The organism is Pseudomonas sp. NPDC098747, assembly GCF_044760045.1.
GTDB lineage: Bacteria > Pseudomonadota > Gammaproteobacteria > Pseudomonadales > Pseudomonadaceae > Aquipseudomonas.
Window position 1 is genome coordinate 1 of the sequence record NZ_JBIWAL010000012.1, and the last position, 53,791, is coordinate 53,791.

At 56.9% G+C, this 53,791-nt stretch carries 57 protein-coding genes, 1 tRNA gene and 3 pseudogenes (1 of these 61 cut by a window edge); 24 read left to right on the forward strand and 37 right to left on the reverse strand.

Annotation, left to right across the window (positions count from 1 at the left end; all coding sequences use genetic code 11):
• Positions 1 to 22 precede the first annotated feature (22 nt).
• The 3 genes from ACIQVE_RS10175 to dapA are packed head-to-tail and all read right to left on the reverse strand — an operon-like array spanning position 23 to position 2,800.
• Entirely contained in the window at positions 23 to 784 is a 762-nt protein-coding gene (locus tag ACIQVE_RS10175) for an MBL fold metallo-hydrolase (RefSeq protein WP_042558077.1), read from the reverse strand.
• A 4-nt stretch (positions 785 to 788) separates the two neighbouring features.
• Positions 789 to 1,904 (reverse strand): outer membrane protein assembly factor BamC, encoded by a 1,116-nt coding sequence (bamC, locus tag ACIQVE_RS10180; RefSeq protein ID WP_402807477.1) that lies wholly within the window; start codon positions 1,902 to 1,904, stop codon positions 789 to 791.
• A 17-nt stretch (positions 1,905 to 1,921) separates the two neighbouring features.
• Complete coding sequence (dapA, locus tag ACIQVE_RS10185) at positions 1,922 to 2,800, reverse strand: 4-hydroxy-tetrahydrodipicolinate synthase (protein WP_402807480.1); 879 nt, start codon at positions 2,798 to 2,800, stop codon at positions 1,922 to 1,924.
• Between the two features lie 338 nt (positions 2,801 to 3,138).
• On the opposite strand from dapA, the gene ACIQVE_RS10190 reads away from it, so the two are divergent.
• Positions 3,139 to 3,699 (forward strand): glycine cleavage system protein R, encoded by a 561-nt coding sequence (locus ACIQVE_RS10190; protein ID WP_095187707.1) that lies wholly within the window; start codon positions 3,139 to 3,141, stop codon positions 3,697 to 3,699.
• A 10-nt stretch (positions 3,700 to 3,709) separates the two neighbouring features.
• Complete coding sequence (locus ACIQVE_RS10195) at positions 3,710 to 4,183, forward strand: peroxiredoxin (RefSeq protein WP_402807482.1); 474 nt, start codon at positions 3,710 to 3,712, stop codon at positions 4,181 to 4,183.
• A gap of 128 nt (positions 4,184 to 4,311) precedes the next feature.
• Here ACIQVE_RS10195 and ACIQVE_RS10200 read toward each other — a convergent pair.
• Together ACIQVE_RS10200 and ACIQVE_RS10205 are read right to left on the reverse strand one after the other, a co-directional pair.
• Positions 4,312 to 4,449: pseudogene (locus ACIQVE_RS10200) on the reverse strand (hypothetical protein); the annotation flags it as partial.
• A 23-nt stretch (positions 4,450 to 4,472) separates the two neighbouring features.
• Positions 4,473 to 4,712 carry a sulfurtransferase TusA family protein gene (locus ACIQVE_RS10205; protein ID WP_402807484.1) on the reverse strand — a complete coding sequence of 80 codons (240 nt, stop codon included), beginning with the start codon at positions 4,710 to 4,712 and terminating at the stop codon, positions 4,473 to 4,475.
• A gap of 99 nt (positions 4,713 to 4,811) precedes the next feature.
• Here ACIQVE_RS10205 and ACIQVE_RS10210 point away from each other — a divergent pair, with 99 nt between their 5' ends.
• Entirely contained in the window at positions 4,812 to 6,245 is a 1,434-nt protein-coding gene (locus ACIQVE_RS10210) for a M48 family metalloprotease (RefSeq protein WP_402807486.1), read from the forward strand.
• Between the two features lie 81 nt (positions 6,246 to 6,326).
• On the opposite strand, the gene ACIQVE_RS10215 is transcribed toward ACIQVE_RS10210, so the two are convergent.
• The 4 genes from ACIQVE_RS10215 to rpoE form a co-directional block, all read right to left on the reverse strand.
• Positions 6,327 to 7,757, reverse strand: a complete 1,431-nt coding sequence (locus tag ACIQVE_RS10215; RefSeq protein ID WP_402807489.1) for a DegQ family serine endoprotease — start codon at positions 7,755 to 7,757, stop codon at positions 6,327 to 6,329.
• 207 nt (positions 7,758 to 7,964) lie between these two features.
• Positions 7,965 to 8,930 carry a MucB/RseB C-terminal domain-containing protein gene (locus ACIQVE_RS10220; protein WP_402807491.1) on the reverse strand — a complete coding sequence of 322 codons (966 nt, stop codon included), beginning with the start codon at positions 8,928 to 8,930 and terminating at the stop codon, positions 7,965 to 7,967.
• Positions 8,931 to 8,938: 8 nt separating this feature from the next.
• Entirely contained in the window at positions 8,939 to 9,526 is a 588-nt protein-coding gene (locus ACIQVE_RS10225) for a sigma-E factor negative regulatory protein (protein WP_064388462.1), read from the reverse strand.
• A gap of 30 nt (positions 9,527 to 9,556) precedes the next feature.
• A complete protein-coding gene (gene rpoE, locus ACIQVE_RS10230) occupies positions 9,557 to 10,138 on the reverse strand; it encodes an RNA polymerase sigma factor RpoE (RefSeq protein ID WP_003172477.1) in 582 nt (193 codons plus the stop codon).
• A 552-nt stretch (positions 10,139 to 10,690) separates the two neighbouring features.
• Between rpoE and nadB the strand changes: the two genes are divergently transcribed.
• Positions 10,691 to 12,307, forward strand: a complete 1,617-nt coding sequence (gene nadB / locus ACIQVE_RS10235) for an L-aspartate oxidase (RefSeq protein WP_402807496.1) — start codon at positions 10,691 to 10,693, stop codon at positions 12,305 to 12,307.
• On the opposite strand, the gene ACIQVE_RS10240 is transcribed toward nadB, so the two are convergent.
• Positions 12,276 to 12,728 (reverse strand): protein YgfX, encoded by a 453-nt coding sequence (locus ACIQVE_RS10240; protein WP_402807498.1) that lies wholly within the window; start codon positions 12,726 to 12,728, stop codon positions 12,276 to 12,278. The genes nadB and ACIQVE_RS10240 overlap by 32 nt on opposite strands.
• Positions 12,712 to 12,966: a succinate dehydrogenase assembly factor 2 gene (locus ACIQVE_RS10245; protein WP_402807500.1), complete on the reverse strand. Its 255-nt coding sequence runs from the start codon at positions 12,964 to 12,966 to the stop codon at positions 12,712 to 12,714. Before ACIQVE_RS10245 ends, ACIQVE_RS10240 begins: the two co-directional genes overlap by 17 nt.
• A gap of 150 nt (positions 12,967 to 13,116) precedes the next feature.
• Between ACIQVE_RS10245 and ACIQVE_RS10250 the strand changes: the two genes are divergently transcribed.
• Together ACIQVE_RS10250 and ACIQVE_RS10255 are read left to right on the forward strand one after the other, a co-directional pair.
• The gene (locus ACIQVE_RS10250) at positions 13,117 to 14,058 is read left to right on the forward strand and encodes a YgfZ/GcvT domain-containing protein (RefSeq protein ID WP_402807502.1); all 942 of its coding nucleotides are present in this window, start codon (positions 13,117 to 13,119) and stop codon (positions 14,056 to 14,058) included.
• Between the two features lie 35 nt (positions 14,059 to 14,093).
• Complete coding sequence (locus ACIQVE_RS10255; protein WP_402807505.1) at positions 14,094 to 14,915, forward strand: HDOD domain-containing protein; 822 nt, start codon at positions 14,094 to 14,096, stop codon at positions 14,913 to 14,915.
• A gap of 148 nt (positions 14,916 to 15,063) precedes the next feature.
• Here ACIQVE_RS10255 and ACIQVE_RS10260 read toward each other — a convergent pair whose 3' ends face one another.
• Both ACIQVE_RS10260 and ACIQVE_RS10265 read right to left on the reverse strand, forming a co-directional pair.
• Positions 15,064 to 16,449 (reverse strand): sensor histidine kinase N-terminal domain-containing protein, encoded by a 1,386-nt coding sequence (locus tag ACIQVE_RS10260; RefSeq protein WP_402807506.1) that lies wholly within the window; start codon positions 16,447 to 16,449, stop codon positions 15,064 to 15,066.
• Positions 16,442 to 17,113, reverse strand: coding sequence for a response regulator (locus ACIQVE_RS10265; RefSeq protein ID WP_402807509.1), 672 nt, complete (start codon positions 17,111 to 17,113; stop codon positions 16,442 to 16,444). Before ACIQVE_RS10265 ends, ACIQVE_RS10260 begins: the two co-directional genes overlap by 8 nt.
• A 236-nt stretch (positions 17,114 to 17,349) precedes the next feature.
• On the opposite strand from ACIQVE_RS10265, the gene ACIQVE_RS10270 reads away from it, so the two are divergent.
• From ACIQVE_RS10270 to ACIQVE_RS10290, 5 genes are all read left to right on the forward strand, one after another.
• Positions 17,350 to 18,642 carry an OprD family porin gene (locus ACIQVE_RS10270; protein ID WP_402807511.1) on the forward strand — a complete coding sequence of 431 codons (1,293 nt, stop codon included), beginning with the start codon at positions 17,350 to 17,352 and terminating at the stop codon, positions 18,640 to 18,642.
• A 100-nt stretch (positions 18,643 to 18,742) separates the two neighbouring features.
• Positions 18,743 to 19,720, forward strand: coding sequence for a Bug family tripartite tricarboxylate transporter substrate binding protein (locus ACIQVE_RS10275; RefSeq protein WP_402807513.1), 978 nt, complete (start codon positions 18,743 to 18,745; stop codon positions 19,718 to 19,720).
• A 58-nt stretch (positions 19,721 to 19,778) separates the two neighbouring features.
• The gene (locus ACIQVE_RS10280; RefSeq protein WP_402807514.1) at positions 19,779 to 20,237 is read left to right on the forward strand and encodes a tripartite tricarboxylate transporter TctB family protein; all 459 of its coding nucleotides are present in this window, start codon (positions 19,779 to 19,781) and stop codon (positions 20,235 to 20,237) included.
• A gap of 1 nt (position 20,238) precedes the next feature.
• Entirely contained in the window at positions 20,239 to 21,753 is a 1,515-nt protein-coding gene (locus ACIQVE_RS10285) for a tripartite tricarboxylate transporter permease (protein ID WP_402807516.1), read from the forward strand.
• The gene (locus ACIQVE_RS10290) at positions 21,746 to 22,780 is read left to right on the forward strand and encodes an AbrB family transcriptional regulator (RefSeq protein ID WP_402807519.1); all 1,035 of its coding nucleotides are present in this window, start codon (positions 21,746 to 21,748) and stop codon (positions 22,778 to 22,780) included. Before ACIQVE_RS10285 ends, ACIQVE_RS10290 begins: the two co-directional genes overlap by 8 nt.
• Positions 22,781 to 22,916: 136 nt before the next feature.
• Here the strand turns inward: ACIQVE_RS10290 and ung are convergent, their stop codons facing one another.
• Complete coding sequence (gene ung, locus ACIQVE_RS10295) at positions 22,917 to 23,609, reverse strand: uracil-DNA glycosylase (RefSeq protein ID WP_402807522.1); 693 nt, start codon at positions 23,607 to 23,609, stop codon at positions 22,917 to 22,919.
• 131 nt (positions 23,610 to 23,740) lie between these two features.
• Between ung and ACIQVE_RS10300 the strand changes: the two genes are divergently transcribed.
• A complete protein-coding gene (locus tag ACIQVE_RS10300; protein ID WP_402807523.1) occupies positions 23,741 to 24,853 on the forward strand; it encodes an enoyl-CoA hydratase/isomerase family protein in 1,113 nt (370 codons plus the stop codon).
• A gap of 57 nt (positions 24,854 to 24,910) precedes the next feature.
• Here ACIQVE_RS10300 and ACIQVE_RS10305 read toward each other — a convergent pair whose 3' ends face one another.
• Positions 24,911 to 25,297, reverse strand: a complete 387-nt coding sequence (locus tag ACIQVE_RS10305; RefSeq protein WP_402807525.1) for a hypothetical protein — start codon at positions 25,295 to 25,297, stop codon at positions 24,911 to 24,913.
• A 281-nt stretch (positions 25,298 to 25,578) separates the two neighbouring features.
• Here ACIQVE_RS10305 and ACIQVE_RS10310 point away from each other — a divergent pair, with 281 nt between their 5' ends.
• The 6 genes and pseudogenes from ACIQVE_RS10310 (at position 25,579) to ACIQVE_RS10335 (ending at position 29,803) form a co-directional block, all read left to right on the forward strand.
• On the forward strand, positions 25,579 to 25,809 hold the full coding sequence (locus ACIQVE_RS10310; RefSeq protein ID WP_402807527.1) for a cysteine-rich CWC family protein: 231 nt from the start codon (positions 25,579 to 25,581) through the stop codon (positions 25,807 to 25,809).
• 33 nt (positions 25,810 to 25,842) lie between these two features.
• Entirely contained in the window at positions 25,843 to 26,535 is a 693-nt protein-coding gene (locus ACIQVE_RS10315; RefSeq protein ID WP_402807528.1) for a pseudouridine synthase, read from the forward strand.
• Between the two features lie 316 nt (positions 26,536 to 26,851).
• Positions 26,852 to 27,736, forward strand: coding sequence for an alpha/beta fold hydrolase (locus tag ACIQVE_RS10320; protein WP_402807530.1), 885 nt, complete (start codon positions 26,852 to 26,854; stop codon positions 27,734 to 27,736).
• Between the two features lie 159 nt (positions 27,737 to 27,895).
• Positions 27,896 to 27,969, forward strand: a tRNA-Gly gene (locus ACIQVE_RS10325).
• Between the two features lie 464 nt (positions 27,970 to 28,433).
• Positions 28,434 to 28,655 (forward strand): annotated as a pseudogene (locus tag ACIQVE_RS10330) (helix-turn-helix domain-containing protein); the annotation flags it as partial.
• A 323-nt stretch (positions 28,656 to 28,978) separates the two neighbouring features.
• Positions 28,979 to 29,803, forward strand: a complete 825-nt coding sequence (locus tag ACIQVE_RS10335) for an AraC family transcriptional regulator (protein WP_402807533.1) — start codon at positions 28,979 to 28,981, stop codon at positions 29,801 to 29,803.
• A 232-nt stretch (positions 29,804 to 30,035) separates the two neighbouring features.
• Here ACIQVE_RS10335 and ACIQVE_RS10340 read toward each other — a convergent pair whose 3' ends face one another.
• Genes ACIQVE_RS10340 through ACIQVE_RS10350 form a run of 3 tightly spaced genes read right to left on the reverse strand, consistent with a single transcriptional unit; the run spans position 30,036 to position 32,250 of the window.
• Positions 30,036 to 31,193, reverse strand: a complete 1,158-nt coding sequence (locus tag ACIQVE_RS10340) for a fatty acid desaturase (protein WP_402807536.1) — start codon at positions 31,191 to 31,193, stop codon at positions 30,036 to 30,038.
• An 11-nt stretch (positions 31,194 to 31,204) separates the two neighbouring features.
• Entirely contained in the window at positions 31,205 to 31,516 is a 312-nt protein-coding gene (locus tag ACIQVE_RS10345) for an AzlD domain-containing protein (RefSeq protein ID WP_402807539.1), read from the reverse strand.
• Complete coding sequence (locus ACIQVE_RS10350; RefSeq protein WP_402807541.1) at positions 31,513 to 32,250, reverse strand: AzlC family ABC transporter permease; 738 nt, start codon at positions 32,248 to 32,250, stop codon at positions 31,513 to 31,515. Before ACIQVE_RS10350 ends, ACIQVE_RS10345 begins: the two co-directional genes overlap by 4 nt.
• Positions 32,251 to 32,583: 333 nt before the next feature.
• Here ACIQVE_RS10350 and ACIQVE_RS10355 point away from each other — a divergent pair.
• The 3 genes and pseudogenes from ACIQVE_RS10355 to ACIQVE_RS10365 all read left to right on the forward strand — a co-directional run.
• Positions 32,584 to 33,127 (forward strand): annotated as a pseudogene (locus tag ACIQVE_RS10355) (HipA domain-containing protein); the annotation flags it as partial.
• Between the two features lie 163 nt (positions 33,128 to 33,290).
• Complete coding sequence (locus ACIQVE_RS10360) at positions 33,291 to 34,019, forward strand: class I SAM-dependent methyltransferase (protein WP_402807542.1); 729 nt, start codon at positions 33,291 to 33,293, stop codon at positions 34,017 to 34,019.
• 144 nt (positions 34,020 to 34,163) lie between these two features.
• Positions 34,164 to 35,408, forward strand: a complete 1,245-nt coding sequence (locus ACIQVE_RS10365; protein ID WP_402807544.1) for a VWA domain-containing protein — start codon at positions 34,164 to 34,166, stop codon at positions 35,406 to 35,408.
• A 114-nt stretch (positions 35,409 to 35,522) separates the two neighbouring features.
• Here ACIQVE_RS10365 and ACIQVE_RS10370 read toward each other — a convergent pair whose 3' ends face one another.
• From ACIQVE_RS10370 to tam, 15 genes are all read right to left on the reverse strand, one after another.
• Positions 35,523 to 36,485 (reverse strand): hypothetical protein, encoded by a 963-nt coding sequence (locus tag ACIQVE_RS10370; RefSeq protein WP_402807547.1) that lies wholly within the window; start codon positions 36,483 to 36,485, stop codon positions 35,523 to 35,525.
• A 99-nt stretch (positions 36,486 to 36,584) separates the two neighbouring features.
• Positions 36,585 to 37,163, reverse strand: coding sequence for a TerD family protein (locus ACIQVE_RS10375; RefSeq protein ID WP_402807548.1), 579 nt, complete (start codon positions 37,161 to 37,163; stop codon positions 36,585 to 36,587).
• 27 nt (positions 37,164 to 37,190) lie between these two features.
• A complete protein-coding gene (locus ACIQVE_RS10380; RefSeq protein ID WP_200616681.1) occupies positions 37,191 to 37,766 on the reverse strand; it encodes a TerD family protein in 576 nt (191 codons plus the stop codon).
• 31 nt (positions 37,767 to 37,797) lie between these two features.
• Positions 37,798 to 38,796: a TerC/Alx family metal homeostasis membrane protein gene (locus ACIQVE_RS10385; protein WP_402807732.1), complete on the reverse strand. Its 999-nt coding sequence runs from the start codon at positions 38,794 to 38,796 to the stop codon at positions 37,798 to 37,800.
• Positions 38,797 to 38,840: 44 nt separating this feature from the next.
• Entirely contained in the window at positions 38,841 to 39,290 is a 450-nt protein-coding gene (locus ACIQVE_RS10390; RefSeq protein ID WP_402807551.1) for a tellurite resistance TerB family protein, read from the reverse strand.
• Between the two features lie 45 nt (positions 39,291 to 39,335).
• On the reverse strand, positions 39,336 to 40,499 hold the full coding sequence (locus ACIQVE_RS10395) for a TerD family protein (RefSeq protein ID WP_402807552.1): 1,164 nt from the start codon (positions 40,497 to 40,499) through the stop codon (positions 39,336 to 39,338).
• Entirely contained in the window at positions 40,499 to 41,083 is a 585-nt protein-coding gene (locus ACIQVE_RS10400; protein WP_402807555.1) for a TerD family protein, read from the reverse strand. The genes ACIQVE_RS10395 and ACIQVE_RS10400 overlap by 1 nt, the downstream gene beginning before the upstream one ends.
• Before the next feature lie 2 nt (positions 41,084 to 41,085).
• Positions 41,086 to 41,841, reverse strand: coding sequence for an HAD-IB family hydrolase (locus tag ACIQVE_RS10405; protein WP_402807558.1), 756 nt, complete (start codon positions 41,839 to 41,841; stop codon positions 41,086 to 41,088).
• Positions 41,838 to 42,788, reverse strand: coding sequence for an HpcH/HpaI aldolase/citrate lyase family protein (locus ACIQVE_RS10410; protein WP_402807561.1), 951 nt, complete (start codon positions 42,786 to 42,788; stop codon positions 41,838 to 41,840). The genes ACIQVE_RS10405 and ACIQVE_RS10410 overlap by 4 nt, the downstream gene beginning before the upstream one ends.
• Complete coding sequence (locus ACIQVE_RS10415) at positions 42,788 to 43,882, reverse strand: cysteine protease StiP family protein (RefSeq protein ID WP_402807563.1); 1,095 nt, start codon at positions 43,880 to 43,882, stop codon at positions 42,788 to 42,790. The genes ACIQVE_RS10410 and ACIQVE_RS10415 overlap by 1 nt, the downstream gene beginning before the upstream one ends.
• Positions 43,875 to 44,633, reverse strand: coding sequence for a trehalose phosphatase (locus tag ACIQVE_RS10420; RefSeq protein ID WP_402807565.1), 759 nt, complete (start codon positions 44,631 to 44,633; stop codon positions 43,875 to 43,877). Before ACIQVE_RS10420 ends, ACIQVE_RS10415 begins: the two co-directional genes overlap by 8 nt.
• On the reverse strand, positions 44,623 to 45,750 hold the full coding sequence (locus ACIQVE_RS10425) for a phosphoribosyltransferase domain-containing protein (protein ID WP_402807567.1): 1,128 nt from the start codon (positions 45,748 to 45,750) through the stop codon (positions 44,623 to 44,625). The genes ACIQVE_RS10420 and ACIQVE_RS10425 overlap by 11 nt, the downstream gene beginning before the upstream one ends.
• Positions 45,751 to 45,821: 71 nt before the next feature.
• On the reverse strand, positions 45,822 to 46,961 hold the full coding sequence (locus tag ACIQVE_RS10430; protein WP_402807570.1) for a trypsin-like peptidase domain-containing protein: 1,140 nt from the start codon (positions 46,959 to 46,961) through the stop codon (positions 45,822 to 45,824).
• A gap of 93 nt (positions 46,962 to 47,054) precedes the next feature.
• Positions 47,055 to 48,056 carry an ATP-grasp domain-containing protein gene (locus ACIQVE_RS10435; RefSeq protein WP_402807573.1) on the reverse strand — a complete coding sequence of 334 codons (1,002 nt, stop codon included), beginning with the start codon at positions 48,054 to 48,056 and terminating at the stop codon, positions 47,055 to 47,057.
• Between the two features lie 165 nt (positions 48,057 to 48,221).
• The gene (gene tam, locus ACIQVE_RS10440) at positions 48,222 to 48,995 is read right to left on the reverse strand and encodes a trans-aconitate 2-methyltransferase (protein WP_402807576.1); all 774 of its coding nucleotides are present in this window, start codon (positions 48,993 to 48,995) and stop codon (positions 48,222 to 48,224) included.
• Between the two features lie 371 nt (positions 48,996 to 49,366).
• Between tam and ACIQVE_RS10445 the strand changes: the two genes are divergently transcribed.
• Together ACIQVE_RS10445 and ACIQVE_RS10450 are read left to right on the forward strand one after the other, a co-directional pair.
• Positions 49,367 to 49,870 (forward strand): inclusion body family protein, encoded by a 504-nt coding sequence (locus ACIQVE_RS10445; RefSeq protein WP_402807578.1) that lies wholly within the window; start codon positions 49,367 to 49,369, stop codon positions 49,868 to 49,870.
• A gap of 125 nt (positions 49,871 to 49,995) precedes the next feature.
• Positions 49,996 to 50,535 carry an AidA/PixA family protein gene (locus tag ACIQVE_RS10450; protein WP_402807580.1) on the forward strand — a complete coding sequence of 180 codons (540 nt, stop codon included), beginning with the start codon at positions 49,996 to 49,998 and terminating at the stop codon, positions 50,533 to 50,535.
• 40 nt (positions 50,536 to 50,575) lie between these two features.
• Here the strand turns inward: ACIQVE_RS10450 and ACIQVE_RS10455 are convergent, their stop codons facing one another.
• The gene (locus ACIQVE_RS10455; RefSeq protein ID WP_402807583.1) at positions 50,576 to 51,661 is read right to left on the reverse strand and encodes a type I restriction endonuclease; all 1,086 of its coding nucleotides are present in this window, start codon (positions 51,659 to 51,661) and stop codon (positions 50,576 to 50,578) included.
• Between the two features lie 222 nt (positions 51,662 to 51,883).
• Between ACIQVE_RS10455 and ACIQVE_RS10460 the strand changes: the two genes are divergently transcribed.
• Positions 51,884 to 52,294, forward strand: coding sequence for a low affinity iron permease family protein (locus tag ACIQVE_RS10460; protein WP_402807586.1), 411 nt, complete (start codon positions 51,884 to 51,886; stop codon positions 52,292 to 52,294).
• A gap of 94 nt (positions 52,295 to 52,388) precedes the next feature.
• On the opposite strand, the gene ACIQVE_RS10465 is transcribed toward ACIQVE_RS10460, so the two are convergent.
• The 3 genes from ACIQVE_RS10465 to ACIQVE_RS10475 all read right to left on the reverse strand — a co-directional run.
• Complete coding sequence (locus tag ACIQVE_RS10465) at positions 52,389 to 52,892, reverse strand: DUF4142 domain-containing protein (protein WP_402807588.1); 504 nt, start codon at positions 52,890 to 52,892, stop codon at positions 52,389 to 52,391.
• 75 nt (positions 52,893 to 52,967) lie between these two features.
• Complete coding sequence (locus tag ACIQVE_RS10470) at positions 52,968 to 53,126, reverse strand: KGG domain-containing protein (RefSeq protein WP_402807591.1); 159 nt, start codon at positions 53,124 to 53,126, stop codon at positions 52,968 to 52,970.
• 125 nt (positions 53,127 to 53,251) lie between these two features.
• Positions 53,252 to 53,791, reverse strand: the 3' portion of a protein-coding gene (locus ACIQVE_RS10475; protein WP_402807593.1) for a LysE family translocator. Its footprint extends 99 nt past the window's final position; only the last 540 of its 639 coding nucleotides appear in the window; the start codon falls outside the window, past its right edge; the stop codon is at positions 53,252 to 53,254.

The window sequence follows — 53,791 nt, forward strand, 5'->3', positions numbered from 1 at the left end:
CTCCGCTTGCTAAGTAGGTGGGCTAGGCGATGTGGCGCCAGTCGAGCCCTGAATCTTGATCGGCCAGTTGCAGCCAGTCCGGGTCGCACCCAAGGGTGTCGACAAAACATTGTCGGGCCAGCTGCGGCAAGTTGTTCTTGCTGCTCAGGTGAGCCAGGACCAGATGTTGCAGCCCCTGCCAGCCCAGCTCGGACACCAGGAATGCCGCCTGATGGTTGTTCAAATGTCCCAGCTCGCCGCCCACCCGTTGCTTGAGAAAGTACGGGTAGTGACCACGGGCCAGCATGTCACGGCAATGGTTGGATTCGATCATCAACGCATCGAGATCCCGATAACCCTCCAGCACCCGCTCGCAGTAGGAACCCAGGTCGGTCAGCAGGCCGAAGCGCCGCTGCTCGATGTCACTGAATACATACTGGGTCGGTTCCTGAGCATCATGGGCCACGGCAATGACCCCGATGTTCAGTGCACCGATCTGCAGTTGCTCGCCGCCGGCCAGAAAGCCTGCGGGTTCAATCGGTTTGCGCATCCCGCGCAGCGTGCCGCGGCTGAGGTAGACCGGCAGATTGTAGCGCCGAGACAGTAAACCCACGCCATGCACGTGGTCGGCATGTTCGTGGGTTACGAGTATCGCGCTCAGTTGCGCCGGGTTTACACCCAGGCGCAACAAGCGTTTTTCGGTTTCCCGCAGGGAAAAACCACAATCCACCAGCACATACGTATCAGCACTGGCGATCAGCGTGCCGTTCCCTTGGCTACCGCTGCCGAGAACGGCAAAACGCATGAGATCAGCCCAGATTGTCCTGAATCACGCTCAACACTTTGCGCGCCACTTCAGCCGGCGCAACGGTGTTGATGTTTTTCTCGACGGTGACCTGGATGTTCTCGCCAACCTTGCTCAGGCGAACCTGATAACGCTCGGCACGGGCTTCAACTTCTTCCTTGCTCGGCGCACTGCCGAACAGGCTGCTGAAGAAACCAGGCTTGTCGTCTTTCTTCTCGGCTTTTTCGGCCAGGTTGATGTAGTACAGGCCCAGGCTGCGGTTGATGTCTTCAACGCGCCATTCGCCTTGTTCCAGTGCGCGACCAACGCTCGACCATGCACGGTCCAGATCGTTACCGACGTTCAACACCGGGTTGCCGCTGCCGTCTTCGCTGAGGCTGACGCGGCTCGGGGTATCGAAATCACGCGAAGCCAGCATCGACACCGAACCACCCTTCTCGGAGATACGGCTCATGCTCGCGAGCATGTCGTCGACCAGAGCGGCGTCCAGGCCAGTGTTGACCGAGCGGTTGGTGAAGGCCACGTCGGCGGTGCTGCCGGCAGGACGCTCGGCGCTAACCACGTAGATTTCACTGGTGTTGCGCTGCACGCCCGGCTCGATCCGCACACGAACGCGGGTTTCGCTGTCGCTGGCGATACCGGCCGCGCTCAGGCGCTTGGCCATGGCGGCGGACAGTTCGTCGGAATGCTGCCAGGTGGTGGTGAATTCGCCGGTTTGCGGACGCTGTTCATCCAGACGGAAACCGTTGTCCTGGAAGAACTGCACAGCCACTGGCCAGACTTCGGCCGGTGGATGCTGGGCCACGACCCAGCGGGTATCGCCACTCTTCTGCAGCGAGTAGTCGCTGGCATCGGCGACGGCCGACAACGGCTGAGGACGCGGAACCACGTACTCGCCCTTGGCGGTGTCGTCAGCGACGTTGCGCGGGATTGGCAACAGCGGATCCAGACGCTTGGACGTGCTGACATCCGCTGGCAGTTGCATCGGTGCAGTCTGTTGCGCTTGCAGGTAATCGCTACCACGGTCGCGGAAATAACCTTCCGGCCCCCAGACCCATCCGCAGCCGCTGGTGCTGGAGATAATCAAGGCAAGTGCGGAAAGTCCGGCCATTCGCTTCATGCGTTGTACTTCCTCAATTAAACCAGGACGCTGCACTGGCGCAGGGCCGAGCGGAGCGTTTCATGACAAGGTGTGCTGAGCCAGGTAAGTGGCAGGCGGATGCCTTCGTGCATCAGGCCCATTTCAACCAAAGCCCACTTCACCGGAATCGGGTTGGCTTCGATGAACAGGTCTTTGTGCAGCGGCATCAGTTTTTCGTTGATGGCCCGTGCGGTCTCGGCGTCGCCCTTGAGCGCGGCCTCGCACAGATCAGCCATTTCGCGCGGAGCGATGTTGGCGGTAACCGAGATGTTGCCCTTGCCGCCCATCAGGATCAGCTCGACTGCGGTCGGATCATCGCCGGACAGCACGATGAAATCCTTGCTCACGCCATCGATGATCGCTTTTGCACGAACCAGGTCGCCGGTGGCTTCCTTGATGCCGATGATGTTCGGCACGGTGGACAGGCGAATCACGGTCTCGGCCTGCATGTCGCAAGACGTGCGGCCAGGAACGTTGTAGAGAATCTGTGGGATGTCGACCGATTCAGCGATGTGCTTGAAGTGCTGATACAAGCCTTCCTGAGTCGGCTTGTTGTAGTAAGGAACAACCAGCAGACAGGCATCGGCGCCGGCTTCTTTGGCGTTGCGGGTCAGCTCGACGGCTTCGCGAGTCGAGTTGGCGCCGGTGCCGGCGATGACCGGAATACGGCCTGCAACCTGTTTGACCACGGCTTTGATGACGGCGATGTGTTCTTCTACATCAAGGGTCGCCGACTCGCCGGTAGTACCGACCGCGACAATGGCATGGGTGCCGTTCTTGAGGTGGAAGTCCACGAGTTTGCTGAGGCTGTCCCAGTCAAGACGCCCTTGTGCATCCATGGGAGTGACCAGTGCCACCATACTGCCCGCAATCATGAAACCGCTCCTGCCGGAAAAAGAGAGCGGTAATGGTACTGGCGCCAAGATGCTTGCACAAGCAAAGTACTGCGCTGCCGCCATTCCCCTTGGCGTCGCTTTTCGCTACCCTTCAGACTTTGATCGGTACTGATCAGCTTGTACGCCGGGTTTCAGCCTCCCTTTTCGGCCTCCCAGGCCCCGTTTCAGCGTCACATCGACGCGCTCCCGTTACAGTGGAGCGAGCCGCGAGCGCTTGCCGGGGCTTTCTGAACGGACAGCCTTAATGGGCACACGGGCACTCTGCGGCGAACAACGCCCGTAAACCTACCGACCGCTCATCGCTTTAGGAATGCTGCATGTCCACCCCCACAGTTCGCGAACAATTCCTTGTCATCAGTGCCCTCGGCGCCAACCCCATGGAGCTGACTAACGTCCTGTGCCGCGCCAGCCATGAAAATCGCTGCGCCGTGGTCACTTCCCGCCTGACCCGCCACGGCGAGTGCAGTGCGCTGATTCTCGAGATCTCTGGCAGTTGGGACGCCCTCGCGCGTCTGGAAGGCAGCCTGTCAGGTCTGGCCAAGAAGCACGCCTTTACCGTCAACGTGGTGCGCAGCGCACCGCTGGAAAATCGTCCGCAGGCGCTGCCATACGTGGCTTACGTCAGCTCGGCGTATCGTCCGGACATCATCAATGAGCTGTGCCAGTTCTTCATGGATCACAACGTAGAACTGGAAAACCTGACGTGCGACACATATCAGGCACCACAGACCGGCGGCACAATGCTCAACGCCACATTCACCGTGACCCTGCCGGCCGGCACCCAGATCAGTTGGCTGCGTGACCAGTTCCTGGACTTCGCCGACGCGATGAACCTGGACGCGCTGATCGAACCTTGGCGCCCACAGAACCCAATGTAAGGAAGCTTTCATGGCCGTTGTCATCGACCAACCGGTTGCGGATTTCGAAGCACCTGCCACCAGTGGGCAAACCGTCAGCTTGTCTGCCCTGAAGGGCAAGCAAGTGGTGATCTACTTCTATCCGAAGGACAGCACCCCGGGCTGCACCACTGAAGGCCAGGGTTTTCGCGATCAGTACGCGGCGTTCAGGGCTGCCAACACAGAAATCTTCGGCATCTCCCGCGACAGCCTGAAGTCCCACGAGAACTTCAAGTGCAAGCAGGAGTTTCCTTTCGAGCTGATCAGCGACAAGGACGAAGCCGTCTGCCAGTTGTTCGACGTGATCAAGCTGAAGAAGCTGTACGGCAAGGAATACCTGGGCGTTGATCGCAGCACTTTCCTGATTGATAAGGATGGCGTGCTGCGTCAGGAATGGCGCGGCGTGAAAGTGCCGGGGCATGTGGATGCTGTTTTGGCTGCTGCTGAAGCGCTGAATAAAGCCTGATATTTCTGCGGCGCGTTCATTGGCGCCATCGCTGGCAAGCCAGCTCCCACAGATTTGTATGCACCTGGAACCCTGTGGGAGCTGGCTTGCCAGCGATGAGACCATAAGCCTCACACCAAAAATTGCATTTAAAGCAGCGGCGCCACCACCGGTTCCTTGCGTGGCCAGGCATCCAGCACTGCCTTGAACAGCGCAATCAGCAGCACCGGCACGGTCACCACTACCGCACCGACATACGGCACCACCACTGAAAAACCGACCAGCAACAGGTTTTTTTACGCTGTCGGCGTCAGGCTTTTTTCAACCAGTAACGGTAGACGCCCGCATCGTCTTCTTCGCGCAGCAGCGTATGACCGGCTAACTTGGCAAAGGTGCGAAAGTCGCGCTGGGAGCCCGCATCGGTGGCAATCACCTTGAGCACCGCGCCGCTTTGAAGCTTGTTGAGCTCCATTTTTGCCTTGAGCAACGGCAACGGGCAATTCAGGCCACTGGCGTCCAGTTCTGCGTCATGGGCTACAGCGTCAGTCATTGCGTCACTCCGGATCAGGTCAGTCGAGCGGCCTAGAATATCTGGTCGCAGGCCCGGTGTCCGGCTACAGTAAGGTCTTTGTCTTCTAAGGCTTTGTGCATGACTTTTCTGCGCCCTACCCTGCTGACGCTCGCTTGCCTGCTCGCCTCACCGGGCTTTGCCGACGATCTGCCGTCACTCGGCGACGCCAGTTCTGCCATTGTCTCGCCACAACAGGAATACCAGCTCGGTCGCGCCTGGTTGGCCATGTTGCGCAGCCAGGTTTCACAACTCAATGATCCGCAACTCAAAGACTACGTCGAATCCAGCGTGTACAAACTGGTGGAGACCAGCCAGGTCAGCGACCGACGTCTGGAGTTCATCCTGATCAACAGCCCGCAGCTCAACGCCTTCGCGGCACCGGGCGGCGTGGTCGGAGTCAACGGTGGCTTGTTCCTCAATGCACAGACCGAGGGCGAATACGCTTCGGTGCTGGCTCACGAACTGGCTCACCTGTCGCAGCGCCACTTTGCGCGCGGCGTCGAAGCTTCGCAGCGCATGCAGGTGCCAATGATGGCCGCGCTGCTGGCCGGTATCGTCATCGCAGCTGCCGGCGGCGGTGACGCTGGGATCGCGGCCATTGCTGGCACCCAGGCTGCAGCCATTCAGGCGCAACGAACCTTCTCCCGCCAGAACGAACAGGAAGCCGACCGCATCGGCATTCTCAATCTGGAAAAGGCCGGGTACGATCCGCGCTCGATGCCGACCATGTTCGAGCGTTTGATGCGCCAGTATCGCTTCGACGCCAAGCCACCGGAATTCCTCCTGACTCACCCGGTGACCGAATCGCGGATCGCCGACACCCGCAACCGTGCCGAACAGGCCAAGCCCGGCGGCATCGAAGACACCAAGCGCTATCAGTTGATACGCGCACGCGTGCAGTTGATCTACGAAGAAACACCTGGGCTGGGTGCCAAGCGTTTCCGTGCGCAACTGGACGAGAACCCGCAAAACGATGTGGCCCGCTATGGTCTGGCCATCGCACAGATCAAGGGCGGCCAGTTGAACGAGGCTCGGGAAAACCTCAAGCAGTTGCTGGCCAAGGCCCCGAACGAGATCATCTACAACCTCGCCCAGGTCGACCTGGACATCACCAACAATCGCCTGCCAGATGCCCAGTCGCGGGTTGAGCGAATGCTCACGCAATACCCCGGCAACTATCCGCTGAATCAGGTTCGCGTCGATCTTCTGCTCAAGCAGAACCGCGCGGCAGATGCCGAAAAAGCGCTGGAGGCATTGCTCAAGACTCGCCCGGACGATCCGGATGTCTGGTATCAGGTCGCCGAAACCCGTGGTTTGTCCGGCAACATCATCGGCCTGCACCAGGCTCGTGCCGAATACTTTGCACTGGTCGGCGATTATCGTCAGGCGATTCAGCAACTCGACTTCGCCAAGCGCAAGGCTGGCAGCAACTTCCCCCTGTCGTCGCGGATCGATGCCCGTCAGCGTGAGCTGATGGAGCAAGAGCGCATGGTCAAGGACATGATGGGCTAAGGCTTCCTCCCCATGTAAAAGCTTCAGGCATAAAAAAACCGCCTCATTCGAGGCGGTTTTTTATTTACCGCTCAATCCGGATTATTCAGCCAGCTTGAAGGTGATGAAGCTCGCACGACCTTGACGCAGAACGCGCATCGACACCGAACGGTTCTTCGGCAGCGCCTTGGCGATATCGGCGAACTCCTTGGTGGAGCCGATGGCCTGATTGTTCAGGTGAGTGATGACATCACCGGGTTGCAGACCGATCAGGGCAGCAGGACCGTCCTGCACTTCCTTGATGACCACGCCACCTTTGAGGTCGTAGGTTTTCTTCTGTTCAGCAGTCAGCTCGGCCACAGCAACGCCGAGGCGGTTGCTGCTGATTTCAGCGCCGGACTTCGACAGCGCATCCAGTTCTTTGTCTTCGTCCGGGATCGCTCCAACGGTCAGCTCGACGTTTTTGCGCTTACCTTCACGAATCACTTCCAGATTGGCTTTCGCGCCAGACTTCAGTGCGCCAACCAGATGCGGCAAATCGGCAGACATGACGATCGGTTGACCGTTCATGCTCAGAATTACGTCGCCCACTTGCAGACCGCCCTTCGCAGCCGGACCGTCATCCTGAATCTGCGCAACCAACGCACCGGCCGGTTTATCCAGACCGAACGATTCGGCCAGATCCTTGTTCACTTCCTGGATGACCACGCCCAGCCAACCGCGGCTGACCTTGCCACCGCTCTTCAACTGATTGGAAACATCCATCGCCACATCGATAGGGATCGCGAACGACACGCCCATGAAGCCGCCGGAACGGGTATAGATCTGCGAGTTGATCCCGACCACTTCACCGTTCAGGTTGAACAGCGGACCACCCGAGTTACCCGGGTTGATCGGCACGTCGGTCTGGATGAACGGCACGTAGTTCTCGTTCGGCAGGCTGCGGCCAACAGCGCTGACGATGCCCTGGGTAACGGTGTGGTCAAAGCCGAATGGCGAACCGATTGCGACCACCCACTGGCCAGCTTTCAAATCCTGGGACTTGCCGAGCTTGAGTACCGGCAGATCCTTGCCTTCGATTTTCAGCAGTGCCACGTCGGAACGCGGATCGGTGCCGACCAGTTTGGCTTTCATCTCGCTGCGATCAGCCAGACGGACGAGAATCTCATCAGCATCGGCAATCACGTGGTTATTGGTCAGGATGTAACCATCCGGGGAAATGATGAAACCCGAACCCAGCGACTGCGCTTCACGCTGACGATCGCCACGCGGCGAACGCTGCTGAGGCGGCATACCGCGTTCGAAGAACTCGCGCAGCATTGGCGGCAAGCCTTCAAGGTCGGGCATCTGCTGGTTCACTTTGCGATCCGGCAGTTTCTGCGTGGTACTGATGTTCACTACGGCAGGCGAAGCTTGTTCGACCAGTTGGGTGAAATCAGGCAGGTCGGCCGCTTGCGCAGCAGGGATCGCCTGACCGAGCACAAGCACGGTGGCGAAAATGGAGAGATAAGACTTCAAGCTAGGTATCGACATACAGCTCCCGTTACGACGAGCAGGGTTAAGCGATATGGAGCAAGGAACACCGGCAACCACTGGCCGGCATTTTTGTTCCGGGAACAACAAACAAGGCCAGAGCCGTGAGGCTCTGACCTATAAAAAACTTTTGGGGTATTTGCAAATGAAAATGCTCAGCAAACATTTCTACGTCTCGACGACGAAGTGGGAATGACTGAAATCAGCTCACTGCGTGTTGGTTGCAGAGACATCTGTATTGCGCATCGACAGCGCGATTCGTTCGGCGGTGCCAATCGGAATCTCGCCGACAACCGTCACCATCATCTCGCCTTCTGGCGTAGTCAGGCGTCGGGAAACCGCCACAGTTGGGCCCAATTGGGTCCGGGTGTCGGTAACGGTAGCGCCGTTCAAAGGCTCAAGAAAAACCGAAAAACGCGCCAGACCATCGTCGTACATCAGGCTATTAACCTGAGACTTTGTTTGCGTGTCTTTGTGCGACGAGCTGCTGGTCAGTTCGAAACCCGGCGGTAGCCAGTCCGAATGCCAGAGCTGATTGGTCTTTACGGCAGATGCCTTATTACTGTCGAGGTTAATAGGCTTGCAGTCGGCATTAGCCAGCAAGTCTTTGTCCGTCGGGACATCGTCAGTATCGAGGCTGGTGAATTGGAACCGTTCGAGCAGTTGCCCCTTGTCGTTCAACAGCAGCGACTTCAGTGGCAAACCGGTCTTCTTGTCCAAGTGCAATTCAAAACCGTAACGGTGCTGATCACGAGGCGTCAGCGATACGATCACTGCGTCACGACCAGCCACGCGCGACTTGCCAATGACGGCAAGGTCATACCAGTTTTTCAGCTTTTTGGGATCGAGAGGACGAGCGGCAGCGTTCGGAGAATCTCCCAATCCTGCTATCAGGGTGCCGCTGACGCATTGAGTATGCCCATCAATGCGCACGACTTCCTGTGCCGAACCGTCGAGCTGAAGTAAACGCTCGCGGACCTGACCATTCTGGACACGATGCCAGATGTTATGGGTAGAAAAACTACCGTTACGCTCGTAAACGAAAGTACCGTGAAAGCTTTGCTGCTGCTCGGCCTGGCCCAGACGGGTCAACCAGTCCTGGGCCTCGTCGGCGTGGGCTGGAACAACAAACCAGCCACTCAGCAGAAGCGAAAGTACAGGTATGGCGCGCATGATCCTCCTTAACGGTTTTCCAGGCTTGCTGCACGCGCATATGGCAGCGCGCTTTCAGTACCTTTGAGCGCAGCTTGCTGAGCATGCTGGCGCAGGTAGCCTGGCAAACGCTGATCATGCCAGCCTGGTTGACCTTGCAATACGCCGTTGGCCATAGGGCCAGTGGCTTCGGAACTCTCACTATAGCCTGCCAGAACAGCCGGACCTTTGACCTGTGGAGTGGCCAGGGTTGGCTGGTTGGATTGCTGCGCCAGTTCAACACCCGCAATTTCGTCCTGGTTGTACAGGCGAACACCGGCAAGAACGGCAACAGTCACCGAGGCTGCAACAGCCAGACGGCCAAGGTTGCGCCATGGGCTGCGAGATACTTTGGCCGGAGCCGTTTCGTCTTCCAGCGCAGCAGACACTGCCGCAGCGATATCCAGACGTGGCAGCAGCAGATCCTTGTGCATGGCTGCCCGAGCGATCTGGTAACGAGCCCAGGTCTCACGGGTTTCGACGTCGTCCAGTGCATTGATCACTCGACGCAATTCCAGTTCGTCCGCTTCGTTATCCATCACTGCGGACAGCGATTCCTGCAGGGCTTCACGACTCATGGCGTTCCTCTCTTGGCTGTCGCCGCTGTCTCAGTTTTCCTGCAACAACGGCTGCAGGGCTTTATCGATGGCCTCCCGGGCGCGGAAAATCCGAGAGCGCACGGTACCCACCGGACACTGCATGACACTCGCAATGTCTTCGTAACTCAGACCATCGAATTCACGTAAAGTTAAAGCCGTACGCAAATCCTCTGGCAGTTGCTGAATGGTTCGATGGACGGTGCCTTCGATCTCATCCCGTAACAGTGCTCGTTCTGGTGACTCGAGATCCTTGAGGCCGTGATCGCCATCGTAGAACTCTGCATCCTCAGAACTTACATCGCTATCCGGCGGCCGACGACCGCGTGAAACGAGGTAATTCTTTGCCGTGTTAATGGCAATACGGTACAGCCACGTATAAAACGCACTGTCGCCGCGAAAGTTTCCAAGTGCTCGATACGCCTTGATAAAGGCTTCCTGAGCCACGTCCTGGGCTTCATGGGTGTCGTGCACAAAACGCACGATCAACCCGAGAATTTTGTGCTGATATTTCAGCACCAGCAGATCGAAAGCTCGCTTGTCGCCACGTTGAACGCGCTCGACCAGCTGCTGATCCTCTTCCTGGGTTAGCATGAACACTCCTCGATAGGCCCGAAGGAGACTTGCATAACTAAACAACCAGACTTGCAAACATAGACTCGGGCTTTTCGCAAAAGTTCTCCCCCTCCAAGCAAGTTTCCTGCGGGCTCTGATTTGGCACGCACGAAAAACGCAGCGCGGTATAAACCGGCTGCGCGAATAATTTTGTCATCGGTTTCGCCGGCAGTAACCGCAGATTCCTCACTGAAACCGACACTGTCCCTTTTTCTGGCACCGCCTATTGATCTTGGGCCTTTGGCAAAAGTTCCAATTATTTATAGCCGTACCTGCTAGACATTGGGCAACTCTGAACGGAAAAAGACTGTTTCAGCGCCGATACAGTCGTCTTTTTCCAAAACCGGCGAAAAAAACTTCCGACGAAGCACCCGGATTTTTCCGTCACAGTAGTTTCACAATGCCATCTGGGCCCGGCTATTGTGCCGCCCCACCCCTCTATATACTAGTGGGCTGTGTGGCTGTCTTGACTCGCCGATCCAGGTGTCTTGCGCCAACCCCGACCCGGGTCGCTTTGAGCGGAATCCTGAAATGAGCCAACAGTTCCAACACGATGTTCTGGTCATTGGCAGCGGTGCTGCCGGTTTGAGTCTTGCGCTGACCCTGCCGGGTCATTTGCGCATTGCCGTATTGAGCAAGGGCGATCTCGCCAACGGCTCGACTTTCTGGGCCCAGGGCGGTGTCGCTGCCGTGCTGGATGACACCGATACTGTCGAATCCCACGTCGATGACACCTTGAATGCCGGCGGCGGCCTGTGCCATGAAGACGCCGTACGCTTCACCGTCGAGCACAGCCGCGAAGCCATCCAATGGCTGATCGACCAAGGCGTACCGTTCACCCGCGACGAACAGTCCGGCACTGAAGACGGCGGTTTCGAATTCCACCTGACCCGCGAAGGCGGCCACAGCCACCGGCGCATCATCCATGCGGCTGATGCCACCGGCGCTGCGATCTTCAAAACATTGCTTGCCCAGGCCAAAAAACGCTCGAACATCGAACTGCTGGAACAGCGGGTCGCCGTCGATCTGATTACCGAACGACGTTTGGGTATGGAGGGCGATCGCTGCCTCGGTGCTTATGTGCTCAACCGTGCCACCGGCGAAGTCGACACCTACGGCGCGCGTTTCGTCATTCTGGCCTCAGGCGGCGCGGCCAAGGTCTACCTCTATACCAGCAATCCCGACGGCGCCTGCGGTGATGGCATCGCCATGGCCTGGCGCTCGGGGTGCCGGGTGGCAAACCTTGAGTTCAACCAGTTTCACCCTACCTGCCTGTATCATCCGCAGGCTAAGAGTTTCCTGATCACTGAAGCGCTGCGTGGTGAAGGCGCCCATTTGAAGCTGCCGAACGGCGAACGCTTCATGTATCGCTTCGATAAGCGCGCCGAACTGGCACCGCGTGACATCGTCGCCCGGGCGATCGACCATGAAATGAAGCGCCTGGGCGTCGACTGCGTCTATCTCGACATCAGCCACAAACCCGAAGCCTTCATTAAAAGCCACTTCCCGACTGTTTATGAGCGCTGCCTCGGCTTTGGCATCGACATCACCAAACAACCGATTCCGGTCGTACCCGCCGCGCACTACACTTGCGGTGGCGTGATGGTCGATCAAAATGGCCGCACCGATGTGCCGGGTTTGTACGCCATCGGCGAAACGAGCTTCACCGGCCTGCACGGTGCCAACCGCATGGCCAGCAACTCACTGCTGGAATGTTTCGTCTACGCCCGCTCTGCTGCGGCAGACATTTTGGCGCAACTTGATGACGTTGCAGCACCAAGCGCCCTGCCCGTCTGGGACGCCAGCCAAGTGACCGACTCTGATGAAGACGTGATCATCGCGCACAACTGGGATGAACTGCGGCGATTCATGTGGGACTACGTTGGCATCGTGCGGACCAACAAGCGCCTGCAACGGGCTCAACATCGTGTGCGCCTGCTGCTGGACGAAATCGACGAGTTTTACAGCAATTATAAAGTCAGCCGCGATTTGATCGAGCTGCGAAATCTCGCTCAAGTGGCGGAACTGATGATCTGCTCAGCCATGGAACGCAAGGAAAGTCGCGGCCTGCATTACACCCTCGACTACCCGGACCTGCTGCCCGAAGCGCTCGACACTATTCTGGTGCCACCCACCTACATCGGCTGAACTTGAGCCGCACTCGCAGACGTCGATGCAAATCCGCCGCCTGCGAGTCGCGCGGTACGCAGATCGATCTGACCCGCCACTCACCGCGCAGGCGGAAGCGCAGTACCACGATCAGCGGCAGCGCCAGGCTGTCCGGTCGTAGCTGCACCGCTCGCCAGCCATCCGCCTGATTCCACAATTGCCAACCGTCGCCGTCTCGACGCAATCCGCGTATTGCCTTGGGATGACTGAGCAAAATCTGCCGGGGCAACACGCAAATTCCGTGAAGCAGGCAGCCGAAAGCCCCGAGCAAACTTGCCCATAAAGGAATGGAAAGCACAAACAAGGTGCCCAGAGCGAATGCCTGGGCCAACAGATACGCCGCCAGCAACTGCCGTGAGGCATGCCAGCGGCATTCGAACGTATTACTTGGGCTGAACACGGTCCAGGATCATGCGAACCATGCGTTGCAGCTCCGGATCTTCAGACTCGTCGCGCTCCATGAACCAGCCGAACATGTCCTGATCCTCGCACGTCAGCAGGCGCACATAGAGATCGCGATCCACCTTGTTCAGGGTCGCGTAAACCTCCTTCGAGAATGGCACCAGCAACACGTCAAGCTCAAGCATGCCGCGACGGCTGTGCCAAAAGAGGCGATTCAGTTCAACTTGTTCGACCATGGAGCCCTCCTCAAATTTGGCGGCAAGTATACAGCCCCTAAGCGGGTCGCACAGTCGGCTTTGGTCGGGCATCACCGATCCTTTATCAACTACCCATTTCAACAACGCGCCCTTATGATGTGCCTCAGTCTATTTACCCTGCGATGACCCATGGCCGATTCTGCTTTTTTCTGCACCCTGTCTCATGAAGGCGTTCTCGCGGTTCGCGGCGCGGATGCCGGCAAATTCCTGCAAGGCCAGTTGACCTGCAATATCAATTACCTGAGCGACACCACGTCCAGCCTCGGTGCGCGCTGCACGCAAAAAGGCCGGATGCAGTCGAGTTTCCGCATTCTGCTTGAAGGTGACGGCGTGGTGCTGGCGATGGCCAGCGAGTTGCTCGAACCGCAACTGGCGGACCTGAAAAAGTACGCGGTGTTCTCCAAGTCGAAACTGACCGACGAGAGCGCCGCCTGGGTGCGCTTTGGTCTGGCGCAGTGCGATGCAGCCCTAACCAGCCTCGGCCTGGATTTGCCAGCCGAGACTGACAGCGTGGTACGCAGCGAAGGCCTGATCGCGATTCGCGTCTCGCCCGGCCGCGCCGAACTCTGGGTGCCGGCCGATCAGGCTGAAACCATTAAAGCCAAGCTGTCCGCCGCCCTGCCTGAAGGCGAGCTGAACTCATGGCTGCTCGGCCAGATCCGCGCCGGTATTGGTCAGGTCATGCCGACCACCCGCGAGCTGTTCATCCCGCAAATGCTCAATCTGCAAGCCGTCGGCGGCGTGAGTTTCAAGAAAGGTTGCTACACCGGCCAGGAAATCGTCGCGCGTATGCAGTACCTGGGCAAACTCAAGCGCCGTCTGTATCGCTTGAGCCTGGACGCCACGCAATTGCCGGAACCTGGCACGCCGTTGTTTGCGCCGAGCCACAACAGTTCTATCGGCGAAGTCGTACTGGCTGCCAACGCCGGGCAAAACATTGAACTCCTGGCAGTGTTGCAGGCCGAAGCTGCAGAAGCGGGCGATCTGCACCTGGGCACCCTTGAAGGGCCTGCGCTGCATCTGCTCGATTTGCCCTACGAACTGGATCGCGACCGCGAAATCCAGCGCTGATCGCAGCATTTGTTGCAACACCCTAGAGAGCCTAAATGAACGAACTGGCGGATAAGATCCAACAGGATTTGGTTGAGGCCATCGATAAAGATGACCTGGTTCTGCCAACACTGCCGGAAGTAGCCTTGCAAATTCGCAAGGCTGCTGAAGATCCGGAAATCAGCGTCAGCGAGCTGAGCAAAGTCATCGGCCGTGACACGGCACTGTCGGCGCGCTTGATCAAAGTGGTCAACAGCCCTCTGTTGCGCGCGGCGCAGGAGGTCACCGACCTGCATACCGCCATCACCCGACTGGGCATCAATTACAGCAGTAACCTGGCGATCGGCCTGGTGATGGAGCAGATTTTCCACGCCAGTTCCGAGGTGGTGGAACAGAAAATGCGCGAAGTCTGGCGCAAAAGTCTGGAAATCGCCGGGGCCAGTTATGCGCTGTGTCGTCGTTACACCCAGCTCAAACCGGATCAGGCGGCGTTGGGTGGATTGGTGCATCAGATCGGCGTGCTGCCGATTCTGACGTACGCCGAAGACCACTATGAACTGCTCTCGGATTCGGTCAGCCTCAACCACGTGATCGACCAGCTTCATCCGTTGCTGGGCGACAAACTATTGCGTGTCTGGGATTTCCCGGAACGATTGGTGAAATTGCCTGGGCTGTATCAGGATTTCAAACGCGACTCGGCGCAAATCGATTACGTCGATCTGGTGCAGGTGGCGAGCCTCTATTGCCACAAGGGAAGCGACCATCCGTTTGCGCGGATTGATCCGCTGAGTGTTCCGGCGTTCAGGAAGCTTGGGATAGATCCGGAGAACAAGGCGCTGTGTGCTGATCTGGAAGAATCGCGCTCGATGTTTTACTGAGTCGAGACCGTGGCGAGCCCTTCGCGAGCAAGCTCGCTCCCACAGGAAAATGCATTCATCTGTGGAAGCAGATGTGCTTTCAAATTGAAATGCATTCCAATGTGGGAGCGAGCTTGCTCGCGAAGAGGCCAGCCGAAACGCCGCACCCTCACCCAGCAATAAAACTCACCCGCACCTTCAACCCCGCCTGCTCACCATCATGCAGCGTGATCTGCGCCAGATGCGCCCGGCAGATCTCGCCGACAATCGCCAGACCCAACCCCGATCCCGCCACCTGTTGATTACGCCGGTAGAACCGCTCGAACACCCGATCCCGCTCTTCCAGCGGAATCCCCGGCCCGTCGTCCTCAACCTCAAGCACCGCCGGCGTCAGCACGCGCAAAATCACATTGCCGCCCGGTGGCGTATGCGCCAAGGCGTTGTCCACCAGATTGCTCAGCAACTCATTCAGCAGCGTCGGCTCACCGCGTAGCCACACCGGTTCATCGGCCTCCAGCGCCAGCGCCACCCCACGTTTGTGCGCGAGCGGCGCCATGGCCATGCCCAATTCGCGAGCCAACTGACTCAGGTCCAGCAACTGTGCACCGCCCTCGGCAATCGCTCGAGCGCCATTTTCGACACGCGCCAGCGACAGCAATTGATTGGCCAAGTGGGTCAGGCGATCGGTGCCTTGCGCGGAAGATTCCAATGTCGTGCGCCAGACCTGCGGATCATTTGAACGCAGACCCAATTCAAGCCGCGCCTTCAACGCCGCCAACGGTGTGCGCAACTCATGCGCCGCATCGGCGATGAACTGCGCCTGGCGCTCGAACTGGCCACGCAGGCGCTCGGTGAAATGATTGAGTCCGCGCACCAGCGGCCAGAGTTCATGTTGCACTTCCACCAATGGCAATGGCCGCAAGTCATCGGGCTGGCGTTCCTCGACCGCAGTACGCAGGCGCTCCAGCGGACGCAATGCGGCGCTGACGGCAAACCACACCAACAGCAAAGCGCCAATCGCCAACATGCCCAATCGCAACAACGTGTCGGCGGCCAGACTGCGCGCCATGCTGACCCGAGCTTCATCGGTTTCGGCGACACGGATTTCCGCCATGCCATTCATGTTCGGCTCGCTCACCGCTTTGAGCAGGCTGACCACGCGCACATTCTGCCCCTTGTAAGTGGCATTGTAGAAACGCGCCAGCGCCGGATAGCTGTCAGTTCTTGGCGTACCGGGCGGTGGCCCGGGGAGATTTTCGTAGCCGGAGATCAGCTTTTGATGGATGTCGTTGACCTGGTAATAAATGCGTCCAGCGCTGTCGTAAGCGAAGGTGTCGAGGGCTACATAAGGCACGTCGGCACTGAGGCTGCCATCACGTTGCGACAGGCCGGCAGCAATGGTTCGCGCCGAAGCCAGCAACGTGCGGTCATACGCCGTGTCGGCCGCCTCGCGTCCATTCCAGTAAGCGCTCAAGCCGCTGGCGAGCATCAACACCACCAGCAACAGCGCAAGGTTCCACAGCAACCGCCAGCGCAGGCTGCTGGGCTTATGCATCGCGGCTTTCCAGCAGATAACCGAGGCCACGGAACGTCACGATTGCCACCGGTTGGCCGTCGAGTTTCTTGCGCAGGCGGTGCACATAGATTTCGATGGCGTCGGGGCTGGCCTCTTCGTCCAGACCGAACACTTGCGCGGCCAGTTGCTCCTTGCTCATGACTCGCCCCGGCCGGGCAATCAGCGCTTCGAGCACGGCTTGTTCGCGGGACGTCAGCGTGAGCAAATCCTCACCGAGGGAGAAGCGTCGCGTGTCGAGGTCATAGACCAGCACGCCGCAACGCTGCTGGCGTTCACCGCCCAGCACACTGCGCCGCAACAGCGCTTTGACCCGGGCTTCCAGTTCGGTCAGTTCGAACGGCTTGGCGAGGTAATCGTCGGCGCCGAGATTGAGGCCATGCACGCGATCTTTCACATCGCTGCGCGCCGTCAGCATCAGCACCGGCAGGTTTTTCCCGCGAGCCCGCAGACGCGCCAACACTTCAAATCCGTCCATGCGCGGCAGGCCGACATCGAGGATCGCCACGGCGTATTCCTCACTGCCAAGCGCCAGATCGGCAGCCACGCCATCGTGCAACACGTCCACGGTCAGACCGGTGCTCTTGAGCGCCTGAGCGACGCTTTCGGCCAGTTGCAGATGGTCTTCGACGAGCAGAACACGCATGGATTTTTACCTCGTTCAGGGATGGCCGACGCCACTCTTTGCCGCGGAGTTTACAGCCGCAACCGCCACTGTGAAGCCCGAAAACCGTGAAAGCCTGCTGAAAGGTTAGCGAAAGGTTAGGCGGTTAGAGTCGGGTTACGGACAGTTTCGACTGCCGTCGCTGCTGCCACACAGCGTAACGAAAAACGCCACGAAGCGTTTTCGATAAATAAGAACAATAATCGGAGTACACCCGCATGCCGTCCATGCAGACCAAGGCTCTTACGCCTGTTCGCCTTTCCCGTCTCAGCTATACCGCCCTCGCCAGTGCCGCCGCCCTCGCGGGTTTTTCGCCGTTGAGTTTTGCCGACTTCATTGAAGACAGCAGCGCCACCTTCGAAACCCGCAACATGTACTTCAACCGCGACTTTCGCGATGGCACCAGCGCCCAGCAATCCAAACGCGATGAATGGGCCCAGGGCTTCATGCTCAATCTGCAATCGGGTTACACCGACGGCACCGTGGGGTTCGGTGTCGATGCGTTGGGCATGCTTGGGGTAAAACTTGATTCGAGTCCGGACCGCACCGGCACCGGCCTGTTGCCGACCCACGACGACGGGCGCGCTGCGGACGAATACTCGAAACTCGGCCTGACAGGAAAAGTGAAAATCTCCGCCACGGAGCTAAAAATCGGCAGCCTGATTCCCGAACTGCCGATCCTCAAGCCCAACGACGGACGCATCCTGCCGCAGACGTTTGAAGGCGGTTTGCTGACCTCCAAAGAGATCAAGAATCTGACCTTAACCGGTGGGCGTCTGGAGAAAGCCAAGGATCGCGACAGCACCGATTTCGAGGACATCGCACTTAACAACAAGAACAGCCGTTTCGCCGGTACCGTTGCCGGCAAGCACTTCGATTTTGGCGGCGTGGACTACAAGTTCACCGACAAGATCACCGGCAGCTACCACTTCGCGCAACTCGATGAAGTCTACAACCAGCACTTCTTCGGCCTCGTTGCCTCACGCCCGATGGGCCCCGGCACATTCGCCACCGACCTGCGTTTTGCCGTCAGTGACGATCAAGGTGCAGCCCGTGGCGGCGAGATCGACAACCGCTCGCTCAACGGTCTGGTCAGCTATGCCTTGAGCGGCCACAAATTCAGCGCCGGCTATCAGCACATGTCTGGCGACAGCGCTTTCCCTTATGTCGATGGCAGCGACCCGTATCTGGTCAACTTCGTACAGATCAACGACTTCGCCGGCGCCGAAGAACGCTCGTGGCAAGCGCGCTACGACTTTGACTTCGCCAAACTTGGCATTCCCGGCCTGAGCTTCATGAGCCGTTACTTGAGCGGTGACAACATCAAGCTCAAAAGCGGCGAAGAAGGCAAAGAGTGGGAGCGCAATACCGAGATCAAATATGTAGTACAAAGCGGCGCCTTGAAGGACGTCGCTGTGCGCCTGCGTAATGCCACTTACCGCTCCAATTACTCCGCTCGCGATGCCGATGAAGTGCGTCTGCTGGTGAGCTATAGCGTTGCCCTTTGGTGATTGATTGAAACGCCTGAGCGCTGTGATCAAAAGATCAAAAGATCGCAGTCTCGGCAACTCCTGCATAAAGCCTTAAAACAAGAAAACCGTGGAGAATCGAATGAACCTGTCACTGCGTAAAGTTGCACTCGCCGCCAGTTGCGTGCTGTTCGCTGGCCAACTCATGGCCGAACCGAAGCGTCCGGAATGTATCGCTCCGGCGTCGCCCGGCGGTGGTTTCGACCTGACCTGCAAACTGGTGCAGAGCGCGCTGGTCAACGAAAAACTGCTGTCCAAACCGATGCGCGTGACCTACATGCCCGGCGGTGTTGGCGCGGTGGCTTACAACGCAGTGGTCGCGCAGCGGCCAGCCGATGCCGGCACGCTGGTGGCGTGGTCGAGCGGTTCGTTGCTGAACCTGGCGCAAGGCAAGTTCGGTCGCTTCGATGAGACCAACGTGCGCTGGCTCGCGGCAGTCGGCACCAGCTACGGCGCCATCGCGGTGAAGAGCGATTCGCCCTACAAGACCCTCGACGATCTCGTTCAAGCATTGAAGAAAGATCCCGGCTCCGTGGTCATCGGTTCCGGCGGCACCGTCGGCAGTCAGGACTGGATGCAAACCGCACTGATCGCCAAGGCTGCCGGCATCAACCCGCGCGAACTGCGTTACGTCGCCCTCGAAGGTGGCGGCGAGATCGCCACCGCGCTGCTCGGTGGCCACATCCAGGTCGGCAGTACCGACATCTCCGACTCCATGCCGCACATCCAGAGCGGTGACATGCGCCTGCTCGCGGTGTTCGCTGACAAGCGTCTGGACGAGCCAGAAATGAAAGACATCCCGACCGCTCGCGAACAAGGCTACGACATCGTCTGGCCAGTGGTTCGCGGTTTCTACCTGGGGCCAAAAGTCAGCGATGAAGACTATGCCTGGTGGAAGGATTCGTTCGACAAACTGCTGGCCTCTCCCGAGTTCGCCAAGCTGCGCGATCAGCGTGAACTGTTTCCGTTTGCCCTCACCGGCCCGGAACTGGACACCTACGTGAAGAAGCAGGTTGCGGACTACAAAGTGCTGGCCAAAGAGTTCGGCCTGATTCAGTGATCGCCTCTGTCTAGCGGCCGCGGCCCCCGTTCGCGGGGCTGCGGCACAGGAGTTTCCCATGCTCTTACAACGCATTTTCGCTTCGGTGCTATTGCTGGCCTGTATCGGCCTGGCACTGATGGCGTGGCCGTACCAAGCGGCTTTTTCCTACGAACCGGTGGGCCCGCGCGCCTTCCCTCTGCTGATGCTCAGCCTGATGGGCGCAGCGCTGCTGTACATGGTGTTCCGCCCGGCGCCGATCATACACACAGAAGACGAGCCACCACTGGATCGCCAAACCCTGACCAAGATCAGCATCTGTGTCTTGCTGCTGCTGGTGTTCGCCGGCCTCTTCGAACCGCTGGGCTTCATTCTCAGTAGCATGCTGATCGGCATTCCGATGGCGCGTCTGTATGGCGGTCGCTGGATGCCGAGCATCGTGGTGACCACCCTGATGGCCATCGGTCTTTACCTGCTGTTCGACCGTGTGATGGACGTTCCGCTGCCCCTCGGCCTGCTCAACGTTCTGGAGAACTGATATGGATACTCTTGGCTATTTGGGTCAGGGTTTCGGCGTCGCGCTGAGCCCGTACAACCTGGTGACCGCGCTGTGCGGCACGCTGATCGGCACCGTCGTCGGCCTGCTGCCGGGCCTGGGCCCGATCAACGGCGTGGCGCTGCTGATCCCGATCGCATTCGCCCTCGGCCTGCCACCGGAATCGGCATTGATTCTGCTGGCAGCGGTGTATCTGGGCTGCGAATACGGCGGCCGGATCAGCTCGATCCTGCTGAACATTCCGGGCGAAGCCTCCACCGTAATGACCACCCTCGACGGCTACCCGATGGCCCGCAAAGGCATGGCCGGTGTGGCGCTGTCGTTGTCGGCGTGGAGTTCATTCATCGGCGCCTTCATCGCCACTTGCGGCATGGTGTTGTTCGCCCCGCTGCTGGCGAAATGGGCGATCGCTTTTGGCCCGGCGGAATACTTCGTGCTGATGGTGTTTGCGATTGTCTGCCTCGGCGGCATGGCGGGTGATCGACCACTGAAGACGTTTATTGCGGCGTTGATCGGTTTGTTCCTGTCGACTGTCGGCATCGATGCCAACAGCGGCGTGTACCGCTTCACCGGCGACAACATTCACCTGACCGACGGCATTCAATTCGTCGTACTGGTGCTGGGCCTGTTCTCGATCAGCGAAATCCTTTTGCTGCTGGAGAAAACCCATCGCGGCCAGGAAGCCGTGAAAGCCACCGGCCGCATGATGTTCAACTTCAAGGAAGCCGCGTCGGTGTTCACCGTGAACATCCGGTGTGGCCTGCTCGGTTTCATCATGGGCGTATTGCCGGGTGCCGGCGCGACACTGGCCAGTGCCGTGGCCTACATGACCGAAAAACGCATCGCCGGTGCCAGCGGCAAATTCGGTGAAGGTGACGCCCGTGGCCTCGCTGCCCCGGAAACCGCCATCGGTGCTTCGGCCTGTGGCGCACTGGTGCCGATGTTGACGCTGGGCGTTCCGGGTTCGGGCACCACGGCGGTGATGATCGGCGCGCTGTCGCTGTACAACATCACCCCGGGGCCGCTGTTGTTCCAGCAACAACCGGACATCGTCTGGGGCCTGATCGCTTCGTTGTTCATCGCCAACATCATGCTGGTGATCCTCAACATTCCAATGATCCGCATCTTCACCCGCATCCTTGCCGTGCCGAACTGGGCACTGGTGCCGGTCATCGCGATCATCACCGGCATCGGCGTCTATGCGGTACACGCGACCACTTTCGATCTGTTCCTGATGGTCGGCATCGGCATCTTCGGTTACATCCTGCGCAAGCTCGACTTCCCGTTGTCGCCGGTCCTGCTGGGTTTCATCCTCGGTGGTCTGATGGAGCAGAACCTGCGCCGCGCGCTGTCGATCTCCAACGGTGCGCTGGAAATCCTCTGGTCGAGCCCGATCACCTTCGGTGTCTGGGTGCTGACCGCCATCATGTTGCTGGTGCCGCTGCTGCGCATCTGGCGCAAACGTTCGGTTGCCCGGCGCACTGTTGCCGATGTTTGATCGGCTTTCGCTAAAGTCCTGGTGGGGAACCCCGCTGGTCGGTCTGCTGGGCGGTTACCTCGCCAGCCAGATCGGCTGGCCGCTGCCGTGGATGGTCGGCTCGTTGCTGGCGATCATCCTCGTGCGCTGCCTGACCCCGTGGCAACTGACGGAAATCCCTGGCGGGCGTAAATGCGGCCAGTGGATCGTCGGCATCGGCATTGGCCTGCACTTCACCCCGGTGGTGATGGAGCAGGTGCTGAGCCATTTCGGTTTGATCTTCTTCGGCGCGCTGGTCACCAGTCTGTCGGCGGTCGTGGGCGTGTGGTTAATGCGCCGCACCGGTGAGGATCGCGCTACAGCGTTTTTCTCCAGCATGCCCGGTGGTTCTGGTGAGATGGTCAACCTTGGCGCACGTAACGGCGCGATGCTCAGCCATGTTGCGGCGGGGCAAAGCTTGCGGGTGCTGGTGGTGGTTTTGTGTGTGCCGGCGGCGTTCAAATACCTGCTCGGCGACGGCACGCCGATCTCCCATGCCGGCAGCGTCGATTGGCGCTGGCTGGCGATTCTGTTTCCGGCGGGCGCCCTGCTCGCCTGGCTCTGGCAGCGTCTGCGCCAACCCAATCCATGGCTGTTCGGGCCGTTGCTGGTGAGTGCGGCGGTGAGCATCGGTTGGGATCTGCACATCGGCTTGCCCGATGGCGGCAGTCAGATTGGCCAATGGTTGATCGGCAGCGGATTGGGTTGTCACTTCAACCGGCAGTTTTTCAGGCGTGCACCGTCATTCATGGGCCGCACGTTGATCGGCACGGCGCTGACCATGTTGATCGCGACCCTGGCGGCGTTGGGATTGAGCGCGTTGACCCATCTGGATCTGCGCTCGCTGACGTTGGGCATGATGCCAGGCGGTATCGCCGAGATGAGCCTGACGGCGGAAACCCTGCAACTGTCGGTGCCGCTGGTGACGGCGATGCAGGTGATGCGGCTGTTGTTCGTGCTGTTTCTGGCGGAGCCATTGTTCAAGTACTGGAATCGCAATCCTGAGTAAGTCTGAAAAACCGAGGCGACCTCTTCGCGAGCAAGCTCGCTCCCACAGGGTTTTTGGGGTGTACACATAACTTGTGTCACACATAAAAACCTGTGGGAGCGAGCTTGCTCGCGAAGGGGCCCGCCCAGGCGATAAATTAAACCGGCGGTAAACGCCACTCTATCGGTGTCTCACCGTTCTGCTCCAGGAACTTGTTGGTCCGGCCGAAGTGCCCGCACCCCAAAAAGCCACGATAAGCCGACAGCGGCGATGGATGCACCGACGTCAGCACCAAGTGCTTGGTCGCATCGATCAGCTTCTGCTTGCTCTGCGCATGGGCGCCCCACAGCATGAACACCAGATGCGGCTGCCGCTCGCTGACCAGTTCAATGATCCGATCAGTGAAAAACTGCCAGCCCTTGTCCTTGTGCGCATTGGCGGTGGCGCGCTCCACTGTCATGGTGGTGTTGAGCATCAACACGCCCTGATCCGCCCAACTCTGCAAATAGCCATGGCTGGGGATGTCGATGTTCAGGTCGCGTTTCAGCTCTTTATAGATGTTGACCAGCGACGGCGGCGCCGGCACGCCCGGTTGCACCGAGAAGCACAAGCCGTGGGCCTGACCCGGGCCGTGATACGGGTCCTGGCCAAGGATCACCACTTTCACTTTATCCAGCGGTGTCGAGTTCAGCGCATTGAAAATCAGCGGCCGTGGCGGGTAGATTTCCTTGCCGGCCGCCTGCTCCTGCTGCAGAAAATTGCGCAACTCTGCCATGTAAGGCTGGTCGAATTCAGCACGCAGTGCCTCCTTCCAGCTCGGTTCGAGTTTGATACGGTCGTCAGCAGTCATGGTCACACCCGGCAAAACAATGGGGCGAACCCTAGGAAAGCCGAACACGCTTGTCAATTGATCTGACGCAGATCCGGCACTTTCCCACGCAACGATCATACTGATCGTTCAATTTCCCGATCGAGGTCACGATGAATCTGCACTTCGAAGAACTCTGCGGCACCGACGGCGCCCGCATCGGTATCGCCAGCCTGGATGCTGAAAAATCACTCAACGCGCTGTCCCTGCCGATGATCAACGCTCTGAGCGACAAACTGGACGCCTGGGCCAAAGATCCGCAAATCGTCTGCGTACTGTTACGCGGCAACGGCGCCAAAGCCTTCTGCGCTGGCGGCGAGGTACGCAGCCTGGTGGAAGCCTGTCGCGCGCACCCCGGCGAAGTCCCGTCGTTGGCAGCACAGTTTTTTGCCGCTGAATACCGATTGGATTACAGCCTGCACACCTACCCGAAACCACTGATCTGCTGGGGCCACGGTTATGTGCTGGGCGGCGGCATGGGTTTGTTGCAAGGCGCCAGTACGCGGATCGTCACGCCGAGCAGCCGTCTGGCGATGCCGGAGATCAGCATTGGGTTGTATCCGGATGTCGGTGCCAGTTGGTTTCTGGCACGGTTGCCGGGCAAGCTCGGTCTGTTCCTCGGATTGACCGGCGCGCACATGAATGGCCGTGACGCGATCGATCTCGATCTAGCCGACCGTTTTCTGCTCGACGAGCAACAACCGGATCTGATCGAAGGCCTGCTGCAACTCAACTGGCAGGAACAGACCGACATGCAACTCAACAGCTTGCTCAAGGCCTTGCAGCAGGAAGCCGCGGCGCAAATGCCCAAGGCGCAGTGGCTGCCACGTCGTCAGCAGATCGACGAATTGCTCGACGTCAGCGACGTGACATGCGCCTGGAAAGCCATCAGCCTGCAACGCGACAGCAGCGATCCGCTCATCGCCCGAGCGGCGAAAACCCTCAGCGAAGGCTCGCCGCTGACCGCGCACCTGGTTTGGGAACAGATCATCCGCGCACGGCATATGTCGCTGGCTGAAGTCTTTCAGATGGAATACACCGTGAGCCTCAATTGCTGTCGGCATCCGGAGTTCAGCGAAGGGGTTCGGGCGCGCTTGATCGATAAGGATCAAAAGCCGCACTGGCATTGGCCGGACATCAACAGCGTACCGGATGCGGTGGTTGAGGCGCACTTTCACAAGGTGTGGGAAGGTCGGCATCCTTTGGCGGATCTGACGGCTTACTGACTAAATCGCAGGCACAAAAAAGCGGCGCATCATGCGCCGCTTTTGTTGGCGGGTCAGTTACCAGCGATTGCCACGTCCGTTGTGATCGCGTCGACCGCTGTGGCGGTCGTAGTTGCCGCGACCGCGATGGTCGTTGTCCCAACCGCCGCGACGGTGGCCTTCCCAGCGTCCGCGATCATTGCCGTGCCAGCGACGGCTTTCGTAGTAACGCGGGGCCGGTTGATAGTAGCGCGGCGCCGACTGGTAATAACGCGGTTGCTGATAGTAACGCGGCGCTGGCTGGTAATAGCGCGGGGCCGAGTAGTACGTGCCGCCAGTGTTGTAGTACGCCGGTGCGGGTGATGTGTAGACCTCAGACCTGTAATAAGTGTCCGCGTACGAATACGGGACACAACCGGTGACGGAAAACATCAACGCTGCAAGCAGAAGAATTCGTCGATACATGGCGGCCTCCTGGACCGCGGGTAGCCAGACCAGCGACGCTGGCAGGCATCAGTCTTTTATTCGGGGACTGACGAAAGATCAGACAGCGTTTTCGGATTCTGGTGCGTTCTCGCAACAAGTTGAAACAAGTGATTAATAAACGCCGAACTGGAACTTCGGCGCCACCGCCCTGCAACGCGATGACACCTTGCACAGTCTCCCGTCGCGGGCCGATCATGCGATGTACCCAGCCAAACAAACCGGCCGCAATCGCACCTGCGTGGAAATGCCCTACTCGACTTATGCCTGACTCTAACGTTAAACCCGACCTCTGCCCGGCCTGCGGCGCCCGCAACGACTGCAGCCTGGCTGACCCGCGCACCGCCGACCGGGCGTGCTGGTGCTACGGCGTGAGCATCGACCCGGCAGTGCTCCAAGCCTTGCCGCCAGCACTGCGCGACAAATCCTGCCTGTGCCCGCGATGCGCGCAGGTCGAGGCGCAACTGCAAGCGGCCTGTCGGCCGATCCCGTAAGATGCGCGCCCCTTGATTCGTTGAAACCTGAACATGCGCGTCGACCGCTTCCTCAGCAACCTGCCCCGCTACAACCGTCAGCAGGTTCGCCTGTTGCTGGTGGAAAAGCGCGTGCGCGTTGACGGAAAAATCGTCAGTGACCCGCACAGTGAAGTCCTGGAATTCAGCCGCGTCGAAGTCGATGAAGAAGTGCTGCAACTCGGCAAACCGAAGCGCTACTTCATGCTGCACAAACCACCCGGTTGCGTCAGCGCCACCCGCGATCCGCAACATCCGACCGTGCTCGACCTGATCAATGAACCGGACAAGGAAGAGCTGCACATCGCCGGGCGCCTGGACTTCAACACAACCGGCCTGATGCTGATCACCAACGACGGCGCCTGGTCGCGGCGTCTGACCCAGCCGCAAACCAAACTGCCAAAGATCTATTACGTCGAGACCGAAGAGGAAATCGGCGCGCAATATGCGAGTAAGTTTGCCGAAGGCATCTACTTCGCCTTCGAAGATCTGACCACCCAGCCGGCGCAACTGGAACGGCTCAGTCCGAGGTCGGCACGCCTGAGCATCGTCGAGGGCCGCTACCATCAGGTGAAGCGCATGTTTGGCTACTTCAACAACAAAGTGCTGCGTCTGCACCGCGAATCCATGGGCCCGCTGCTGCTCGATAGCGCGCTAAAACCGGGCGAGTACCGCGCTTTGCGCACCGAAGAGATTCATTTGTTCTAAGCCTGTGACCGCTCAGCAGAAGTTGTCGAACAATTTACCAATCGCACTTGCGCGATCCCGCTCCCCCTGCTTGAATCAGGACGTCGGCCGGAATGTGACCGATGAGTCACACCATACCTCTAAGAAACTTTTTGTCGGTCGTCAGCCCTCAGGGCTGCGCCTCAACCGGCAGACTGCCCGCCAATAACAATACCCGTCGACCGCAGTCATGGATCGACATGGGCCAAGCAAATTCCAGGCGTATGCCTACCTGTCACAAAGTTCGTGCAATGTCTATTTGCGCGCATACCCGCTTGCTTGCCAGGAGTCTTATGACATGAGGCCAGAAATCGCTGTGCTGGATATACAGGGTCAGTATCGGGTTTACACGGAGTTCTATCGCGCAGACGCCGCAGAAAAGACCATCATTCTGGTCAACGGCTCGATGGCCACGACTGCGTCGTTTGCACAGACTGTGAAAAACCTGCATCCGCAATTCAACGTGGTCTGCTACGACCAGCCCTACGCGGGCCGGTCAAAAGCCCACAACCGTCACGAGAAGCATCTGACAAAGGACGTTGAGGGGCAAATTCTGCTGGAGTTGATCGACCACTTTGCCGCCGAGCACGTGCTGTCGTTCTCTTGGGGCGGTGCCGCGGCTCTGGTTGCCCTCGCGAACCAGCCACGTCGCATCGAAAAAGCAGTGATCAGTTCGTTCTCGCCTGTAATCAACGCGCACATGCTTGATTACCTGGAGCGCGGCGTCGATTACCTCGGCCAACGTGACGGTGATCGGGTCGGGCACTTGGTCAACAGCACCATCGGCAAACACCTGCCGTCACTGTTCAAACGCTTCAACTATCGCCACGTCAGCAGCCTGGCCGAGCACGAATACGGGCAAATGCACTTCCACATCAGCGACGTGCTGCACAGCGATCGTCAGTGCTATTTAAACGCGGCGAAGAAAATCAACGTGCCGGTGCTGTTTGTGAACGGTGAATGGGACGAATACACCGCCGCCGAGGATGCACGCCTGTTCGGCAACCACGTGGCGCAGAGCACCTTCACCACCGTGCAAGCCACCGGGCACTTTCTCGACATGGAGCATAAGGCTGCGTGCCGGGATAGCCAGAATGCCTTGCTCAGCTTTTTGAAACCGGCACCGCAGGCGAGCCGAACTCGCTACTCGTTTGTTCAGGATCAACATGCATTGGCCATTTGAAAGAGCGTCATCGCGAGCAAGGCTGCGGGGTCAAGAGTTTTGTTTACTGGTCCCACAGTGTTTGCTCGCGATTGACCGATTTCACCGCTGTAAAGGCATACGCACAAAAGAAAAACTTCAATTCCGTTGCCGAGTCTGGTACAAAGTCAGCCGCTCTGAGCGGGTATAGTTTAGTGGCAAAACGAAAGCTTCCCAAGCTTTAGTTGAGGGTTCGATTCCCTCTACCCGCTCCATCTTCAAGCCCTGTACTGGGTGGGTTCCAACCTCAACCGCCACTCCCCAACCCCATCTATTGATCACAAAAACCGCTCCTTGTGATTAATTTGCCGTACCCCTCAGAATTTACAGAAACCCACAATTCCTGTGACCAAAGGAAAGCACTCTGCTGGAAGCCATTCGGCATGCGGGTGCAACTCAGTCGTAATGCTTGGCGTTTTAGTGGCGTAGGCGCTTCGGAAGATCGTCAGATCGCAGATGACACCTGCGAGCATTACCCAGGCATGTCCATCCCAAGTGGCTTCTAAGGGCTCTCCCTCATAGGTCGCTCCTGGAATGTTCCCTCGGCATTCCGATGCATACTGGTGTTGCCGCTGACCGAAATCTGACCCAGTAAAGGCTGTTTTGCCGACTGAAAACTAACCCTGGTGTTCAACTGCTTCTGCTCACTTTTCGAGCAGGAGAACACAAGGTGATCAGCATGGAAATGTTGGGGAAAATCCGGCGGATGTACTTCAGCGACAAGCTCTCGCTGCACCAGATAGCCAAGCGTACCGGGCTGTCGAGAAACACCATCCGAAAATGGGTCAGAGCGCCCGAAGCCACTCAACCGGCGTACCAGCAGTGCGCGACCTTCAACAAACTCAGCCCCTTCCATGACACGCTGGAACAGGCGCTGAAAGCCGATTCGTTCCGGGCAAAGCAGCGATTCGTCGAGACGATTGCAGGCACAACTATCACGGATTTTTAGGGCGCTACAACGCCTCGATTTCGCGCTCTTCAAATAAGATTGCGCCAGGAGCGCAATGCCGCACATTGCCTGGTAGCGCTGTTTGTTCTTTGCCTGACTCTTGCAATGCCAGCCCAGACCAACGCCTGGCTGTCCGGCGTATCTGTTGATGGTAAAGGCTAAGAAAACATAGCCAGTTTCACGTAAAATTCATGTTAAGGTCGACGCTCTAGATGAGCTTAAGTTTTGCATGGCAACTGGATGGATATGCGTGTGTTACAAGGAGGTAAGCAAAAATGAAAGAACAGACCAGCGTTTACCATTTGGAGGCATTTGGAGGGTTAGACCTGCTCCAGGCTCGGTATTACAAACAGAATTTTTCTCGGCATGCCCATGAGACTTTTTGTATTGGTGTTATTGAGGAAGGGGCGCAGCGCTTCTATCGTACGGGGGGGGATCACGTTGCACCTAAAGGAGACATCATTCTAGTAAATGCGGATGATGTTCATACCGGATCGTCCGGAATGGACAGCGGTTGGTCATATAGAGCTATTTATCCTCACCCCAATCTGTTGTGTTCATTATCACGTGACTTTAGCAAGCCAGAGGGGAGCATTCCATGGTTTCCCGATGCTGTCATTCATGACCCAGGATTAGCCACGCAGCTTCTGATGGTTTTCAACTTACTGACGCAAGAAGGCAATGGACTACTTAAGGAAACACTACTACTTTCTTCGCTGGCCTGGCTTACCATGCGACATGGGAAAACCAAAACAATAGGAAATGATTTCCAGCGTGCCGAAACAAACATGGTCATGCTGAAAGATTTTATGGACAGTTACCCAGAGCGTGATGTTTCTTTGATGCAACTGGCGGATATGGCTAAATTAAGTCCTTGGCATTTTTTGAGGCAATTCAAAAAAACTGTTGGGATAACACCTCATGCGTATTTGGTTCAGGCTCGCCTTAGAAAATCGAAGAAACTTTTGCTGCAAGGGATATCTATTTCAAATGTGGCAACGCTTTGTGGCTTTTCCGATCAAAGCCATTTCCATCGTCATTTTAAGAATGCGATGGGCTTTACTCCTGGGGAATATGCGCATTCTGCACGTAAATCATAGGATTTCACTTTCTAGTTTCCTGGGTGCTACAGCGAAAAATACTGATCTTCCACGTGCTTAATGAGTCGATCATCCAGATGGTATCCACCGAAGGCAGATACCATTTTTAGCGCAGGGATTTAATCGCTGAGAGCTAGTACTAGCATCGTATCGCTAGGCGGGCGAAATTTTTCGTGCAAGACCTGGTCAAAAAAACCGTAAATCCACATGAGCAGAACTTCCCATAAGTCTCCTAGTTTAGGCGGTACTCCAAATGGTCTACATCTACCTTTGCTGATGCACTGATCATCTCAAACACATAATTCAGACAATTATGCAGACCCCAGATATCGATATAGTCATATTTATCTTCTCGGAGTAGCTTCTGTGCACTTGCCTCCCTCAATGCAGCGTAGTCAAACCACTGGCGCACACTGCCGTGTCGGTGATGCCAGTCATGGCATACTAATGATCCTTGAACCACAAGCATTCTGACGGGCAGATGATAAAACAAGTGGGCAACAATCCATGTAAACCACTGAGGAGTTTTAGTTATCGTAAAGCTCGATGGGCAGGGAGCGCCACAAAAACGGCCGTGGCAATTTTTTATGTGGCTATCACGTACGGTTTCGTCTTTTCCTCTCAATAACCATACATGCTCAGTAAGTAGATGAAGCAAAGAAGCTGCCTGGTAGATAAGAACCAGTGGTACGACCACTAGCAGACAGAAAACCCCCACCCCATAGAACCACACAATACTCGCCAAAATACCTATCCATAGTATCGACATTGCAAAACGATACAGTGGTACGCCAATCAGGTTTGATTTTATACGGCCGTACAGGAAAGACAGATGAAAAAAAGGGCTAAACAATTTAACAAACAAGTTTAAATACAGAGCTGGCTTAGATTTTCCCGGCACAAAACCTAATTTGTAGATTGCCGCAAGATCCTTGTCTTCAATAGTGGAGAATTTCTTTCCATGATGCTCATAGACATGAAATTGCCGGTAGGATGCATAGGGCTGCACAATGAACAAAGTCGATAATATTTCACAAACTATCTTATTCAAAATCTGAGATCTATAAAGATGCCCATGAACGCCATGATGAATAATTGTCGCTACTACATATCTTGCGCCGGAAGCGGAAAGCAGCGCTCCCACGATGTAGATCAATATATTCCAATAGTTATTTGATAAGCCTGGCAATGACAGTATTATCAATATAGAGCCACCGACCACCCAGCTCAGTGCCCAGCAGATCATTTCTGTCGAGTTTGAGCGCCAAAGCGTTTTTCTTCCGGCAATTTCCCTCCCTGTCAACCAAGTCCATATTCCCTGAAAAGGTAATACACTGTAAGTGTTACGTATACCCGCTGACTCTTCGTAATCGCTTATGACGCCTTTCATTACCACTCCAGTTAAAGGATATAACACAGCACATAGAATAAGATCAGACTGCAAATAACCGAGAGAACCATGTTGCGCACATAAATAGCCATGATGACGCTTATAATGCTTCCTAACAAATAGGGGTTACCAACTGCTGAGCGCAGCACACCATGCTCTAAAAAAATAATGGGACCGCAAATGGCTGTTAACAAACAGGGTGCTGAGTATTCGAGGGCCTCGCTTAAAACTCTTGGAATTTTTAAAGGAACTCCTGGCTCAAGGAAAACATACCGATTAAAAAAAACCACTGCCGCCAAGGTCAGTAGTAACAACCAAGTCATACGTTTCTCCTATTTACTCTGGCGACCATCACTGAAACAAACATTCCGGAGATGCCTGCAATAACAATGGCGCCCTCTACATTGAGCCAAGACAACATCATGGACATAAAGAGTGAGTAAACCACTCCACACAATACGCTGGATTTTTTTATCATCGGGACGACGATAGTGATAAAGGTGGCTACAATTGAAAAGTCTAAATGATACTTGTCTAAATCAGGCACTGATGAGGCCGCCAAAATACCTAAAAAGCTGAACAAGTTCCAAGACAAGTAAAATGTTAGTCCGGCACCTATTAAATAACCGGGCGTAAGCGGTTTTTTCTCTTTATTTGCGCTGCTAAGTGCAAACAATTCGTCAGTAAGGAGAAAGCCAATAGAGATGCGATGGCGCGCACTCATTTCAGCAACATGCTCGCGCAACGTCAGCCCATATAGAAAGTGTTGTGCAGTTATAAAGAAAACTGACACGGCTACTGTAAAAAAACTTGCCCCTGACATGACTAGGCTAAGACTGACTAGCTGGGCTGCGCCAGCAAAAACGATGGCGGACATGCCTATACTTTGCCCTATCGTTAAACCTGACTGTACTGCCATGGATCCCGCTAAAATACCCCACGGAAGAACAGAAAGGCACAGCGGCAGCATATTCAATACACCCGTAAAAAATCCATGCCAGTTGCCAGGATGATGCTTACTGGATGTGTTTGATTCATCGGCGGCGAGCTGTTCCATTTTAGATGTTCATCACAGTCTTATTGGTGGTGATGAATATTAGTGATTCGCTATCTGCAAGGTATTGCATGAAATTGCTGATGAAACAGAAGGTTGTATCAACAAGTAATGCGCTGGCATTTACTTCTGACGTGTTACGGCGCCTTGTACTCAGCGGGACGTCAAAGAGCGTGCCGTATTCGGGGGGGGAACAATATCAGGAGTCATTGGATAAAATTGCTGTTTAGTCGATTGCGGTAGGAATGATAGTACCTGCCCACCGCACAGATCCGTACGCACGGATCTACCGTATACACATACGGTTCCTGCCTCGGGTACGTGATGCGAAACTAAGTGTGCGCCATCGAAATGATTTACGCAGAATGCCTGCGCTTGTGCGGCATCCAGACGTCAGACACTCAATAGAATGGCTGCTTTCCCCACTAAACGCTTTGATCGAAAAGAGGGTCTACGGGTGCCCATGCAAAGTCTCGCAGCCTTCACCGGAGCGGATTTCAGATCCCCAGAATCATTGGACTACGTCAATTTCTTGCGTGCGACTCACAAGTGCACCAACGACGTACGAGAGAAAGCTCTCGCGTTTGAGCGAGTCGTCTTCAATATCGCGTTCAACAACCGAGACGACCATCCCAAGAGCTTTGCTTACATCATGGACGTGATGGGCGAAGCTTTGGAAATTGAACGAGAGCACCTGCTTGACCTTGCACAGGAAGCAGAGGTCGGGGCCGAAGCGGCCGCGCAAATCATTGAGAGATTCTGCAAAGTAACCAGCCGTCTTTCAGACCTGGCCGAGCGGTTGTATCCGGGCGTGATCACCACAGAGACTCTGCACCCCCTTCAAAACCGCATCGACCATAACATCGAACTGCTTGGTTGAATCGCTCAAGCAGTACTCACCTTGCACCCGACCCGCTAACATTGACCCATCGACCACCACCCTCCCCCTGCGCGGCCATCGACGAATACGCGTCATCACTTTCGAGGGAACCCAATGCGGCCAGATTGCCTCTGACGACCTAACTCAAAAGAGCACTTGCACCATGACTCAAAACATTTACGACGATCCCGAATTCTTCCAGGGTTACAGCCAAATGAACCGCTCCATCGGCGGCCTCGATGCCGCACCGGAGTGGTTAGCACTTAAGGCCTTGCTGCCCTCTATGCACGGATTGAACGTGGTGGATCTGGGCTGCGGCTATGGCTGGTTCAGCCGCTGGGCCAGTGAGCACGGCGCGACCAACGTGCTGGGCCTGGACGTCTCGGAGAAAATGCTGCAGCGCGCGCAAGAAACTACTTCGGCGGCGAACATCCGCTACGAACGCGCCGACCTGGAACAACTCGACTTGCCCGCTTGCAGTTTCGACCTGGCCTACAGCTCCCTGGCGTTGCACTACATCAAGGATCTGCCGGGACTGTTTGCCCACCTCTATGCAGCGCTGAAACCGGGTTCGCATTTTGTGTTTTCCATCGAACATCCGATCTTCATGGCGCCGCGCAATCCTGGTTGGCTGATCGACAGTGAAGGTCGCAAGCGCTGGCCGTTAGACAGTTATCAAATGGAGGGTGAACGGGTGACGAATTGGCTGGCAGAAGGCGTGATCAAGCAGCACCGCACGGTCGGCACCTTGCTCAACTCGCTGATCGCTGCCGGTTTCACCATTCGCCACGTCAACGAATGGGGACCAAGTGATGCAGAAGTGGCAGCGCAACCGGCGCTGGCTGAAGAGCGGGAGCGGCCGATGATGATGTTGGTGGCAGTGCAGCGCTGAGTTCAAACCCTTCAACCCAAGTTCGCCGGTTTAGGGCGATAATGAGCGAGCGAATCAAACGCCCGCACTTCATCAGATTACAGATTATCCGGCGCGCGCCCAGGCGTTGCGCCGAGGCCGCACCTCATCACTCAAGGAAGCAAGATGCAGATCACCCAGGGACAACGGCTACCACTGTCAAACATTCTTCAGGGGCAATCACTCACACTCGCGATACAGATTCAGTCCAGCGACGTCATCGATTTCGTCTGCTTCGGCGTCGATGTGCAAGGCAAACTTTCCGATGATCGCTACATGGTCTTTTTCAATCAGCCGACCACGCCGTGCTCCAGCGTAAAAATCGAAGATCAGGGCCGTTTTCAAATCAACCTTGCGCAGTTGCCCGTGTCGATTGACCGTTTGGTGTTCACGGCCTCCATCGATGGCGCCGGGGCGATGAGTGCAATCGGTGCCAGTCAGTTCACCGTGTCCAATCCGGCCGGCGAGGCTGTCGCCCAGTGTTCGTTCTCCGGGGCAACCTTCAGCGCCGAGAAAGCCATCATGGTTGCCGAGCTGTATCGCAAGAACGGTGAGTGGCGCCTGCTCTCGAACCTGCAAGGTTATGCACAAGGCCTGGATGCGCTGGTGAATCACTTCGGCGGCGAAGTCGCTGAAAGCCCTGCGCCCGCCCCACCCCCCGCAAAAATCTCTCTCGAAAAAAAGATCGCAGCGGCCGCGCCGCACCTCGTCAGCCTGGCCAAGAAAGCACAGATCAGTCTGGAAAAAGCCAATCTCACCGAAACCAAAGCGCGCGTGGTGCTGGTGCTCGATGCTTCCGGTTCGATGAACCATCAATACGCCAAAGGCCGGGTGCAGGAAGTCGTCGACCGGCTGCTGCCGCTGGCGGTGTCGTTCGATGAGGACGGCGAACTCGATTGCTGGGCGTTTGGCGCCAAGCCTTTACGCCTCTCGCCGGTGACGCTGAGCAACCACAAGGGATTCATCGACAACGACAGTCGTGGCTGGCGTAACTGGGAGCTCGGCAGCCGAATCAACGATGAGCCCAAGGTCATCGAAAAGGTTCTGCAGCAATTTCAGCTGACCGATGACGGTACGCCGATGTACGTCCTGTTCATCAGTGACGGGGGCGTGTCTGAAAGCCGCAAGATCACCCGCCTGATGGTCGACGCCGCCAGTCTGCCGATCTTTTGGCAATTCGTCGGGCTCGGCGGCAATGGCTACGGAATTCTCGAGAAGCTCGATACCCTGCCAGGGCGCGTGGTCGACAACTGCGGCTTCTTCGCCCTGGATGATCTGCACGACATCAGCGAGGAACAGCTCTACGACCTGTTAATGGCCGAGTTTCCAATCTGGCTCAAGGATGCCAAGGCCAAGGGCATTATTCGCTGACAACAACCCGCGAATCCCGCGCATGGCATTGCGCCTGCGCAGGATCGCTTTTCAGTCCAGATCAGACCTCTGCGTCCAAGTCCTTTTTAATGTGTGCTAAATCCATGCGCCAGACTAGGCACTTGGCATCTGGATGAAGCTTGAACCATCCCATTTGTACTGCTCGGTGCTCTCAACGCTCGGGCAGCAATTGGCGTCTTCAGGGCCAACCGAAAGCACTTTCAACGCCAGTTTTTTTGAATCCACTACCTGTACGTTCTGCACGCCCGAACCTACGACGATTGCGCCGCGATAGTTCCAGCCCTTCGTGTCAGCATAGAACGTGGCGAGGGACTGGAAGTAGCTGTTACTGCCCCCTTGACCTTCGATGGTGTAAAGCACGATCGCGTCGTTTACACCGTCGTCATTGAGGTCTGCGAAAACCACCTTGCGACCTTCTTTGAATTCATCGCCGCCGTCCTTTGCCAACTCCTCGGCAATCATTCGGTCTACAGCGCCGTCGAGTGCTGCAACTGGCACATCATCAATTGCAGCGGCGGGTGCGGCGGATGCTGACGGGGCAGGTGTTTGAGGTGCAGCGGGCGCAACTTCCTTACCGAGCAAAATGGCTGCTGTAGGTGACATGGGCGCTGTCGATTCAGCACGAACCTGAGCACGGATTTTTTCCAACACAACCGACCTGAGTTGCTGCATGTCGGAGATGTTGAAGAGTTGATTTCGCGTGTCGCCGAACGGCTGTGCTTCACCGAGGAAAAAGCGTGCGAAGAAACCTGGGCGCTTGCTTTCCTGTTGTTTGATCAGGCCATCAATCACCTCGTCGGCAGCGGTGGCAAAGCGGTCGTAGCCGTCCTGGCCAACGGCTTTGATCAGCGTGTCTTTCTCACGATCGACATTGCTGCGAGCCAACTCGAGCATGATGATGTTGGTATCGACCAGTTTGCTTTCACATTCATTCGTGTAATTGCCCATACACGCCATCCGGTATTCCTCAACGGCATTATTGGCCTGGAAATCGTTATAGGCGCCACAGCCCGACAACGTTGCCAAAACACACACTACCCACGCGCTACGAAACATTCCCTTCTCCCTCTCCATTTTTTGCTTTCAGATGCCGCCACTGTTTGAACGACAGGCAAGAAAAAGCCCCCTCGCGGGGGCTTTTTTAACCCTTTCGGGTTAGCCGATGCTCACACCGTGTGATTCAGCCAGAGGCTTCAAGCCGCCAGCGAAACCCTGGCCGATAGCCTTGAACTTGAACTCTTCACCGCTGCGGTACAGCTCACCGAAAATCATTGCAGTTTCGGTGGAAGCGTCTTCGCTCAGGTCATAGCGGGCCAGCTCTTTGCCGTCAGCCTTGTTCATTACACGGATGTAGGCATTCGACACCTGGCCGAAGCTTTGCTTACGGGCGTCGGCGTCGTGGATGGTTACCGAGAAAACCAGCTTCTTCACAGCGGCAGCCAGACCGTTGAGTTTGACGGTGACTTGCTCATCATCACCTTCGCCCGCGCCCGAGCGGTTGTCGCCCATGTGTTCTACCGAACCATCGGCAGAAGTTTTGTTGTTGTAGAAAATGAAACTGTTGTCGTCGATCACTTTGCCGTTTTCACCGACGATGAAAATCGAAGCATCCAGGTCGAATTCGGTGCCGTCGGTGACACGCGGATCCCAACCCAGGCCCACGATCACTTCGGACAGGCCCGGAGCTTCTTTGGACAGAGAAACGTTGCCACCTTTGGACAGACTTACAGCCATGTTCACATTCCTTTTTTTGGGGGTTGGTTAAAAGTTCATGCCGTAGTTGTTCGCCAGGGCGCGCAGGCCACCGGTGTAACCCTGACCAACGGCGCGGAATTTCCACTCGCCGTTGTTGCGATAAAGCTCAGCGAACACCATCGCCGTTTCGGTCGAGGCGTCTTCAGCCAGGTCGTAGCGGACCACTTCTGCACTGGTCATGTCATTGACGACGCGGATGAAAGAGCCACCCACTTGACCAAAGCTCTGCTTGCGCGATTCAGCGTCATGGATGGTGACGATGAAGACAACCTTGTCCACGTCAGCCGGGATACGACTCAGATCGACTTTGATCACTTCATCGTCGCCGTCGCCGGCACCGGTGCGGTTGTCGCCAGCGTGCTCAACCGAGCCATCCAGACTTTTCAGCTGGTTGTAGAAAATGAAGTCAGCTTCGCTGCGTACCTTGCCGTTCGCACCCAGCAGAAGAGCGCTCGCGTCCAGGTCAAACTCTGCGCCGTCAGTTGCACGCGGATCCCAGCCCAGGCCAACCAGAATCTTGCTCAGGCTCGGATCGGTTTTGGTCAGGGAGAGGTTTGCACCCTTTTGAAGAGTCAGTGCCATGGGTATTACTCCTTGTAGTGAAGACGTTTACTCATTGGTTTTCAGGCTGCGCTTCTTCCTTCGCGGGGAAGACCAGACTTGCGACGACGCCAATGGCCAAGACAACCATCACGATCAGCAAACTGGTGTTTGCATCGATGGTGTAGCCGTGATGGAACAGGTGATCCGTTGCATTCAAGCCCAGCTTGACCGCAATGAAGAACAGCAATGCGATAACCGATTTTTCCAGGTGGACCAGATAGCGTTTCAGTGCTTCAAGTACGAAGTACATGGTCCGCAGGCCGAGAATGGCGAAGAGCATGGCCGAGTAAACGATCAGCGGCTCGCGGCTCACAGCGATTACCGCTGGAACGGAATCGAAGGCGAAGAGGATGTCGGACACTTCAGCCACCACCAGACACAGGAACAATGGTGTGGCGAAAAGAGTGCCCTTCGCCGCCAGAGTCATGCCTTGGTTCTCAGGCTTCTTGAGTTCCACTTCCAGTTGCTTGCGGGACACAAAGAAGTTGTGGCCATACAACTTTGGCCATACCGGGAAGAGCTTCTGCGCAAAGCGATAAGCCATGTGCTTGGAGTAGTCTTCCTCTTCTTCATCATCACCGCCACTGCGCAGCATCATGATGGCAGTCCAGGCAACGATCACCGCGAATACGACCTCGACCCATGGGCCGAAAGCCAACAGACCCGTACCGATAGCAACGAAGATCCCACGGAACACGATCGCGCCAATGATGCCCCAGTACAGCACCCGGTGACGCATGCCATCAGGCACTTTGAACCAGGCGAAAATGGCCATGAACACGAAAAGGTTGTCGACGCTGAGCACTTTTTCCAGCGCATAACCGGTGACGAACAGAGTCGCGACATCCGGCCCGTGCTGAACATACAAAAAGCCTGCAAACGCCAGCGAGATCGCAATCCAGAAAATCGACCAGATCGAGGCTTTAGCCAGAGAAATGGGCTTGTCGCCACGGTGGGTAACCATGTCGAGCAGCAGCGCTCCCAGCGCGATCCCGACGAAGACCGCCATGGTCAACGGGGGGAATCCTATTTGACTGTCCAAGGTACCGCTCCTTAAAGTTCGAAATCAGCCGGATTCAAACCCAGCTCAATGCAAATCAGACGGCAAGCCGCTTTTTCTTTGTCGTCGAAGTTGCCATCCGAAGCGCCGATGGCGCAGGCGACGCGAACCAGCAAGCGGCCAGCACCGGCATCGTTCTTGATCTTGCCGATGGTTTTCAGCGCTTCTGCTTGACCGATCTGAAAGTCGAACTCGAACTTTTCGCAGTGCCCGTTGAAGGATTTGATGACGTCGGCCATGTTGAAAACCTTCAATTCCGACGAGTTATTGATAAACCCGGCCATTTTGGTTTTCTCGGCGGAGGAGATCTCACCGTCTGCAGCGGCGACCACTGCGCATGCTGCTGTTGTGGCCTCCATAAACTTCTGGTTTTTGAACTTGCTGACCTCAGTGGTCAGTTTGTCTCTTGCCGATGCAGCGTTTTCTTTAAGCCATGCAAGCATTTTGAGGTCCTCTCAGAGGGCGGGGCACAAGCCCCGCCAAAGTAACTATTTCGAGCCGGCGCGCCAGTTCATGCCCCAGCCGTAGGCTTTGTCCACCGCCGCGTGCCCGCGGTGGAAATCCACCCGCCGGGAAACCTTGACGGCGCCGTTAACGTTTTCGAGCATCGCAATGGCGCACATGCCATCGCGTCCACCCTCTTCGTTGAGGCGAACCTCGATTTCCGGCTGGTTCGGGATGTAGATGGTCACGACACCATCGGTCTCCCGCCAGTTCGGAGCACCTTCGTAAATGAACGCGAAGATCAGGATGCGGCGTACTTCAGCCCACTTGGCGCCATTGATGTGCAGCCATTCGCCACCGGCAACGGAGCCGGTACGGTCGTCCCCCATCAGTTGGATGTAAGGCTCTTGATTCAAGCCGCCGAAGCAGTTACCAAGGGCTTGTACGACGCCCTTCTCACCGTCCTGCAACTCGTAAAGGCAACCCACGTCCAGGTCGATCGAGCTGCTGCTTTTGAAAAAGCCGCCGGAGCTGCGTTTGTTCCAGTTCAGGTTGACCTTGATCTCACCGAAGCCGGCCGCAGTCTTCTCCAGACTGATCGAGCTGCGCGTTTTGTCGAGGGTGACCTTGCTCAGGCTGATCGAAGACTTCGGCGCCGCCGGTGCAGGAGCTGGGGCTGGGGCCGGTGTCGGCGCAGCTGCCGGGGCAGCGACATCAACCCCGAAATGCCGGGCCAACGGTTCAAGCCCACCGTTGAATCCCTGCCCAACGCAACGGAATTTCCACTCGCCCTGGCGACGATAAAACTCGCCCAGGATCAGTGCGGTTTCCTTCATGCCACTGGTCGGAATCTGCGCTTCAATGCCACCGGACACCACCACTGACAGCTGCGAAACGCGCTCGAAACTGGCTTTGTTTTCGTGGATCGTGGCGGTCAGAGCGACCTTTTCCACGGCAGGTTCAAGTCGGCTCAGATCAACCGTGAACACCGCGCGACCTGCCGAGGAGTCGGACAGGGTAACCGCCCCGCCCAACACACTCGGTTGACCGTAGAAGCACATATCACCATCGCCGCGAACCTTTGCCGTGGTTCCCAGAACGAAGGCCGAGACATCAATGTCAGCGCCAGGAATCGGCGAATAGTTGATATCGATGCGTAGTGGACCGCTGGCAACTGGCGCGTTGCCGCCCGGTGCAAGGGTCGCCATTAGCGCAACGCCTGAACGGCCAGGTTCACCAGATCATCCGCAGTGCGGCCATTGGTGGTCTCGCCGATAGCGGTGAACTTCCAGCCATCGCTTTCGCGGGACAGGCTGGCCATCACGATGCCGGTGTGAGCCCCGCGCTCGGAGAGATTGAAGCGTGCCAGTTCGTTCTTGTTACCGGCATTGACGATGCGGCAGTAGGCATTTTCAACTTTTTCAAAATTCTGTCCGGTGAAGCTGTTCACCGTGAACACCAGATGTTGAACAACCGCCGGCAGACGCTGCAGATCAACGTGGATGGTTTCGTCATCACCACCGCCTTCACCGGTGCGGTTGTCGCCGGAGTGCTGGATCGAACCGTCCTGAGATTTCAGTTGGCGGAACCAGACCAGGTCGACAGGCTGCAGGCTGCCGTCGAGCAGGATGCAAGAAGCATCCAGGTCTATTTCACCGCCACTGCCCATCAGCTTGCCCAGAAAACCGGCCTTTACCGGGTCCCAACCCAAGCCGAGGCTGACGCTGGACAATGCAGTGCCGGCGGTTTTTTCCAGGGAAATAGACTGTTTTTTGCTCAGGGTAAGTGCCATCGTTACGCTCCTTGTTGGTCATCGGTATTCATGTGACGATCGGAAGTCGACGCCACATGTGGGTCGGCCTGCGCAGCGCGCACGCCCGGGTTTCTTCCATTGGTTATCCGTAGACGTCCACGACGCCATACAGGATGAAAATGCCGCCAGTGAGGTTCTTCAGCGGCCGCAAGCAACTCATGATCGCCGCGGGTATCGCCCCAGGCCTTGACCCGGAACTGCTGCAAAACCCCATAGACCGCCTCCAGCCTCATGACTTTGTTCGCGCATCGGCAGTTGTCCCCGGTGATGTGCCCAGTCAAAACGCCGTCCACCACCTCGAGTTCAGTACCGATCAACTTGACGCCCAGACGCTCAGCGAAGGGCTGCAATACCAGCGCCGGTGAAGCGGAACACAGCGTTACGACTGCGCCGGAGTTGATTTCGGCCTCGATCGCCAGCAGGCCTGACGGACGCATCAATCGCGGCCAGACCAGCGCGCAATAACTCGCGGCTTGCTGTTGCAGCCACTCAAGTTTCACACCAGTCAAAAACGTACGGATCAACTGCGCCTTGAGCTCGTCACGGTTCATCCGCCGGACAACGAATCGCAGGCTGGGCAACGCCAGTCGGAGCAGGAGCCGATTAAACTCGCGCGTGCCGAAGGCAAACTTCAAAAACGGCACGAAACTGTCGTGCCGGGTCAGCGTGCCGTCGAAGTCGAACACTGCAAGGACCGGCCTTTGCTGCTCGGTTGAATTGTCGATCTGCTCTTTCATCCGGCGGCCTCGGCGAGACGAATCGAGACTTCACCGACGCCGGCCTCCGCATGGCGGACCCCGTGCCACTGCGCGCGCTCAAGAATCCGCGTGGCCCACTTGTAGTGGGTCGCGGGCTCACACATCGCGTCGTTGTGCCGGAACACGGCCGGGGCAACGTCGCTGACGATCAGCTTGGCACTGTTGAAGTCCTCAAGGCTGACGCGCAACGTGTCCTGAATGATCTCGATCTGACTGGGATGAATGGCGGTCTTGCCGACCAGTCCGTGGGCGATATCAAATTCCAGTTCTTCCTTCAGCAATTGCGGCGACGCCAGTTGTTCGAACACCGGCGCCGTCAACGCAAAGCCTTGCGAACCCATGACACCCGCCAACATCGGAATGACATATCCCATCGGTGTGCTGTAAAGCGTGGTGGCCGGATTACGACGAAGGCCAAGGCTGCCCATCAAGTCGTTGCCACCAATGCGCAGCGCGATGATTCGCTGGTCGAGGCTGGCCTTGAGCGCTTGCCCCAATTCGACCATGGCACCTGGATTGAAGACGTCAGTGGTTTCCAGTGTCGGCATCAGGAATAGCGCTGGATTGGTCACTGCCTGCTCCCAGGCCCCCAGATTGGCAAGGGTCAGTTTCGGGATGACGAATCCATCGACATGCGCCATCAACGGCCAGTCGTTGAGTACGGCGGCCATCTGCGAGTCGCGCGGGCGCACGAACAACAAAGGGCCGCCCTCGGGACGCCCACCCCGTTGTTCGATAACCGTCAGCAAGCCATGCAGGTTGGCCAGTGCTGTCTCGATATCGATGTCCGCGACCGCATCCTCTAGGCACACCACCAGCGAACGAAGCTCCGGCAGTTTGCTTCGGAACACCACATCAAGCAGATCCGCGCGGGTGGCGGGCATGTAGAGCGTGGCCCCGAGGGCATAAGGAGAAAGGGTCTTCATCAGCCCAGACTCCGAATAATCGTCACCGCACGGTAAGGGCCCAACTGCGCGCCGACCTCTTCGACCGGCACGCCGGCGGCTTCCGTCAGGTGCATGAGCAATTGCACATCGCTGTCGCTTCGGTCGCGGATCAGCACATGGTGCGGAACACGGCGCAAGACCGCGCGGGTCGCCTCGGCGATGCCCGGTTTGACCCGATTTAAATTGGTCACGTCAAAACGTGCCGCCAGCGATTCAACGACGTGGGTGGCCGCGCCCTGAAGTTCAAGACGCTGCTCAGCAGTCCACGGCGTGGCTTTGGCAACGACACCCAAAGTTTTGCGTCGGGTTTCGATCTGCTCGATGAACGCCTGTGTCACATCGTGCTCGTGCAAGTGGTCATAGACCACACAGCCATGCAGTCCGCCGTTTTCAGGCCAGATCGAACGAGAAACGAGACCGGAAACGGTGGCCCCTAGTATCCCGGATGGAATGACCCAATCCTCTGCCGATGCTGCCATCCAGGCTCGACCGCAAGGGTCCGCCAGCACGACCAACCGAGGAGATTTCGGGAAGCGCGCATCAGCGCCAAGGCTGCGCTGAATTTCGCCGCAGATCGCGCCCTTGCCGGTCCAGCCATCGACAAAGACGATGTTCTCGGCCCCGTGGGTCTGGATGATTGCTTCGAGAGCAACCGTATCGATGCCACGATCACGGACGATGCTGATGCCGTAATGGAAAACTTCGCGCCCCATCTCAATCAGTGCGCGACGCAACAGCACACCCAGCGGCAGCCCGGCGCGCACGAACGACACCAGCACAATCGAAGAACCGGTACAGGCTTCATTCACACCCAGCGCCAGCGCTTGCACATCCGCCGCCATGCGCCCGCCGTTCTGTGTCAGGACACGCTCGTAAAGTGCTTTGTGGATATCGCTCGGCGCGGTTTCCAGACTGATCATTTCGGAATAGTGCTTCTGCTTCGTTTGAATCAGGCGCTCTTTTTCCTCGACGTCCGTCACGTCCATCTGCACGGCTTGCAGCAGGAAATGCACGTCATCCGGCGCATAGCTCGCGCTGCCCACCGTGGACAGGTTGGAGATGGCATCACTCATGAATCGAAGCCCATGCGCGCTTGGCCAATTGGCTGCGCGTCGGGGTCGCCCACAGGTGGCACTCCTCCATGAAAGCCAGATCGGTGATGCTGTCGCCGAAGCCCAGCACAGGGCGCTCACCGTTGATTTCGCGATCACGGCGCAACCACTCCTGAACCGCTACCTGCTTGGACAGCCCCTGCGGCAGGAATGCCAGATTGTTGCTATTGGCATGAACATGCATGCCTTCCAGCAAACCCTGCGCCTGTACTTCAGCCAGCACCGCGTCAAGAACTTCGTCATTGGATTCGTTGTGCTTGGTCACCACGTAATGGCGCAACTCCTGCTCTTCGACCACCCAACCGCGCAAGGAAATGCCCAGTTGTTTGCCAATGGCCAGCGTTGCTTCACTCAGCTCCGGCAGGCGGCTCTGATAGGCCGCCAGGACGTCGCTCATGCGCGCCTGCCAAGCCTCATCGAGCGTGCCGTCGGCACCGAGAATCACACCGCCATGGGAACAGATGGCGCCATGCCGGAATGGCAGCTTGACCCGGCTGAACGCTTCGACACTGCGCGCCGTGACCGCAACCACATCGGTCGTCGCCAGCAGCCACTCAACCATCGATTTCTGCACCGAGCTCATGTAACCGTTGGGCTGACCGTCGACATCAAGGGTCGCCGGGTGGCGTGGCGAGCCTTCTTTCATTTTGCGTGCGGTTTGAAACAACGTGTCGTCGAGATCAACCAGGGTCAGGGGACGGTTACTTGGCATCGACGATCACCTGCGCATTCAAGGTTTTCAGCAACTCGGCAGAAACCGCCTGCTGTGGGGTTTCCGAACAGATCAGCACCCGGTCGAACTGACCCGGGCGCACGTTGTAGAGGAAGTTGGGAATGCCCAGGCCGTAGTTGTCGGCAAACGATAAGGCGTGCTCGATTGCATGACCCAGCGCAATGGGCGACCTGCTGGTCGAACTGAAATGGACATCGGCGCCAGCACGTTCCAGACGTTCGGCCAGCAGGAACGGACGCCAGACAAACTCGCTGGTGCCCACCACCAGAATCCGCTCGCCGGGTTGCACTTGAAGACCGGGGGCCAAGGTGTCCGCGACAGTACGGACACCGAGGCGGCCCCAGTCATTGTCGGCATTCACCGGCCAGTCACCGGCGGCGATGGTGCCCACTGCCGGCATATCAGGCAGGGGTGCATCGGTGTCTTCAAAGAATTGGTACGAGCCCTGCAACAGGGACACCTGATGCGCGCAATCACCCAATGCATCGCGCACCGCGCCGCCGGACCAATCGGTCAGCACACAGGTCACCACTTGCTCGATCTTATCCAGACCGGCGTCGACCAGAGCCCGATGCAAATTGATGAACGTCTTGCCCGTCGAGGCCTCGTCATCGACCAGCACCAAAGAGCGGGCGTTGAGCATCTGCTCACGCACTTGAGGATCGACAGGCAAGTGAATCAGGTGCGCACTGGCGTGGCTGTGCTCTTCCTCGAAACGGGCAAACAACTCGGTGCCCGTAGGATGACGGGTGCTGACCATGTAGACCGTATCGGGGCGCGTGGCGCTATACGCGCGGTGTACGCCGGCACCAAGGCCGACAGCGGTTTCGGCCATGCCGATAACCAGAACCGGGCCCGGCAGATCCGTCGGAATTTCCGCCGCCAGGCTTTCAAAACTGGCAGCCATCAGCGAGGGACGGACTGGAATATGTCGTCCAAGCACTTTGGACACGAACAGGAATGCCCGCTTCGGATTACGACGCTCGGCAAAACCAAACAATGAGTCGGGGGCAATGACAGCATCATCAACGATGACGTCCAGGCGCCCACGCATCAGTTGTGCGCTCAGCGCTTTCGTTGCTGTATCAGATTCCATTAACAAGTTCCTGCCTTGGCGCGGGATCAAAAATCCAACGCCTCTTCCATGGGTTTCAATTCAAAGATGAATCAGAGATTTGTGGCTTCCACCCGCCACATCGATGCTTGTGCTTCGCGCGCCAGTTGCGCTGCAGTAAACGTCTGGCCAGACGCATTTTTTTTGCCGTCAACACGACAGGCATCGAGGAAAGAAATAAGCAGCGATGCTTTCACCGCAAAATTCATGTTCTGTGCATCGGGTACCGATGAGGTGACGAGACCGATCACAGCTCCGGAAAAATCAAACAACGGGCTACCGCTGGAGCCCGGTTGAATGGGGGCTGTGAACTGCAAAAGACTGGCATCGTTGTGCAAACCGAACAGCGCCGACACGCCACCTTGAGTGACGTGGACGCCGCCACCGGCAAAACCGGCCAAAGGGAAACCCAACGCGACGATGTCTTCCCCCAGATCGCAACCGAACCCGGACTTGAAGGCTACTGGCTTCAACGCAGGAGAGTCGATCACCCGTAAAAGCGCGATGTCGTTGCGCCGATCAACCACCACGGGGTCGACACGGTAGCGTCCGTCAAACGAGGCGATGTGAATCTCGCGCATGCCTTCGATGACGTGAGCACAGGTCATGACATGGGTGGGGGATACGGCAAAAGCGGTCCCGGTGGCGCTGTCCGCGGATCTGCCGGAACCTGGCGCGTTCGGCCGCCCTTTAGGATGGGCTTCGTCGATATCCAGGCCAATACGCCGGCCGAGTGCAGCCAGACCGTAGGCAGAGCCTTCGGCCAGCGCGCGAAATTTCCATTGCTGATTGCGATTGTAAAACTCGCCGATGATGATGGCGGACTCGCCGTTTTCGCGAAGATCCAGAGAATGCTCGATCTGACCATCCACCTGCAGGCGCAGGTTTTTCAGCTCACTGACAGGGCCGACCGAGGAAAAAGTGTAAACCACCAGAAGTACGCGATCGCTGCCCGCCGGAATCTCATCCAGGTTCAGCTTGCAGCCGACTTTTTGCTGATCCCCTACCCATTCCATCCACGCGCGAGGCGTCTGGAAAAGGGCGGCATCACCTTTCGGGCGGCGTTTTTCGTCAACCGGCAATATGGCCACCGCGGCGTACTCCCCAAAGGACGAGGAGTTTCCACATTCCAGAGTCCATTCACTCCGGGCGCTTGATACTGCGGTGTTTGCGCCAGGCGCGAGCACCATCATTCCTTGAAAACTCCTTGTATTGCATCCTGCATTGGGGTGTATCGAACGACACAAACGCGCAAATGGTAACAGACTTAATATGTCTATTTAACATCAGGATGATGCTACGGCTGCAACCGTGATCCCTTTTACGCGCATGTTTGGCCGCCAAACGCCCAGCGGCTCGGGTAAACCCAGCCGACGAGTGGCAAATATGCCAGCGAGGTTCAATCCAGCCGCACGGGTGTAACCGATGCCACCCGAGTAGCGAGCGTTGATCTCCAGCAGATACGGTTTGCCGTCTGCATCGTCACGGGTCTGGACATTGACGATGCCATCGCATTGAAAATGCTCGGCGGCCTTGAGGGCGAGTTCCACGGCTGCGCCCTCGCGCTCACAAATTTGATGTAACCCTTTTTTACGGCGACTGACGAAAGCAATCGGGCGACCAGCTTCGCACACCATATCCACTGAACATTCGCTCCCCGGCATGTAAGGCATCACGAGCATTGGGGGGGGTGGCTGAAGCGCCGAACGATAGGCGTCCATATAGAGGTCAAAGCTGACCTCACGCGCATCGGGGTTGGCGAAGCAACGGAAAGGGTCGGCATTTGCGTTGAATCGCCAGAAACCCTGGCCATAAATGCCCACAGCAGGTTTGATGCAGACTTCGCCCAATGCGCCAAGGGTCTGATAGGCCGCGAGCAACTCATCGGCATTGACCGCGGTGATCGCCGGCACACAGGCAAGCCCCGCTCGTTCCGCCTCGGCCGTGAATTGGCTTTTGTCATCGACCAGATCAAACGTATTCAAGGACAGCGCGCCAGTGACCAGCACAAGGCCCGCCCGCTCGAAACGCTCACGAGCATGCTCGAACTCCCGGCCAACACGACCTGCCAGAACAACTTTGATTTTTTGAGTCAGGGCGGTGGCAATGACCCAATCGATGCGTTCCTGATTGTCTGCAGGCTCGACGTAGCTGATGTCGGCGAGCGAGGTGATTTCGGGACGATCCTGTCGATGCGAGGCATAAATCTTCACGTCTGCAGGCAGTGCTTCACGCGCACCAATAATGATGTCCCGCTGACTGGACTGCCCTTCGAGAAACCAGATCACTATTCTTACCCTCCCTTGTAGTTACGCCGGAAGCCGCGACATTTCCTGAGAACGTTCGCCATACCTCCGCTATGGGTGCGGACAGTACCGTCTTCCGGAGCAAACTCAAGGGGAACGTTGCGAATGATTCTGGTGCCCGGCAAGCGCCATGGACGCTTTCAGTGTTTACTCTCGGGTCGCAACGATAAACAACCGCGGAAACGGCAACAGTACCGATCCATCGGCCAGCGCCGGGTAAGCCTTTTTGATAGCCGCCAGATATTGCTGCAGATACTGCGCCTGCTCCGCCTCGGTCAACGGACTCAGAAACGGAATCAGCCCACTGCCCTTGAACCACTCAATTACCCCCGCAGCACCACCCGACAATTGATGGTGATACGTGGTGCGCCACACATCAACCCGCACACAGTGCGGTCGCAGCATCGAGAAGTACTCGCTGGCACTCGCCATGTCCGTACGCTGGCCAGCAGCGTCAACGAGTTTGCTTGCCCACGGGCCATTCGCCGCTACTTCACGCATCAAGCGATGGGAAGGTTCATTGAGATTGTCCGGCATCTGGATTGCCAGACTGCCACCCTCCGCAAGCTTGCCCGCCAGCGCCGGCAGCAACGTCGTGTGATCAGGTACCCATTGCAACACCGCATTGGCAAAGATCACATCGAAAGGGCCCTCGTCGGCCCATCGATCAATCTCGGCGACATCGAACTGCAATTGCGGCAAGCGCTTGCGTGCGGCAGCGATCATGTCTGCCGAGCTGTCCAGTCCGCTGACTGTCGCCCCAGGAAAACGCTGCGCCAGCAACTCCGTCGAGTTACCCGGGCCGCAACCGATATCGACCACAGATCGCGCTTCAGCCGTGGGAATTGCGGCCAGCAGATCGCGGGCCGGGCGGGTGCGTTCATCTTCGAAAGCGACGTACTGTTTGGCGGACCAACTCATTGCGTTCTCCAGTCGGGATATTTCAGCGGTGCGTCACGATACAGGCAGCCCGGCAGACAGTTCCAGAGCGACAATTGGAAAACGCTGTCAGCTTGTTGACCGCTACTGCCAATTCGTCGCCCCCATACTGAACCTGACCGTTCGTCTAACCAGACAAAAGCAATTTTGACAGCTAAAAAATCCTACCTATAGTCAAGTTGCGGCAGTCGGAAGGAACCCGATTCATACGATTCGTGCAAGGAGCACGGCCTGCTCATCTCCCATGACCGGTGGGTTCCTCCAGTAGTGTGCTCGCAAAAGCCTTACGGCAAGCAAGCGTCGTCGTGCCTGCATTGCAGTCCGACGCTCACTATGAAAAAAGGAGCGTTACCATGTCTCGCGTTACGGATATCCTGGTTACCATCGACACCGAAACCATCCTGAAAAAGTACCCGAACATCAGCAAGAACCCCGCCTCGCCAACCCTGATCGATTGGCATCATGTGTACATGGTCACCAATCAGGACAATGTCGTGAGCGGCCAGGCGGGTGGCGAGCTGGACCTCAAGGCGCAGGTCGGCGACTTGATCCGCTGGCGTGAAACCAGCCTTTCACAGAGCTTTGAAACGGCAGTCATTTTCTACAAATTCATCGGTAATGCCGGTGCTGACCTGATCTCGCCACCCTCGCCGCGCAAGGCCACTGCCTGCGTTGCCGTACCAAACACCAGCAATCCGTCCGTCCCCAGTTGCCAGAAAGTCGATAACCATTACTGGTCTTCGGAAACCCTGTCTTGCGGTCGCGTGACCTATCACTTCCACTTCCTGATCGTCGACCGCAACTGCCAGATCATCGGCTGCTGCTCGTGGGATCCGTTCATTACCATCCACAACTGATGACGCGTCGGGTCCCTTGGCAACGAGGGGCCCAACCGATCCGATGCCGCCCCGGCCGGAACAGGATGTCTTGCATTGACCGAAGCGGTTGCCACCATGCGCCAACATCATGAAAGGAATCCATGATGACTTCTCAACCGATCCCTTCACCCTCTACTGCCGTGAATAACGCACACAATGTGTTGCTGATCATCGATGCCGAATCCGTACTTGCGCGCTATCCGAAGCCAAGTATGGATGTCACCCAACCGACGAGCATTACCAATGATCTGGTCTTTTTCATCACTGGTCATAATTCGCAAAAAATAGTTGTAAATGACAGCCATATCAAACTTCCCGTCGAGATTGGCCGTAACCTTCATTTTCGCGCCAGGTCCATCAGCCTGATCGCCGAGCACAGCGTTGTGGTGTACAGCATGACCGTCGGCAACAGCGCCGTAATGACGCCGCCCAGACTAGAGGTTCACCCGGGTCTGACCGTCCCTGCCCCTGATCCAGTCAACCCGACGAAACCTGGCAGCCACAAGGCAGACGATCACTACTGGGTCTGTAAAGCCACGACGTCCGGCACCGCCCAGTGCGAGTTGAATTTCATGCTGATCAATCAGCAATGTGAGGCGAAGGGATACTTCGTATGGCCGGTTGGAATCGAAATCACAGATTAATCAAATGAAAAAAGAACCGGCCAATAAGGCCGGTTTTTTGTCAGTCGTAAAATCCAACCGTCTTTTTCAGATGATCCGAATACTCATAGATGTCATCGACAGTGTTGATCGGATGACGTGTTTCATTTTTTTCCTCATCGAAAATACCGAGATACTTCTGCGAGCGATTGAAATGCAAGCGACAGATCGGCTTGCGATTGTTGTCATCCAGCAGGATGCCGAAGTAGCTCTGCGTATCACGCTGAACAATTCGCTTGGCATCGACCACTGACCGAACCAGCGCACGAACGATGTGATACCCCTCCAACTCTTCAAGTGTTGTTAGAACCTTGTCATCCGACTCGTCGCGCGGATCTATGGAGTCCGTGCCGACAGAAGATGAGGGTAAAGACGCCAACGCAGGCTGGATTGCTCCGCTCATTGCAGATTTGAGCCGGTCATTGATTTGGTCGTTGAGAAATTGCACCACGGCTTTTCGTGTCAGCTCATGAAACTGCTCACGTACTTTTTGCGTGATCACACCATCGTAAACACGAGAGGCGAAAACCTTGACGAAATCATCGTCCGGTTTACTGACCTGGGCTGCGATTACCTTTTTTATCTGGCTTACATACTTGAGTTCGCCGGCCGCGCTGATGATCGAGTCGACGTCAAAAGCGGATTTCGTCAATTTCACCAACTCAGGTACCGAGTACTCATCAATATCCAGCAGATCCAGTTCCAAGAATGGTTTTTCATCCATCTTGTTCGGCGCGTCCAGATCGGTAAAAAATTTGTAGACCTGCCCGTTAGTCAGGATAGAGATGCGTGCACTTGTGACGTGGAAGTAGCGAAATAGCTGAGATGCATGGTTGATGTGGAGCGGCTCACCTATTTTCTTACACTCGATGAGAATTTGTACTTCGCCGTCTTTCATGATGGCGTAATCGATTTTCTCTCCCTTTTTCGTACCTATGTCGCAGACGAATTCGGGAGTTACCTCTGTCGGGTCAAAGACGTCGTACCCCAAAACGGTGCTGATAAATGGCATCACGAACGCGTTCTTTGTCGCTTCCTCGGTCTGAATTGCAGAGCTCTGCAATCTGACTTTCGCAGCTAAACTGGCTAACTTTTCGAAAAACTCCATGAGCGGCCCCTTGCGTGGTTTCAATCCGTGTCCTGACATACTGGCGATTTGATTGCCACTTGATACTAGACACAAACCAGCACAATGAAAGTTCGCCGCTTGGAACTCGTTATCAGAGCTTGGGACTTGAGGATTTTTAACGAGGGTAAGTAGTTGTAAGTAGAATTTTCATCAAGCCGTGAGTGTCTGAATTTCAGGCACCTCCCAATAAGGAACACGGCTATGAAATTCGCAAAGATTTCCCAGAAGCTCGCCCTGTGGGCCGGCAGTCCCAAGACGTTTATGGGGGCGTTGATCCTGATTGGATTGTGGGGAATGAGTGGGCCGATTTTCGGTTACAACGATACCTGGCAGCTGATCATCAATACCTCAACGACGATCATCACGTTCCTGATGGTGTTCCTGATCCAGAACACGCAGAACCGCGACACCGACATCCTGCATTTGAAACTTGATGAGTTGCTGCGAGTAAACAAGGAAGCCCAAAACGCGATGCTGGGGCTCGAAGCGCTGGATCTGAAGCAGCTGGAAGCGCTGCGCAAGCACTACCGTAGTTTGGGCGAGGGTGAGGTTTTCAGTCTTGAGGGGTTGGGCGACAAGGGTAAGACGAAGCAGGATTTAAATAAGTGCTGATGCAAAAATCTAAAGATCGCAGCCTGCGGCAGCTCCTACAGAGGATTTGTGTAGGAGCTGCCGCAGGCTGCGATCTTTTGATCTTTTGTTCAGGTCAGCGGCTAGCCTGCAGCGACCGAGCCATCTGCAGGTGATTCTGCAGCTTGGGCAGCGTCTCATCGGCGAAGGCCTTGATCTCAGGCACTTCGGTGGTTTGCGCCTCCTGCTGGATCTGCTTGATCGCCTCTTCAGTGGCTTTGACCTGACTGGCGGCGTAGGCCTGATCAAAGGTTGCGCCGTCTTTCACTTCAGGGATCAATTCCTTGGCCTTGTCGGCCATTTCTTCACGCGGCGCGACGGGCAGGTCAAGCTTCTTGGCGATTTTCGCCAAATGCTGATTGGCCGTGGTGCGGTCATTGATGACGACGATAGTGAAGTCCTTGACCTCTTTGGATTCGGTTTTCTGATGCGCCAAACGGCTGGCCTCGATGTCTGCCATGCCTTTGGCGGAAGCATCGTTGATGAATTCGGCAGGCGACTGGGCAAACGCACTGCTGGCGAACAATCCCAACAGCGTGACAAAACTTAAACGTCGTAACTGGGTGGCCATCCGGCTCATGGTCGCGCCCTCCTTCTTGCTGAATTCAAGCGGGAGCTTGCGCCCCCGCCTCTCAATCAAAACTACCTTCACCGACTACTTCGATTTCTGAGCAGGCTTGCGGCCCATTTCTGTTTTCGCAGGCTCTTTATCGACCGTCGTTGTGGTGGTTTTCCCACCTTTGCGACCAGCTTCAGCAGCCTTCGTTCGATCGTTGGCGAAGTTTCCCGAGTTCGAGTTTCTTGAATTAGGCATGATTCTCTACCTCTTGGTAATGATCGTGGCGAGCAGGTGCCCGCCTAGATTGAGAATTTTCTGGCCGGCAAAGGTTTAGAAAGATTGTCATCGCTGCGACGAACGGTGAAACCGCGGCGAGCCAATCAAGCCTTGTTCGGCAGCAGTCCCGGCAGTGCATGCATTAGCGCATTGATGGCAAAACCAATGAACATCACACCGCACAACCGAGTGATCAGCAGTTCGTGACGCTGGTACACCGTGCGCACGCGCTGCGCACCAACCACGCCAATCAGAATCGCGTAGGCGAGCAGTCCGCCGAGGAAACTCAGGGCGATCAGCGCTGGCAGCATCGACCAGTTGAGGAGTTCGGCGCGGCTCGACAGCAGCGCGGTAAACGTCGCCACTGCCACCGGGTAGGCTTTGGGATTGGTCAGGCCGAACAGGATGCCGTGCCAGAACGGATTGCGCGCCGCGCCCTGCGGTTGATCATCGCTGCGGCGTTGGGCACGCACTGCACGCCAACCGAGCCAGAACAGGTACAAGCCGCTGAGTACGCCAAGCACATCAAAAGCGGTGCTGCCGATTTCCCGCGCACCGACAATCGCGATCAGCGCGGTGCTGCACCAGACCACATCGCCCAGCAGATGCCCGCAGAGAAAACCCGCGCCAGCACGCCGCCCATG

What these genes read in the sequence shown, in the direction of transcription:
- ACIQVE_RS10465 (WP_402807588.1), bottom strand. Translation starts at nt 52,892, where the DNA reads ATGAGCCGGATGGCCACCCAGTTACGACGTTTAAGTTTTGTCACGCTG.
- ACIQVE_RS10405 (WP_402807558.1), bottom strand. Translation starts at nt 41,841, where the DNA reads ATGAAAGAGCAGATCGACAATTCAACCGAGCAGCAAAGGCCGGTCCTT.
- ACIQVE_RS10395 (WP_402807552.1), bottom strand. Translation starts at nt 40,499, where the DNA reads ATGGCGACCCTTGCACCGGGCGGCAACGCGCCAGTTGCCAGCGGTCCA.
- ACIQVE_RS10460 (WP_402807586.1), top strand. Translation starts at nt 51,884, where the DNA reads ATGAAATTCGCAAAGATTTCCCAGAAGCTCGCCCTGTGGGCCGGCAGT.
- ACIQVE_RS10225 (WP_064388462.1), bottom strand. Translation starts at nt 9,526, where the DNA reads ATGAGTCGTGAAGCCCTGCAGGAATCGCTGTCCGCAGTGATGGATAAC.
- ACIQVE_RS10215 (WP_402807489.1), bottom strand. Translation starts at nt 7,757, where the DNA reads ATGTCGATACCTAGCTTGAAGTCTTATCTCTCCATTTTCGCCACCGTG.
- ACIQVE_RS10190 (WP_095187707.1), top strand. Translation starts at nt 3,139, where the DNA reads ATGTCCACCCCCACAGTTCGCGAACAATTCCTTGTCATCAGTGCCCTC.
- ACIQVE_RS10285 (WP_402807516.1), top strand. Translation starts at nt 20,239, where the DNA reads ATGGATACTCTTGGCTATTTGGGTCAGGGTTTCGGCGTCGCGCTGAGC.
- ACIQVE_RS10420 (WP_402807565.1), bottom strand. Translation starts at nt 44,633, where the DNA reads ATGCCAAGTAACCGTCCCCTGACCCTGGTTGATCTCGACGACACGTTG.
- ACIQVE_RS10375 (WP_402807548.1), bottom strand. Translation starts at nt 37,163, where the DNA reads ATGGCTGTAAGTCTGTCCAAAGGTGGCAACGTTTCTCTGTCCAAAGAA.
- ACIQVE_RS10410 (WP_402807561.1), bottom strand. Translation starts at nt 42,788, where the DNA reads ATGAAGACCCTTTCTCCTTATGCCCTCGGGGCCACGCTCTACATGCCC.
- ACIQVE_RS10250 (WP_402807502.1), top strand. Translation starts at nt 13,117, where the DNA reads ATGGCCGATTCTGCTTTTTTCTGCACCCTGTCTCATGAAGGCGTTCTC.
- ACIQVE_RS10275 (WP_402807513.1), top strand. Translation starts at nt 18,743, where the DNA reads ATGAACCTGTCACTGCGTAAAGTTGCACTCGCCGCCAGTTGCGTGCTG.
- ACIQVE_RS10455 (WP_402807583.1), bottom strand. Translation starts at nt 51,661, where the DNA reads ATGGAGTTTTTCGAAAAGTTAGCCAGTTTAGCTGCGAAAGTCAGATTG.
- ACIQVE_RS10260 (WP_402807506.1), bottom strand. Translation starts at nt 16,449, where the DNA reads ATGCATAAGCCCAGCAGCCTGCGCTGGCGGTTGCTGTGGAACCTTGCG.
- bamC (WP_402807477.1), bottom strand. Translation starts at nt 1,904, where the DNA reads ATGAAGCGAATGGCCGGACTTTCCGCACTTGCCTTGATTATCTCCAGC.
- ACIQVE_RS10360 (WP_402807542.1), top strand. Translation starts at nt 33,291, where the DNA reads ATGACTCAAAACATTTACGACGATCCCGAATTCTTCCAGGGTTACAGC.
- ACIQVE_RS10425 (WP_402807567.1), bottom strand. Translation starts at nt 45,750, where the DNA reads ATGGAATCTGATACAGCAACGAAAGCGCTGAGCGCACAACTGATGCGT.
- ACIQVE_RS10315 (WP_402807528.1), top strand. Translation starts at nt 25,843, where the DNA reads ATGCGCGTCGACCGCTTCCTCAGCAACCTGCCCCGCTACAACCGTCAG.
- ACIQVE_RS10310 (WP_402807527.1), top strand. Translation starts at nt 25,579, where the DNA reads ATGCCTGACTCTAACGTTAAACCCGACCTCTGCCCGGCCTGCGGCGCC.
- ACIQVE_RS10470 (WP_402807591.1), bottom strand. Translation starts at nt 53,126, where the DNA reads ATGCCTAATTCAAGAAACTCGAACTCGGGAAACTTCGCCAACGATCGA.
- ACIQVE_RS10305 (WP_402807525.1), bottom strand. Translation starts at nt 25,297, where the DNA reads ATGTATCGACGAATTCTTCTGCTTGCAGCGTTGATGTTTTCCGTCACC.
- ACIQVE_RS10245 (WP_402807500.1), bottom strand. Translation starts at nt 12,966, where the DNA reads ATGGTCGAACAAGTTGAACTGAATCGCCTCTTTTGGCACAGCCGTCGC.
- ACIQVE_RS10175 (WP_042558077.1), bottom strand. Translation starts at nt 784, where the DNA reads ATGCGTTTTGCCGTTCTCGGCAGCGGTAGCCAAGGGAACGGCACGCTG.
- ACIQVE_RS10390 (WP_402807551.1), bottom strand. Translation starts at nt 39,290, where the DNA reads ATGCTTGCATGGCTTAAAGAAAACGCTGCATCGGCAAGAGACAAACTG.
- ACIQVE_RS10195 (WP_402807482.1), top strand. Translation starts at nt 3,710, where the DNA reads ATGGCCGTTGTCATCGACCAACCGGTTGCGGATTTCGAAGCACCTGCC.
- ACIQVE_RS10380 (WP_200616681.1), bottom strand. Translation starts at nt 37,766, where the DNA reads ATGGCACTGACTCTTCAAAAGGGTGCAAACCTCTCCCTGACCAAAACC.
- ACIQVE_RS10370 (WP_402807547.1), bottom strand. Translation starts at nt 36,485, where the DNA reads ATGTTTCGTAGCGCGTGGGTAGTGTGTGTTTTGGCAACGTTGTCGGGC.
- ACIQVE_RS10300 (WP_402807523.1), top strand. Translation starts at nt 23,741, where the DNA reads ATGAATCTGCACTTCGAAGAACTCTGCGGCACCGACGGCGCCCGCATC.
- ACIQVE_RS10345 (WP_402807539.1), bottom strand. Translation starts at nt 31,516, where the DNA reads ATGACTTGGTTGTTACTACTGACCTTGGCGGCAGTGGTTTTTTTTAAT.
- ACIQVE_RS10430 (WP_402807570.1), bottom strand. Translation starts at nt 46,961, where the DNA reads ATGATGGTGCTCGCGCCTGGCGCAAACACCGCAGTATCAAGCGCCCGG.
- dapA (WP_402807480.1), bottom strand. Translation starts at nt 2,800, where the DNA reads ATGATTGCGGGCAGTATGGTGGCACTGGTCACTCCCATGGATGCACAA.
- ACIQVE_RS10205 (WP_402807484.1), bottom strand. Translation starts at nt 4,712, where the DNA reads ATGACTGACGCTGTAGCCCATGACGCAGAACTGGACGCCAGTGGCCTG.
- rpoE (WP_003172477.1), bottom strand. Translation starts at nt 10,138, where the DNA reads ATGCTAACCCAGGAAGAGGATCAGCAGCTGGTCGAGCGCGTTCAACGT.
- ACIQVE_RS10210 (WP_402807486.1), top strand. Translation starts at nt 4,812, where the DNA reads ATGACTTTTCTGCGCCCTACCCTGCTGACGCTCGCTTGCCTGCTCGCC.
- ACIQVE_RS10335 (WP_402807533.1), top strand. Translation starts at nt 28,979, where the DNA reads ATGAAAGAACAGACCAGCGTTTACCATTTGGAGGCATTTGGAGGGTTA.
- tam (WP_402807576.1), bottom strand. Translation starts at nt 48,995, where the DNA reads ATGAGTTGGTCCGCCAAACAGTACGTCGCTTTCGAAGATGAACGCACC.
- ung (WP_402807522.1), bottom strand. Translation starts at nt 23,609, where the DNA reads ATGACTGCTGACGACCGTATCAAACTCGAACCGAGCTGGAAGGAGGCA.
- ACIQVE_RS10450 (WP_402807580.1), top strand. Translation starts at nt 49,996, where the DNA reads ATGACTTCTCAACCGATCCCTTCACCCTCTACTGCCGTGAATAACGCA.
- ACIQVE_RS10265 (WP_402807509.1), bottom strand. Translation starts at nt 17,113, where the DNA reads ATGCGTGTTCTGCTCGTCGAAGACCATCTGCAACTGGCCGAAAGCGTC.
- ACIQVE_RS10280 (WP_402807514.1), top strand. Translation starts at nt 19,779, where the DNA reads ATGCTCTTACAACGCATTTTCGCTTCGGTGCTATTGCTGGCCTGTATC.
- ACIQVE_RS10445 (WP_402807578.1), top strand. Translation starts at nt 49,367, where the DNA reads ATGTCTCGCGTTACGGATATCCTGGTTACCATCGACACCGAAACCATC.
- ACIQVE_RS10255 (WP_402807505.1), top strand. Translation starts at nt 14,094, where the DNA reads ATGAACGAACTGGCGGATAAGATCCAACAGGATTTGGTTGAGGCCATC.
- ACIQVE_RS10270 (WP_402807511.1), top strand. Translation starts at nt 17,350, where the DNA reads ATGCCGTCCATGCAGACCAAGGCTCTTACGCCTGTTCGCCTTTCCCGT.
- ACIQVE_RS10365 (WP_402807544.1), top strand. Translation starts at nt 34,164, where the DNA reads ATGCAGATCACCCAGGGACAACGGCTACCACTGTCAAACATTCTTCAG.
- ACIQVE_RS10400 (WP_402807555.1), bottom strand. Translation starts at nt 41,083, where the DNA reads ATGGCACTTACCCTGAGCAAAAAACAGTCTATTTCCCTGGAAAAAACC.
- ACIQVE_RS10320 (WP_402807530.1), top strand. Translation starts at nt 26,852, where the DNA reads ATGAGGCCAGAAATCGCTGTGCTGGATATACAGGGTCAGTATCGGGTT.
- nadB (WP_402807496.1), top strand. Translation starts at nt 10,691, where the DNA reads ATGAGCCAACAGTTCCAACACGATGTTCTGGTCATTGGCAGCGGTGCT.
- ACIQVE_RS10350 (WP_402807541.1), bottom strand. Translation starts at nt 32,250, where the DNA reads ATGGAACAGCTCGCCGCCGATGAATCAAACACATCCAGTAAGCATCAT.
- ACIQVE_RS10220 (WP_402807491.1), bottom strand. Translation starts at nt 8,930, where the DNA reads ATGCGCGCCATACCTGTACTTTCGCTTCTGCTGAGTGGCTGGTTTGTT.
- ACIQVE_RS10340 (WP_402807536.1), bottom strand. Translation starts at nt 31,193, where the DNA reads ATGAAAGGCGTCATAAGCGATTACGAAGAGTCAGCGGGTATACGTAAC.
- ACIQVE_RS10385 (WP_402807732.1), bottom strand. Translation starts at nt 38,796, where the DNA reads ATGGCGGTCTTCGTCGGGATCGCGCTGGGAGCGCTGCTGCTCGACATG.
- ACIQVE_RS10415 (WP_402807563.1), bottom strand. Translation starts at nt 43,882, where the DNA reads ATGAGTGATGCCATCTCCAACCTGTCCACGGTGGGCAGCGCGAGCTAT.
- ACIQVE_RS10290 (WP_402807519.1), top strand. Translation starts at nt 21,746, where the DNA reads ATGTTTGATCGGCTTTCGCTAAAGTCCTGGTGGGGAACCCCGCTGGTC.